Source organism: Photobacterium satsumensis (genome assembly GCF_050336935.1).
GTDB classification, from domain to species: Bacteria; Pseudomonadota; Gammaproteobacteria; order Enterobacterales; family Vibrionaceae; genus Photobacterium; species Photobacterium satsumensis.
In genome coordinates this window covers 57,672-115,342 of record NZ_JAKJSK010000008.1, presented here as the reverse complement: position 1 = coordinate 115,342, position 57,671 = coordinate 57,672, and the positions used below count along the sequence as shown (strand labels likewise).

The following is a 57,671-nucleotide window of genomic DNA, read 5'->3' as shown; positions in this document are numbered from 1 at the left end:
CAAGGATGTACCTGAATATTCTTGAACTGGTATTTTGTTTTTTTCCAAAAAACTTACTATACGGACCAGTCCCTGCAATTCGCACCAAATCGGCATCGACCACTTCGGCATCGATTTTCAATACCGCCGACAGCATCTGCGTAAAGCGGAGGATGGTTGGTTGCAACTGCATTAATTCTGATGGTCTTGGTGTATTCAGCATATTGACTGGCTTATTCCTTTAATGACCGAATTAACATAAAGAAAAACCCTGTCATGCTGTTTGATATGTGTCAGGGTTTTTCAAATGAACATTTTGAAAAGAAATATTTTGCAAGCAATGTCACACGGGAATATCAATATGATAATCCCCCTTTTTTATCACTATCATTTTGGTCTCAGGGCGTGATACCTCGGTGATAGCGATCTTTTAACAACATGCCTTATCGTGGTTTTCAAAAAATGAATATGACGAGTTAAACCCTTTGTGAATGCGGCCTGTAGAAGAGGGAAGATAAATTATTTTCCGTAAAACGACTTTTGGCACAGTTATTGATTGTTAGTTAATTAAGTACGAAATCATATAACTTTGTTAACCCTTAATTTAAGCCTGAAGATTAATAGACACTTTACCTTTTGCCTGCAATCTCAATGCCTTAAATAAAAAACCAAAGAATGACTGCTGATTGAGCAATGCTAAAGGCTGTCATAAACCATTAAGTCGCTGGTCAGTGATGTAATGCGCTGCCAGGGAAGAATAACAATTGAAACCGGGAATAAATCATGAAGAGCATTAACGAACTTATCAAGGAAATTAACGAGCTAAAATCTGAACTACATGACAAAGACTTTTTGTTGACGTGGGAGCAAACCCCGGAAGAGCTTGAACGTGTATTGAAAACGGCCCAAGCCCTAAAAGCGATGCGTCAGGAAAATATTGCCACTAACGTGTTTAACAATGGCCTCGGAATTTCCCTATTCCGTGATAACTCAACCCGTACTCGCTTCTCATATGCTTCAGCCATCAACATGCTAGGTCTTGCCCAGCAGGATTTGGATGAAGGCAAATCGCAAATCGCTCACGGTGAAACCGTCCGTGAAACAGCCAACATGATCTCTTTCTGCGCTGACGCCATCGGTATTCGTGACGATATGTACCTAGGCGCGGGTAATGCCTACATGCGTGAAGTCGGTGCGGCACTGGATGACGGTGTGAAAGAAGGCGTGCTACCTCATCGTCCTGCACTGGTTAACCTACAGTGTGATATCGACCACCCAACCCAGTCTATGGCTGACTTGGCATGGTTGGAAGAACACTTCGGTGGCTTGGATAAGCTGAAAGGTAAGAAAATCGCCATGACATGGGCTTACTCGCCAAGCTACGGTAAACCACTGTCAGTACCTCAGGGTATTATCGGCCTGATGACCCGTTTTGGTATGGACGTTACGCTGGCTCACCCTGAAGGCTATGACCTGATCCCTGAAGTGGTGGAAGAAGCGCGTAAGAATGCGGAAGCATCTGGCGGTAGCTTTACTCAAGTTGCCAGCATGGAAGAAGCATTCGAAGATGCCGATATCGTGTATCCAAAATCTTGGGCGCCTTACCAAGTCATGGGCCGCCGTACCGAACTGCTACGTGCTAACGACCATGATGGTCTGAAAGCACTGGAACAAGAATGTCTGGCGCAGAATGCCAACCATAAAGATTGGCATTGCACAGAAGAAATGATGAAGCTGACCAAGGCAGGCGAAGCATTATACATGCACTGTCTACCAGCGGATATCACCGGTGTGTCTTGTGAGGAAGGCGAAGTGGAAGAGTCGGTATTTGAGAAATACCGCATTGCGACTTACAAGGAAGCCAGCTGGAAGCCATATGTGATTGCGGCCATGATCATGAACCGTAAATACCAGGAGCCAGGTCTTATCCTGCAAGAGCTGCTGAACGATGCGAAGAAGCGCGTTAAATAACGCTGTCGCATTACTCACTTTCACCTGCCTTGACGATACTTTCTAGGTGTTAGCAGGGCAGGGAAAACCTAGTCGATCTATCTGTATCTTTATGCTTGGGTCATGCTAGCCCACTAGCGGGGGGAATACCCTTGGGTTATTTAATAAACCCCCGCTTTTTTCTTTCTCTTATTTTTACGAGGTCTGGTCGTGTCTACGTTCACTCTAAAAATGGAGATCGCCGATAACCGCCACTATAACGGTCAGCTTTCTCCACTATTCACCGCCGCCGAGGCGGAAAAAGCCCGTGCTTTCCACCAAGCTGTGGAAGGATACCAACCGACACCATTGCACTCTCTCGATGGCCTGGCCAAAGCAATAGGTGTTGGAAAAGTCCTGGTTAAAGATGAAGCCTACCGCTTCGATTTGAATGCTTTCAAAATGCTGGGGGGCGCATATGCGATTGCCCGCCTGCTGTGTGATGAGTTCAAGCTCGATATCAATGCTTTTGATTTCGGCAAGCTGAAAAACGACATCACCGAAAAAATGACCTTCGCAACCGCAACCGATGGCAATCATGGCCGCGGTGTTGCGTGGGCTGCCAATAAGCTCGGTCAGAAAGCCGTGGTGTACATGCCAAAAGGCGCAGCTGATGAGCGTGTTAACAATATTCGTGCCTTGGGTGCCGAATGTATTGTCACCGATATGAACTATGACGATACCGTGCGCCTTGCCATTAAAACAGCCGATGAAAACGGTTGGAAAGTGGTGCAAGACACTGCATGGGAAGGGTATACCGAAATCCCTACCTGGATCATGCAAGGTTACACCACCATGGCGGCAGAAGCCGTTGATCAAATGAAAGCCATGGCTGTTGAACGTCCGACTCACGTTTTCCTTCAAGCAGGCGTCGGTGCGATGGCCGGTGGCGTGCTTGGCTACCTTTGTGACCAGTACGGACCTGATAAATTGCACTCAGTTGTTGTCGAGCCGGATCAAGCTGACTGTATCTACCGTTCTGGTATCAGTGAAAAAGGTGAAATGATCAATGTCGATGGCGATCTTGCCACCATCATGGTCGGCTTGGCCTGCGGTGAGCCAAACCCTATTGGCTGGCCTGTTCTTCGCGATTGCTCTACCCAGTTTGTTTCTTGCCAAGACAGTGTCGCGGCACTCGGTATGCGCGTTTTAGGCAACCCGCTAGGCAGCGATCCAAGGGTGGTTTCTGGTGAGTCAGGTGCTGTCGGTGCTGGTTTACTTGCTGCAGTGCACTTCCATCCAGAAAAAGACAAGCTGATGGAAAAACTGGGTCTCAACAAAGACTCGGTCGTGCTGCTGATTAACACCGAAGGGGATACCGACCCTGTCCATTATCGTGAAGTAGTGTGGGGCGGTAAGCATCAAACTGTTTGACCGTTTATTTTTTGCTAGTTAGCGCAATGCCTGAAAACAAACCTTTTTAATTTTGTGCCTTGTTGGTGTCATCAAAAGACAGGGTGCCGTGAAAATCGATCATACCGAGTGTGATGACCACCGCTCGGTTCAAGGAGAATTATAATGAATGTCCCATTTGCCCAAGTACTGGAAAAAGCCCAAGAATACAAAGCGGATATGACCCGCTTCCTTCGTGACATGATTGCTATCCCAAGTGAAAGTTGTGATGAAGAAAAAGTAGTACTGCGCATTAAAGAAGAAATGGAAAAAGTCGGTTTTGACAAAGTGGAAATCGACCCAATGGGCAACGTACTGGGCTGGATTGGTCACGGCCCTCACCTCATTGCGATGGATGCACATATCGATACCGTGGGTGTCGGCAACATGGAAAACTGGAACTTCGACCCATATGAAGGTATGGAAGATGACGAAGTGATCGGTGGCCGTGGTGCATCGGATCAGGAAGGCGGTATGGCGTCTATGGTTTACGCCGGTAAGATCATCAAAGATCTAGGCCTAGAAGACGAATACACCCTGTTAGTTACCGGTACAGTTCAAGAAGAAGACTGTGACGGCCTGTGCTGGCAGTACATCATCCAGGAAAGCAACATCCGCCCTGAGTTTGTGGTATCCACAGAGCCAACAGATTGTCAGATTTACCGTGGTCAGCGTGGCCGTATGGAAATTCGTGTTGATGTTTCAGGTGTGAGCTGTCACGGCTCTGCCCCAGAGCGTGGTGACAACGCTATTTTCAAGATGGGCCATATGCTAAGCGATATCGAGAAGTTGTCTGCCAACCTTGGTGATGACCCATTCCTAGGCAAAGGCACATTAACTGTTTCTGAAGTGTTCTTTACTTCACCAAGTCGCTGTGCGGTTGCTGATAGCTGTGCTGTTTCCATTGACCGCCGTTTGACTTGGGGTGAAACATGGGAAGGTGCAATCAAGGAAATCGAAGAGCTGGAATCTGTTAAAAAATTCGGTGGCAAGGTGTCTATGTATGACTACGACCGCCCAGCGTACACCGGCTTGGTTTACCCAACCGAGTGTTACTTCCCTGCTTGGGTTATCGATGAAGAGCATGTTGCCACTAAGACGCTAGAAGCCTCTTACGAGCTACTGTTCGACAAGAAACCAACTGTTGATAAGTGGACCTTCTCTACCAATGGTGTTTCTATCATGGGCCGCTACGGTATCCCAGTGATTGGTTTCGGTCCTGGTAAAGAGCCAGAAGCTCACGCGCCAAACGAGAAGACTTGGAAAGATCACCTAGTCACTTGTGCAGCAATGTACGCTGTTATTCCTCAGATGTACCTAAAAGAGCTGAAGAAGTAAAAACGTGACGAGTAGGGCATTACGCTCTCTATGCTCTACCTGTCCACCCTTTCCGTCCTGGGGGCGCCAACCGCTCTGCCTAACGTTGGCCACATATCCCCCCCAGGATGGATTTCTTGTTTATACCCAAGCTACCTCTGAACCCTGCATCTTGAAGTAGCGTGGCTATATAGGCAGGTGTTTTCTGTTTCTTTTGTCCATGAGTTCGAGTTGAAGACCTTAGTGGGCAAAATAAACAGTTAATAAGAACAAAGCCCTTGATTGGGTTTGCTGTAAGGCAGAGAGTAAATCGAAGGAATAGAATATGTTTTCAGCGGCTTCGAAAAAAACATCAGAGTCCCAAGCGGCCATTTTGACGCAGCCCCGTCCGGGGACAATGTTGATCCGCCAAGGGATAGTGGTCGATCACTTGCAGGCTCAAAAGGCCGACATCCTTATTGTAGACGGCAAGATCGCCGATATTGCCCCTGAAATCCACATCATCCCCAAGCAGTGTGAAATTATCGAAGCTGCTGGTTTATATGTGATGCCGGGCGGCATAGATGTTCATACCCACTTCAACATCGATGTGGGTATCGCCCGCAGCTGCGATGACTTTTTTTCCGGAACCCGATCGGCAGCCTGTGGCGGCACCACTATGGTGGTTGACCACATGGGGTTTGGCCCTAAAGGATGTAGCCTCCATCATCAGCTTGATGTCTACCAGCAATATGCCAAGGAAACAGCAGCGATTGATTACAGCTTCCATGGGGTGATCCAGCATGTCAATGATGACATCCTCGGTGAAATGGCGTCGATGGTAGAAAAAGAGGGCATTTCCAGCTTCAAGTTGTATCTTACCTACGGCTATAAGCTTGATGATGAAGAAGTGCTGAAGGCGTTGATGCAGCTGAAACAAGTTGGTGCGCTGGCAACTGTCCATCCCGAGAACGATGCAGCGATTGCCTTGCGACGTTCGCAATTGCTTGAGCAAGGCAAGACTGAACCTAAATACCATGCTGTGAGCCGCCCGCTGGAATGTGAAGCGGAAGCCATTGCCCGGATGATCAACCTTGCCAAGCTTGCGGGTGATGCCCCGCTGTATATTGTCCATCTTTCTAATGGACTGGGTCTAGATTACACCCGCCTGGCGCGTGATAACCATCAACCAGTGTGGGTTGAAACCTGCCCGCAATATCTGATGCTCGATGAGAGTTGTTACGAGCGGGAAGATGCGCTGAAGTACATTCTAAGTCCGCCACTGCGTCCGTCGGTAGAGCGTGAGAAGCTCTGGCTGGGGCTAGTGGATGGCAGTATCGACACTGTTGCTACCGACCATTGTGCATTTACCTATCACGAGCAAAAACAGCGTGGTAAAGATAATTTCAGTGCCTGTCCAAATGGCATGCCCGGCGTTGAAACTCGTATGCCGCTGCTCTTTTCCGAAGGCGTGATGAAAGGCCGCCTCAGCCCGAGCCGCTTTGTTGAGTTAACCAGTTATCTACCTGCCAAGTTGTTTGGCCTCTATCCACAGAAAGGGGCGTTGCAGGCGGGATCGGATGCCGATTTGGTGCTGTTTGACCCAGAACAGCACGTCACGATTACCCACGATTTAATGCACGACAACGCAGATTATACCCCGTTTGAAGGTATCCAAACCCAAGGCTGGCCGGTAATGACCGTCAGTCGTGGCGACGTTGTTGCGTGTAATGGCGAATTTACGGGGAAAGCCGGGAATGGCCGCTTTATTCGCCGAAAACCGTTCGATGCCAGTGCGTTATAAGCCTCAATAGCTCAAGAGAAGATCTGGTTTAGATCATTGTCGAGCGGGTAGGGGGAGTAGCCCCGAAATAACAAGGATAATTCAAGGAGTAATTATGAACACCCCAACCAAGAAGAGTACTGCCGTTGTCGCCCTAGGGGGAAATGCGCTGTTGCGCCGTGGCGACGCACCAAGTTTTACCAACCAGCTAGCTAATATCAAGATTGCCGCCAAAGCGATTGCGGAAATTGCCAAGGAATACCAGGTGGCGATTGTTCATGGTAACGGGCCTCAGGTAGGCTTATTGGCCCTACAGAATCTGGCCTATGACAAGGTTCAACCTTACCCACTGGATGTACTGGGTGCCGAAAGTGAAGGCATGATCGGTTATATGCTGGCGCAAGAGCTGCAAAACTTGATGCCAGAAACAGAAGTCACCAGTCTGCTTACCCGCATCGAAGTTGATCCGAATGATCCGAGTATGCTGGATCCAACCAAGTTTGTTGGGCCGGTCTATAACGAAGAAGAAGCGGGTATTCTAGCGGAAGCGAATAACTGGACCATGAAACGTGATGGTGAGTTTGTTCGCCGTGTTGTGCCATCGCCAAAGCCACTCAATATTCTCGATAAGAAATCGATCGAAACGTTGTTAAATGCTGGTGAGATAGTCATTTGCTGCGGTGGCGGCGGGATCCCTGTGCGTAAAACAGACTACGGCTTCACTGGGGTAGAAGGGGTGATCGACAAAGATCTGTCTGCCACCTTACTAGCCAAGCAGCTTAAAGCCGACAAGCTATTGATTCTAACCGATGCCGACGCGGTTTACCTAGATTGGGGCACAGAAAACCAGCGTGCCTTGAGGGCAACAACCCCGACACAGTTGAGTGAATACCAATTCCCTGCTGGTTCAATGGGGCCGAAAGTAGAAGCCGCAGCCGACTTTGCCCAGTTCGGCGGTAGAGCTTATATCGGCGCCTTGGAAGAAGGGCTGGATGTACTGGCTGAAAAAGCAGGGACCTGTGTTAGTGCGTAGATGCTAGTGGTTTCACTTTCATTTACTTATATAACTGCAACCCAATGACTTGGGTTGCAGTTTTTATTTGTGTCGAATAACATAAGTGATATTCGTCCAGATGAGAACGATAATAAATTATTTATAATCGTTTATTATAAAAATATTGCTTGCTGATATCATTTAACGATAAAGAGTCTCTAACATAAAATAACTGATGATAACGAACATTACATCTAAAAATGAAATGAACAACAAATATAAAATATATATGTGATGCTTGAAGCAATATTTCAATGATGGTGTTGAATAAATACTGTTCTAATTGCAACATGAAATAAATAAAGACGTATCGGCGGATGAAGGCACTCGTTAGGTAGATAGCATCTACTCACCTTCGAAGGGCCGATATTGTAAGAAAAACGGCCTTAGCGCCGTTTTTTTTGGGCTGAATTCCGAGAGGTAGTAATGACCCCTTTATTTATGAAAAGTCAAGAAGGTATAGTCAATGACGTTTTTGATGAAAAAACGACAACGTCAGTCAGATTTTTAACTGCATTACAGCACATACTTACAATGGTGCCAGGCACTATTGCTGTACCGATAATTTTAGCCAGTGGATTAAATTTAGATGCGGAATCGACATCATTTTTAATCGCCGCCTCACTGTTAACCAGTGCAATAGCAACAGCTTTACAAGTCTATTCTATTATTCCGATGGTTGGTTCTAGACTTCCAATCGTATTAGGTTCGGCATTTGCTCCGCTTGGTGCAATGATTATGATTGGAAATGAACACGGTTTAGCGACTATGTTTGGCTCGGTCATTGGTGCAGGATTTTTGATGTTTGCAATATCAATGAGATTTGATCGGATCGTACAGCTATTTCCTCCGGTTGTCGTGGGGTCCTTCGTCACTTTAATTGGCATTTATCTAGCTCCTCTTGCACTGGCGAATGTTGGTGGTGGTTATGGAAATCCAAATTTTGGTTCTATCGATAACCTATTCTTAGGCTTCTTAGTCTTAATAATAACGTTATTTACCGGGCATTTTGGCAAAGGATTCATCAAGAATATTTCATTACTGGTTGGTATCGTAGCTGGTACAATTATTTCAGTTCCTTTTGGTATGCTTGACTTAACGGGAGTAAATAATGCGCCTTGGTTCGCTTTTATAACTCCATTTCACTTTGGCCTTCCCGAGTTTCATTTACCTTCAATCATTATTTTAACAATATTCTGTATTACTAACTTTATTCAATGTATAGGTGTCTATTCAATTGTTGGTGAACTTTACAATACGAATATTACGATAACGACAAAAGTCAATGGACTGCGAGCGGTAGCATTATCACAAATTATTTCAGGGGGCCTTAATTCTTCGCCTTCAACCATGTTTAATGAAAATGTTGGTCTTTTAAAGATAACAGGCGTGAAAAGCCGAAGGGTTATTCAGGCAATGAGTCTTTTACTCATTGTTTTAGCATTATGTCCAAAGTTTTCTATGCTCATTACCGCTATACCCAATGCTGTAATAGGGGGGGCAACATTAGCATTGTTTGGTGTGATTACCAGTGCCGGGATAGCAATACTTTCAACCGTGAAATTAAATGAAAATAATAACTTTACAATAATTGGGACGAGCATTTCTGTGGGAGTCGGTGCAACGTTCTCTAATGGTCTATTTGACTCCCTTCCTGCAAGCTTAGGAATGTTATTAAGCAATGGATTATTTATGGTGTGTTTTACAGCCATATTACTAAATACAGTTTTTAACTACAAAAAGGAAAGTAATAATGAATGAAATTACTGAAAAACTACTCAAAAGGTGTGTTGAGCTCTCAAAAGAGTCGGTTGCAAGCGGAAATAACCCTTTTGGAGCCTTGCTGGCAGACTCAAGTGGCAACATCTTAATAGAGTCAGGCAACATTGAAGTGACTGAAAAAGACATCACGGGCCATGCTGAAACGACGGTCGCAAAATATGCGGGTAAAAAGTTCTCAAAAGAGTTTCTATGGAACACAACGCTTTATACAACTGCTGAGCCTTGTGCGATGTGTACTGGTGCCATTTACTGGGCCAATATAGGTAATATTGTTTACGGTATTGATGAGCGTCAATTGCTTGAACTAACCGGCAGCAATGAAAAGAACCCCACTTTCGATTTGCCCTGTAGGGATGTTATTGCTAAAGGTCAAAAAGAGATATCAGTCGTCGGCCCAGTTGCTTCTGAAACCCTACAGAAAGAAATAATAGAGCCTCATATAGGCTTTTGGGATTAAAGCACAGGAGCGGTTACCAAAGGTAGCCGCTTCTGTTCATTCATTAATGTTGCTCAATGAGTTCAATGAATTTAGTCACTAACGGATTAGGCTTGCGTCCATTCCAAATCACACCGACTTCCCAGCTTGTATGATCCCCTGGTAGGGGGATAAACCGAATGTTTGGCTGACTAATTACCTGAGTGCTGGCAGTTACAATGGTATAACCCAAACGTGCAGAGACTAATGCTAGCAAAGTAAGAATATCGTCCGCCTCTTGTTCTACTTTAAGGTTACGTTGTTGGGCGAATAAGAACGTTTTAATTTGTTGGCTAAGGCCAGGGCCTCTGGAAGGGTTTAGTTGTAAGTATGGGTAATTAGATAAGGAATCCCAAAGCTTCTTTTCATGAATTAACTCATCTTTATGGATTGCGACCACCAAGTGATCGCAATATAGCTTTACGGCTTTAAGAGGTGGCTCAACGGGTAAACGATTGAAGCTAAGTTGCAACTCGTCGTTTAACAGGCTTTCTCTTTGCTTCTCGGAAGGAATATCGTTGAGGGTAATATTCACTTTGGGATAATGCTGCTTGAACTCAGCAATGTATGTTGGTGCTTGATGGTAAGTCGACACACCAAAGCCAATTTTTAAATAGCCACGAGCGCCTTCGACAACTAAACGTGATAGCCCTTCGAAGCTCATCATGCTTTTCACCAATTGCTGGGCTTCAGGAAGTAGCACCTCACCGATAGGTGTTAATTTTGCACCCTGCCGGCCACGCTGGAAAAGTTCAGTATTGAGGTATTCCTCTAGGCGTTGGATTTTTTTGGTCAGAGCTGATTGGGTGATAAATAAATGTTCAGAAGCTATCCGATAATTTCCATCTTGTGCAAGCTGGCAAAAAGCTTGCAATTGGTCATGATTCATTCCAATTACTCATTGAAGATTGAGTTTCTTTCATTATAAGGAATGGAAAGTATTTTCTAAACTGGCTTCATCACAAAGCAAAGGACAAGAACGAGTTAAGTATGAGAGATATCCGTGTTGCCTCTGTGCAATTTAACCATCATGCCAACAACAATAAATATAACCTTTCTGTTATCGAACACTACGTCGCTAAGGCCAGTAGCGAACAGGTGGAGATCATTGTCTTTCCTGAGATGTGTATTACTGGTTATTGGCACGTTTCTAAGCTGAGCAAGCAAGAGATTGAAGGCTTGGCAGAGCCCATTCCACAAGGCCCTTCTACACAATCACTGTTGGCATTGTCAAAAGCACATAATATGAGTATCGGTGCTGGGTTAATTGAGCAGGGTGAGGACGGAAAACTATATAACACGTTTGTTTTGGCTATGCCTGATGGTAAAGCGGTAAAGCACCGCAAATTACACACCTTCGTTAGCCCGTATATGAACAGTGGAAATGAGTATACGGTAGTGGATACTCCACACGGATGTAAGGTTGGGATCTTGATTTGTTGGGATAATAACCTAGTTGAGAATGTACGCATTACCGCACTTAAAGGGGCACACATCTTAATAGCACCCCATCAAACTGGTGGCTGTAACTCTAGAAGCCCAAATGCAATGGGACTTATAGACCCTGATTTATGGCATAACCGTGCCAGCAATCCTGAGGCGATTCGTGCTGAGATGCAGGGGAAAAAAGGACGGGAGTGGTTACTGCGTTGGCTACCGGCCCGAGCGCATGACAACGGCTTATTTCTTATATTCAGTAATGGTGTTGGGGTCGATATGGATGAAGTCAGAACGGGTAATGCAATGATTCTGAATCCATATGGAGAAATTCTTGTCGAAACAGATAGTGTCGAAAACGACATGATCGTCACAACTTTGCAAGCGAAAGAGTTAGAAATGTGTACAGGAAAGCGCTGGATCCGTGGACGTCGCCCTGATCTCTATCACCCTTTAACAAAGGCGCTTGGGCATGAATTGGATCCCCATCAGGCGAGGTTCTCAGAAAAGTAGCCGGTAATAGATTGCCAATTCAGCCAATATTCTCAAAACATCGAATAGTCATTAAGTATCTGTACTGACTATTCGATCATCTCCGGTGTTATCATACCCTTAATAATCAGAATTCAACCTCGGCGAAACAACTTTTGAGTAGCGCAATTTTCCATCGCGGTCGGCACATTTTATATTTCATTTGGCACCGACTCAGAACCAGTGGTTTGCAGATGCTGACCAGTTTCCTCTTTGTGCGATGTGCACTGCTTACCTTGTTTGTCCCTCTCGATATATGGGTCAGTTCCAAGTTGATGGCCTTTCATGGTGTAAGTGCGATTGCCAACCAGGAGTTACTGGCCTTCTTTCTCTCTCCTGCCGGCTTTTTTCTCAGCTTATGGTTTATTACCCAGCTGAGTTTTGCCTTCTTCGTCGAACACTCAACCATTAGCATCTTGCTCGCCCAACATGATCTGGGTAAACGGTCGATATTGGATACGTTCGGGCTGATCCTTCAGCGTAGCTTTCGGGTTGCTAAGGTTTTACTCGCACAATCAGTCGGGATCAGTTTGCTGTTGTCTACCTTGGTGTGGTGCGGGCGCTGGATCTACGGGTTAATGCTCAATGACTGGGATATCAATTATTACCTTAGCCATCAAATGAGCTCACTGTGGCTGGCAGTTGGCTTATTGGTTTTGATCACCTTGCCGATTGTGTTGTTGGTTCTTCGCTACTGGGCAAGCTGGTGGCTCGCACTACCGCTCAGCCTGTTTCAAAACTGCTCCCAGTGGCAGCTGTTCAAGCAAGCTCAGCGATTAAGCCAGGGGATTTATCCACATATCTTATTGGGCCATCTCGCCTGGTTGTTCGGTAGGGTAGCGATTATTGCGATCATCGCCAAGGGTATCCTGTTCCTGCTCGAACCGATCCTGCACTGGGCGACTTATGATCCAGAACGCTATCCATGGCTAATGGTTGCCACTGCTCTATTGATTGGCGTTGGATTTCTATTGAGCTTTATCGACAGGTTTATCTATGCAAGCTGTCAATACTACGTGTTACGGTTGCAGACCAAACGCCACAAACTAGTCAACGAAGAAGAGCGCTTTGCAGGGCTTATGCAAAACACCCAGCGCCGTATTTTGCTTAGCTGCGTCATGGTGGTGTTTATTGTATTTGCTGCATTCAATGGCTATTCAGATGTACGCCATTTCGTCGGACACTTGCAAACGGATGCTACAGGTTATGTAACTGCACATCGCGGCGGTGGTTTTGAGTATCCTGAAAATAGTGAGGCGGGTATACAGTACTCAATTTCATTGGGGATCCAAAGCACCGAAATCGATGTGCAGGTAACTAAAGATGGGCAAGTTGTGGTATTTCATGACCGCGATCTAGGCCGTATGCTGGGTGTCCCTTTGGTGGTTGAAGACGCGAATTATTCAGAAATTGTCGCAGCCTATCAGGAAAAAAAACGCGTACCGCCGCCATTGTTAACGCAGTTATTAGATAATTATGCCCAAGATATCGAATTCAACATTGAATTAAAGCGCTACAACCAACTCTTTGACCTTGCTGTGGCGATGGCAGAGCTGTTGCCGAATTATCAGCAAGCGATGATTGTGTCGAGCCTTGATACAGAGCTATTGGCACGGCTGATGAGCATGATGGAATCAACGCGGCCTGAACAGCTTCGTTACGCGCTTATCTATGCGGCAAGTGTTGGTGAATCTGAGCTCGAACGTGAAGTGGATATGCTGATGATCAGCGATCAATGGCTAAATGCGTGGCGAATAATAGAAATACAGCAACGAGAGCAAGAAGTATTGGTTTGGACGATTAATAATGCGGCTGCCATGCAACGGCTGTACTTGCTGGGTGTCGATGGCATTATAACTGATGAGCCTAAACTGGCTTTGGATACCAAATCCGTTATTAAAGAGATGGATTTTTCCGAGCGAGCACTCCTCACCTTGCGGCATTGGCTATTACTCTGAATATGAATTGTTGCTGTAATCAAAAAAAAGGGGCGCAAACATACCAATGCCCCAACTGTTTAATGTCGTAACAGAAACTGATGTCATTCAATGAGGCTGGAAGGTGATTGTCAGGTAATTACCAGGTAATACGATCTTGGTCTTAAAAAAAAGGGGGAGTAAAAACTCCCCTGACAGTCACTTATCTAAAATAGGTGAAAACACAATTAGCAATCATTGAATGGATTCAACAGAGTTAACAATCGCTTGGTACCGATATTGTTACGGAATGTGGAGGCAAGCAATAGAAGCGGTAAGGATTTGATATATCTTTTATGAGGTTTTATATCTTTAGGTATATCCAATCAGCCTTTAGCTTTATTGAGTTGCTGCCGGCTTGAGGTGGGAGAGCCAGCAGCCACCCACTTACTCTTCTAATGTAAATCCGATTTTGATGGTCACCTGCCAATGGGCGACTTTTCCGTCTTCGATATGGCCTCGGGTTTCGACCACTTCAAACCAGCGCATGTTTTTAACGGTTTCGTTAGCACGCGCGATGGCGTTGTTGATTGCATCCTCAATGCCATCTGGAGATGAGCCAACCAGTTCCATTTTCTTGTAGGTATGATGATTGTGACCCGTCATGTGAGACTCCTGAAATCAATAATTTTTTAAGTGTAGTCTGTTTTGGGCTTCCCTCATGCTGGAGCACCGTGTGCCCGCAGCCAAGGTTAGGTGCCCTGCGGTGGAAAAACTATATCTGGGCGGTGGAGCAAGAATTGACAGAGGTGTCTTTCAGGATTGATCGCTATTACTTAATGACCCTTTGTATTTTTGTCTCTGTTATATAGGGATTGGAATGTCAGTATTAGTCCACGAGTTGGTCCGTTTTGACGAGCTTTGCTAATAACTGTTGCAATTGTTGAGTTTCATCTTCACTTAGAGAGCTTTGGAATTGTTGGCTAATGCTATCTACAACCGGAGCACATTGTGTGGTTAACTCTTTTCCTTCTTTTGTGAGGGAGAGGAGTTTAATTTTCTTATTTGTTTCACTCTTGCTTGCGACAACGAGCCCTAGTTTAATGGCGTTATCGACCAAGCGCTTTGTAACAGAGCGATTTCGAAGTAAATAGTTAGTTAACTCTTGCTGCGTTATTTTATCATGCTCCGACAGCACGTTTAGTGCCCCATACATTTCAAGAGAAATACTGGAGGTTGCGCCCATTCCCGTTGCGATTTGGGAGCGAAACTGTTTATAAGCTAGCCCCATAAGGAACATCGGGTTAGTGTCTAGGCTCTCAATTCCGGTGATGGGTGATGCTGGCTGATTTTCCATAAATAATTCCTTGGCAGACAACTAATAATGCCAACACAAAAAGCATTGATTTCGCACGAAAGTAAGTATCTTGCAAGCCGAGATCGGATGCTGATACGTATAATTGTAATGGTAGCATGGTTCCCAACATGGCTTCACTATGCATGGCTCGAACACCGCCACGGCTGCCGCTGATCCAAACCGCTATCATTGCAACTAAACTGGTTAGTCCCACGATATACACCAAATTATAACTATGTTGTCCCGCGAGTAAGCTGATAAAGACCATTGCCAGAGCACAGCCGCCAACATGCGCCTGCAAACAATTTCGGATGACCATTTCATAGTTCACTCGTTGGCTTTGAGCCGCAGCGACAATAATGGGCATCATACAGAACGTTGCTGCAATCAGGTTGACCATCATTAAAAAAGCAAGGCCAATACCTAGCATGACGACATATATTACGCGTGTCTGATAAGTTACTGGCGTACTTACCATAGGAGCTGAGACATTTGCTTTTGGTGGCGTTAAAAATAGCATCACGAATTTAACGATGACTATAGTGGTTAGCATACTAACCCCCATATCACGCACCCAATCTGTCATCGCAATAGGGCTATGCTGTGCGAAAACAATAACCAAAAACCAATTTAGTAAAGGGATATATATTTTCCCTAACTTTGCTGGTGTGTCCGCCCATCTTCTTGCGAGATCAAAAAAACATAAACTGATGCACCAAACGACCGCGGGGTGCGATGAAAATATCTGGTCAATAAACAGTGCGACACAAGCGACAGCCAAAATAGGTAGGAATGCTTTGAGCATTCCCCTTACGGTATAATCACTAAGCTTTGTAGCAGCCATCACTGGATAAAGTGCCAGATATGCGGTAACGCCTAGCTGTAACCATAACTGTGCCAGCATACCCAGCGACACAATTGCGGTAATCCACGCAACTTCAGATCGGTTTATAGGTCCTCGAACATCGTTACTCATAACGCCCCCTGTCAGTGAATATTGGTAACTTCTTCACTACACGAGGTAGCGTAGGTGAGTGAGCGTTTTCATCCATACTTGACCAAGAACGTCCCAGTACTTCGTTTCCGATACCACCATCACGCTGACTTTAGAGCCAGAAAACAAAGAGTGATCAACCATAGGTAACAAAACCTGAGTGCGTACCTTTTGCTGCTCTCTTATCCAACGGTCATCGTTAATTACCTTAGCCAGACCACTGTTATTACTACTTGCATCAAAAATAGCGAGATCCCGTCCTTGAATATGACCTTCGAATACCTCCCCAGGCAATGCATCGAAAACTAAACGAACGTTAGTCCCTGCTGTTAGGTGAGAAACACCTTTTTCATTAAAGTCCGCATTGATCCAAGCACGATCGCGGTCGACCAAAAACAGTACAGGGCTACCAGCGCTGACGTAGGTTCCTGAATTGAGGTTTAGATTACTGATCACCCCATCGACGGGAGCGACAATGGTCGTATTTTCTAAATCGAGTTCAGCTAATTCGACGCGTGTACGGGCGACAGCTAAGGCGCCATTATCACTACTCTGAGCCAATTCAGCCTTTATTTGTTCAATATTGGCTCGTGCAGCTTCTACCGCTTGCTGGCGAACAATCATATCTGCAAGGCTGTCATCCAAGGCTTGTTGACTGACTAACTTTCGTGCCATGAGCTGTTGATTTCGTTTTTGCTTTCGCTCTGCGTTTACGGCTTCCTGCTCACGTTGACGAAGTGTTGCTTCTGCACCATGCAGATGTTGTTTATTGGCCTGATAATTTTGCTCCGCTTCAACTAACCCTGCCTTTGCTTGTGCCAACGCCAATTGAAAACGAGTTGGATCTAGACGAACTAGCAGCTCCCCTTTATTGACCTGTTGGCCATTTTTAACCGCCAATTCTACAACAGGGGCAGATACCTCAGCAGCGATCCGGCTTGTTGGTATGTGCAGCTGCGCTTGAGTCGTAAACGGAGCAAGGTTATCGCTTGCAACCAAGAAAAGTGCGAAGAGTGCACTTAGACCGAGCGTTAGATAGAGTATCCATTGATATGCTTTATTCATCATAATGTTTCACCTGAAACAATAAAAAGTGGCGCTAGTATATCTATTTTTGTTTCAGGTGCAACATTAATTGTGTGTGGTTTGCCAAAGCCGCAATACATTTCTTTTCTGGTACGTGCTTAGTGGTGCAGCGGTAACCACAAGATCAAAGTGATTGAATACTTGTGATCAAATATGACTGTTGATTGTTAAGTCTTAGAGCAATGCGGACGAATACCTCTTTGAGTAATCATTGCTCATCCGGACAGAAAAAAGGATCTCACTTTACAGTGAGATCCTTTTGGCGTTATCGGCCTAACTAGAGTTAGCCGCTTTGTTTAGTCGTTGATAAGGCAATTACTCCTCAATCAGCTTATGCGCTATCTGGCTCTGGCGTTCTTGCGGTTTGAACTGGTTAAACCTTGGTAAGAACTTATCCCAGTCGATGACATGGCTGTTGATTTCAGGGCCATCGATACAGGCGTGTTTACGAACCAGTTTGCCATTTTCCATCACCGGTACCATACAGGCACCGCACATGCCGGTGGCATCCACCATGATAGAGTTTAGGCTGGCAACACAAGGGACTTCGTAGCCCAGTGTCTGATCGCTCACCGCGCGCATCATCATAGGTGGGCCAATGGTGATGACTTCTGCAATCGTCTGATCGGAGTCAGCGTCATTCGCTTCTCTATGCTGTACCAAGCGCTCTTCCAGCGGGTTCGTCACAAAGCCTTCGAGGCCGAAAGTACCATCATTACTGGTGTAAACCACATCAAATAAATCAGGGTAGGCCGTACGGAGGTTTTCAACCTTGTCGCCGTCTTCAGCCCAGAAGCTATGGGTTTTGCTCCTGAAACCGGAGATAAGGGTGACCTTATTACCGATTTCCAGATGGGCACGCATGATAGGGTGTACGGCCGGTAAGCCAACCCCGCCAGCAGTGAAGATCACACTTTGGTTGTCAGGGTGTTTCACCACATGGCTTGCTTGTCCCAAAGGACCGGCAATGGCCTCGAAGCAATCACCTTCTTGCATCTGGTTGATCAGTTTGGAGCTGGTGCCCAAACCTTGGATGACCAGCTCGATGGTTCCGGCTTCGGCATCCCAGTCGGCAAGGGTTAATGGGATCAATTCACCTTTTTCGTCAGCCAACACTCTGACAAACTGCCCAGCCTTGGCTGATCGGGCAATCAGCGGTGAGGTGATAGTGAACTCGACAATTTCTTCAGTTAATTGACGACGTTTGACAATTTTAGGCGCAGTTTGTCCAATGTCTGTATATTGACTGGCTTGTGCCACCAAGCCTTCAACTTCCTTGGCATTGAAATCAAGGTGACCCATGATCTCTCTTGCCGCTGCTTGTCCATCACCGGCAGCCTTGATAGCGGTAGAACCACCACGGGTGGCATCACCGCCACTGTACACACCACTAAGTGAAGTCTCTTGTGAGCCTTTGTTCAGTAGTAATGTACCCCACTTGGAGGTGTTCAAGTCTGGGTTGGCGTCTTTGACTATTGGGTTTGAACTGTTACCCAGTGCCATAATGGCAAAATCAACCTTCATCAGCTCAAATTCACCGGTAGACTGCGGGCGTCTCCGGCCTGACGAATCAGGCTCGCCGAGCGCCATCACATCGAGTTTTGCACTGGCCAGGGTATGGTTCTTGTCGCCGTTGAATTCGCAAGGTGAGCGTAGCTCTTTGAACATAACCCCTTCTTCGAGTGCATGGTGCTGCTCTTCGACACGGGCTGGCATCTCTTGCTGGGTACGACGGTAGACAATGGTGACATTCGCGCCCAAGCGGCAGGCGGTTCGGGCGGCATCCATCGCGGTGTTACCACCACCGATGATCATCACTTCCTTGCCTTCCATATCCGGCATAGGGGTTTCATAGTCGGGTTCGTTAGCGTGCATCAGGTTGACGCGGGTCAGGAACTCATTGGCCGACATAATGTTCAGCAAATGCTCGCCGGGTACATTCATAAAGCGCGGCAAACCCGCCCCAGTACCGACGAAAATACGGGTGAAGCCTGCGCGCTTAAGATCTTCAAGAGTCGCGGTTTTACCGACGATGTAGTTGGCCACAAAGCGGCCGCCGAGTGCTTTAATTTTCTCGACCACATCATCAACCAACTGGTTAGGCAGACGGAACTCAGGGATCCCGTACCTCAGTACGCCGCCCAAGACATGGAATGCCTCGAACACCGTGACTGGATAACCCGCTTTGGCGAGCAGGTAGGCATTGATCAGCCCCGAAGGTCCAGAGCCGACAATGGCAACAGGTGGCTTGGCAGCAGCAACCCAAGGGTTGATGTCAGCCGCTTTTGGCGGCTCACCGTTGGAAAGCTCGCGCTCACGCTGGGGAAGGAACCATTCCAACTGGCCGATTTCGATAGGCCTGTCGTTATGGGTACACACCCCTTGGCATTGTAGCTCCTGCGGGCAGACCCGGCCGGTGACATTCGGCAACGGGTTGGCATCGCGAACCAGCTCAAATGCAGCTTTGAAGCGACCTTCACCCATCAGGTTGAGTACCTGAGGAATGTGGATCTTAACCGGACACCCGCCGTCATTTTCTTCCGCTGGATTGCCGTCGCGATCGCACTGGGGAACGCCGATTTCACATGGGCGATCTTCACACTGCTTGTCGCGGATCACTTCGAGCCAAACGAACAACTCGACTTCACGTAGGCTATAGCCTAGCCCCATGTAACCCAGGTAGCCTTGGCTGACTAAGTCAAAGTCCTTGCTGCGCTCTTCGGCAGGGCGCACGTAAGGCGGTATGTTGTTGCTACCGGGCCATCCGGCGGAAAGCCCTTTGAACATTGGGTAGCGCTCAGACAGGTGAGTATCCAGCCCCTGCACAAAGGCACGCTTTTGCTTGAGCGGAATACGCCATAAATAGCGCTGTAGGGCGACACTGAGTTCATTATTGGCGAGCAATAGTTGCCACAGCTTTCCAGTAAACTCCGCCGAGAGCTTACCTTGCTTTAGCGTCTCGCGGATGAGCTGCATACTCTCATCGATGACCATCTGCTGGAAGCGCTGTGGATTTTGCTCCATGCGCTTTAGCATCAGCTCCCTTTGAGCCTGCGACACGGTCTGTGTCGGTTCTGGTTTTACAGAAACGTCGCTCATAACTACACCTCCACCGATGCAGGCGCGTTGAAGTGGATGATCTCTGCATCACACTCATCGGCGATCCGAGAGGCGCGTTTTACCAATTCATCGCTAAGCTGAACGGTTTCCAGTGCGTTAGGGATCACCTGGCTGATGACCTTGGCTTCACCGTTTTCAACAATTGTGGTCTTCTCGAACAACTCGCTCAATTGCTGGTAGCAGGTTTTGCAGTCGGTACACTGGCCTTTTTCATCTTCATTAATGGCGACGAGGGGTAGGGCACCGTCGATATTGTCGGATGCTGGCGTATTACTTGAACCTGCCTCTATTTGGGTGACCGGAATGGCATTAGCGACATTGGGTGATGCTGCCATTGCCAACTCAGCCAAGCCATTGGCGATGGTTTCGATAGTTTGTTCGTTGCTATCCATCGCGTTTTGGTAACGCTGCTTCCATTCATTGATCTGCAGCTGGTATTGCTGATCAATATTGGTGACATGCTGGCCGCTGAGATATTGCAGCATATGCCAGTTGCGTAACCGCTCTTCGGTCAGGGCGACAATTGAGCTGGAGACTTGTAGCTTGATCAGGTGCTGCTGCTTATCCGTTGCCCAGATAAACGGTGTTTTTCCATTGCGCTCATCGGCACTCATTGTGACGTATTCAGCCACCTCAATGGCGTTTTGAGCTTCCGTAACTGGGTTAAAGTGCTTCTTGAAGCGTCCTTCATAGAGTGAGAAGTCCGCCGGGGTGAACGGCACTTGTTTCAACTGTGTCATACCGTCGCTGTCGATATAGCTGATGGTATGGGTAGCCCAATCTTGTTGCAGTTCAGGGTTCCCTTCGATACAGAAGCGCTCGGCCAAGGTCTCGCCTTTACGAGGATCATGGACAAAGACCGGACTCATGCGGCTCTCGACGGCCAAGCGTGAGTGGCGGGTGCTGGCATCGTCGGCAATACCGTGCTCACCCATACATGGGGTATAGACATCAAACAGCGCAGGGGCGTCTTGATAGTTCAGGTACTCCATCAAGTTCGACATGAAGTGGCCCTGCAGTGCGGTAGACGTTTGTACAACCATGACTTTCGGGTGGAAGGTGGCAATGATACCAAGCTCTTTGCGCGATTCCTGTTTACCACTGTGGGCACTGCCAAAGCGGCTGAGGTCGGAGTCCTGCGCGGTGAAGCTGGCGGTTGATGCCTGACCACCGGTGTTGGAGTAGCTACCGGTATTGAGTACGAACACCTTGACTGGGGTGCTGGTGGACAACAAACGAGATAGTGCGCCGAAACCGATGTCATAGGTCGCGCCATCACCACCGATACTGAATACGGTTGGCAATAGTCCGAGCTCTTGATCGGATAGCTGGCTCCATTCCAGATAGCGAAGCTGGCTATCATGCACGTTGGCATCGTACATATCTTCAAGCTCAAGCTTGGCAGTACGTAGCGCCTTGAACTGCTCTAACTGGTTGGCCGCTTCACCCTCGAACAAGCCTTTGGCAACAGCAGGGGTGTCTTGGAACAAGCTGTTCACCCATGGGTCATTGTATGGGTTGGCTGGGAAGGTAGAGGCATAGACACTACTACAACCGGTTGCGTTGGCAATCAGCGCATCCGATGGACCATTGCCTGTTGGACCGTGTTCGAAGTGGAACAAGCGTTTCTCTAGTACTTTGATGGTACGGGCAATACGCTCGGCACGGGCTTTTTCTGCCTCGATAGTTGCCACTGCTTGATGCTTGTCTTCAAGCTTCTCAATCATGTCCTCAAGGCTAGCAATGTGCGTCTGGTAACGCTGCTGCTGCAAGGCGCGGTTGATTGAAGTCGCAAGGCGAAGGGCGGTGACCTCACCACAGCCACGACACGCACCGTGACCTGAACTCATGGCATAGTAGTTACTGCGATCAAGCAACAGACGCTTCGATTCGCTGGCGTCGGTAACGCCTTGCTGCAAGAAGCGGGCTGGGGTGTTTGGCATTTCCGCCAAGGTGGTGAACAGCTCGTGCATTTGCTGGTTCATTTCCGTAGTCTGGCGTACCTTCTGCAGTGCATTCGGGCCACAGACATCGACACACTCCATACAACCGCTACACTTGCTCGGATCAATAGCGACGGAGAACAAACCACCGCTACCGGGAATGGCTTTCTCCATTGCATCGAAGAAAGGCTTGGTGCGGCTGACTGGTAGCGACTCCAGTGCCACACAGATCCCGGCCATTTGCTGGGTAACGGCTGGGTCGTCAAAGGTCATGGTATCGACCACGTTGGCAACAACTTGGTGCAACGGTTGAGATTCATTTTTCGGTGCGGTGCGGTAGTACTGGCGTACGGCATCCAAAATCGGCGGCATTTTCGCTTTCAGCCCATCACGCTGCGTTGGTGGGATATTAAGCTTGTCGATAGCCACGTATAGGATGTCGTGCAGTTCATGTACTGCATTCGGGATCGCACCGTCAGGGCAGGCGATAGTACATTCCATACAGCCGGTACACTTATCGGCATCGAACTTAGGTGCATTGAGCCTGAACAGGCCTTTATCTTTGGTGATCGCACTGGCTGGTGGCATAAACATGCCCGAACCCGGAATAACCGGCGCTTCGCCGATGGTCCCGTCCGCGTAGTGCTTACCTGCGATATTACTGAAGTAGGATGGGTCGAACAGACCACAGCTGGCTTGTTTTTGCTTGGGTGCTTCTGTGGTTAATGCCGCCGCTGCTTCAATATCGGCATCGCTGAAATCGGTGTAACAAACCTGCTTGGTCGCGTGGATCCCTTCGCGGATCACCGCCATGTTACTGGCTACGACTCTTTCACCCTTGGAGCCAAACTTCTTGGCAATTTGCTGAGTGATACGTTCAAGCATCGAGGCTTCGTCAGCGCCTTGGGTTACTTGCGTCGCATGGCCACAAAGTGCGCCAATAAAGGCGATACCCATCATCCTGATTTCAAGATCAGCGGATGGTGCCTGCTCTCTGGCTACCTTGAAGGCATCGACGATATAGAAGTTGATATTGTTTTCACGAATGAACTGGCGAGCACTGGCAGGGATCTCTTGCCACACTTGCTCTGGTTCGTGATGGGTCTGCAGGATGAAGGTACCGTTGCGGGTCAAGCCAGCAAGCGGGTTGGTGTGCATAAACACCTTGTGATCCGGCGAGAGCACGATTTCAACTTGCTGCAACTCGGCATTGGTGATCTTTATTGGCTCTGGCGAGAGCGAAATAAAGAAGTTGGTTGGCGCCCCACTTTTTTCCGAGCCGTATTTTGGCATCGACTTAGAGTGCAGCCCCAGTGCACCGGACAGGATATCGGTCAACAACTTACCGGTCGCAATGGTGCCGTAGCCACCGACGGAGTGGAAACGGACTCGAAGGGCAGATTCCGGCAGTAAATTAGGGTTGTCACCGGTTTCCAGCGCCATCAGTTCAGTATCTGGGTAGGCTGCGCGTAAGCGGTCTTGGATCTCTTTGAGTTCGCCTGATGCCTTAGCATCAAAGAACTGGCTACCCAAGTAGAAGAATGGCTGGTTGTTTTCGGCACGCATATTGTCAAAGGCGGCAATAAGGTGCTTAGGCTGAAGATCATGCCCGCCAAGCCCGAAGATACCTGTGTTAATCAACGGAATATGCTGTAGCGGTTTGATCCCTTTATGCCGTGGCTTTTGTACGTTTTCCTGTGCTTTGAATAGGGCGCGGGAGATACGAGCAGTCAAGCGGGTTTCATCACAGCGCTCAAGAACGGTTACCGCGAGTTTTCCGGCGAGTTTTTCGACAATTTGTGCTTCTGGGAATGGGTGAAGCTGCTTGATGGAAATAACGCCGACCTTCTGGCCTTGTTCACGCAAATGGGCTGCGACGGCTTCGGCATCATCGGTTACTGAGCCTAGGCCGACAATGACGTAGTTGGCATCGTCGCACATAAAGTCCATTACTGGCTCATAGAAGCGACCGGTAAGCTCACCATATTCCTGCATGGCTTGCTCGATGAACTGCGGCACGTCATTTTGGAAGTGGCTGCGGTGATCGACAATCCCTGCTTGGTAATCAGGCTGGTTTTGAACCCCACCGGTTAGCCCTGGGTTATGGGTATCAACCAGTGCAGGAACTCGCTGGCGGGTGTCTTTCTCATAGGCGTTGAGCCAAGTTCGTTGCCATTTCTTATGCAGGCCATCAGGTAAGAATGGCTTGGTCAACTCGATGAATTGGCCTTTGCTGTCAGTTTCAATCGCTTCGCTGTTGCTGGCGATGTAGCCTTTTAAGTCATTGAGCTTTTCAGGCCAGAACTGGTCTTGGTACTTATCAATGAATTGACCTAGCTGCCAGACCCGTCCTTTCGCGCCGTAAAGCATACGCTGGGCTTCGGTTGGGGCCACAATACGGTCGGTCGGATCCCCAAGGTATTGCTTGAGCAATTCAGGCTCGGGAAGCTTCACTTCGCTCTGAATATGGCTGGTGGCAAAGCCATCCATGGTATTGGCGACAGGGATCAGCGACTGTGCACTGACTCGGTATGAGATCGCCGCGAGATCCGCCGCTTCCTGAGCGTTGCTGCCAAATAGGGTGGTGTAGCCTGCAGACAGCAGGGCGTAAACATCATCATGGCCGGCCATCACATTCAATGAATGGCGAGAAACCGAGCGCGCAGCAACGTGCAATACGAAGCCAGCGGCTTTTTTGCCCACGGTGACATAGTGAGACTCCAAGGCATACAGAATACCTTGGCTGGAAGAGGCGTTTGAGATGTATTTGCCGCCGGTCAGAGCCGCGCCTAATGCACCACTTTGTGCTGAATGCTCGCCTTCGGGTTCGAAGAAGAAGGGGTGCTGTCCCCATACGTTGCAACCACCTTGCGCCCTGAATGCTTCGTATAATTCTGATATTTCAGTCGAAGGGGTGATGGGGTATCCAATGACACCGCCACAAACGTAATCCATAACATGCGCGACGGCGCCATTTCCATGTATTACGGTTGATTGGCCTGGGTAAGTTGGTGTGCCCTGGGACGTATTGCTCCTTTGTGTCAGTGTAGACATACGACATAGCTCCTTGGTATGTGATTATTATTCGGTCGACTTCCTAGAGGGTCGATTCTTTACTCCTCACCAAAATACTTCACGGCTTATGCGCCGTTTTGCACCTTATCAACCAGAGCATTTTGGTGAAAAATCACATAAAACAAGTGATAGCTCTTGATTTGACCAACTGATGCTTATGGTCTAAATGCTACACTAGTTGCACTTGCAGCTTTGCTCATACGGTCACAAATTAAACACAAAAACCTCACTAACAATGTGTGTTTATCCTAAGTGAGAATCGATAACAAAATAGGTTAACTGTTGGCCTCAAAAGCTTGATAATCTAGCCGCTTTCTTTTCTTTTTTTGTGGCGGTTTTTTTGTTGTCGAAACATAAATTTACCTTGGCTGGATGTGTCGCTATCCTGCTATGGAGCACCATTGTTGCCTTTATCCGAAATGTTGCTGAGCAGTTGGGACCTGTCGGTGGTGCAGCGATGATTTATACCTTGAGTTCGGTATTGCTGGTGGTAGTGGTCGGCGCGCCTAAACTCAGCCGGTTTTCTCCCCGGTATCTGTTAATTGGTGGCGGGTTGTTCGTCAGCTATGAAATGTGCTTGGCACTGGCTTTGGGAATGGCGAACGACAGGGTACAGACTGTCGAGATGAGTGTGATCAATTATCTCTGGCCAGCCTTAACCGTGATGCTAGCGGTAGTAGTAAGCCGACAACCGGTCAGCAAATGGTTGTACCCGGCGATGGCGATGGCGTTTATCGGGGTGGCTTGGACGGTTAGTGGCGATCAGGGCTTGTCACTGACTCGGCTGGCTTCAAATGTGGCGACCAACCCGGTGAGTTATACCTTGGCATTCAGTGGTGCCTTCATTTGGGCGATTTACTGCAATATCACCAAGCGTCTGGCAAATGGTCAGAATGCGATTGCCTGGTTCTTCATTGCTACTGCGGTCGCGCTGTGGGTGAAATATTTACTGACCGAACAGCCGCCAATGGTATGGAGTAGCGAAGCGCTGTTGAACTTGGTATTAGCAGCGGTCGCCATGGCGGGTGGCTATGGGCTGTGGAACATTGCCATTATCGGTGGCAACATGGTGCTGCTTGCCACCCTGTCTTACTTCACGCCAATATTGTCTGCCTTTTTCTCGGCCCTGATCTTCGGAATCAGCTTGGGGGCGACATTCTGGCAGGGCGTGGTGATGGTGACACTTGCCTCGCTAAGCTGCTGGTACTTGACCCGTAAAAGATAAGTAACCTACCAAATCCCCCTCCCCCCAATAGCAAACAGATGGGTTTGTAAGTTGTAGCTTACAAACCCATCCGGTTTTGTAACCTTCAGAGCGCTTATATTCAATAACATGTCATTTATTGAATTCGTGATGTGAAACAGAGAATTCCCTAACTACATAATTAAAGACAAGGACAGGTTATGATTGAAAAGATCAAACATGGTGTCTCAAAGCTGTCATCCATCGGTAAAGCTTTGATGTTGCCAATATCTATTTTACCCGCAGCCGGTTTGTTACTCGCTTTTGGTGCAAAACTTGACTTACCTCTGATGATGCGAGCTGGCGGTGTTATTTTTGATAACTTAGCATTGCTATTTGCTGTCGGCGCTGCAGTCGGGCTGAGTAAAGATTCCGGGATTGCTGCGTTGGCGGCAGTGGTTGCAATGGCGGTAATGAATGCAACCATGGGGGTCGCATTAGGAATAACCCCTGAAATGGCGATGGCGGGGGGTAGGTATGCCATGGTGATGGGAATACCTACACTGCAGACCGGCGTGTTCGGTGGCCTGATTGCCGGTATCTTGGCGGCCAATATGTACACCAGATTCTGTAATATTACCTTACCTGACTTTTTGGGCTTTTTCGCGGGCAAGCGTTTCGTTCCGATCGTAACCGCGTTCAGTGCTTTTCTTATAGGCCTGGTAATGCCTTATATATGGTCTTATATTCAGTCAGGCATTGATGCACTGTCGGTAATGGCTAACGGCGGTAACATGTATGTTTCTACATTCATTTACGGTTTCATGGAGCGCGCGCTGATCCCCGTCGGCCTGCACCATATTTTCTATAGTCCTTACTGGTTCTCGTTTGGTGAATACACAACGGCAGCCGGTACCGTGGTTAATGGCGACTACACAATTTGGTTTAAGATGCTGGAAGACGGGGTGACAAGTTTCTCGACTGATCAGTACCAAGATGCGGGTAAGTTCCTTTCTGGGAACTTTGCAATCTATATGTTTGCTTTCCCTGCTGCGTGTTTGGCGATGTACCATGAAGCGCATGATAAAAATCGAAAAATTGCGGCGGGTATCTTAGGTTCAGCGGCCCTGACTTCTTTTGTCACCGGGATTACTGAGCCAGTTGAATTTGCGTTTATTTTTGTTGCGCCTCTGCTGTATCTATTTTCTGCTGTCATGGCTGGTATTTCTTATACCGTGACTTATGCGCTAGATATTCACATAGGTAAAACCTTCTCAGCGGGTATTATCGATTTTGTTTCTTTCGGTATCTTGCCAGCGATGGATGGATTTAAGACCAATTGGCTGAACATCTTCTTGTGGGGGCCAATCATGTCACTGATTTATTACACCGTGTTTAGGGTAGCCATTCGCAAGTTTAATTTCAAAACGGTAGGACGTGAATCTGACCAAACGGTGGAGATCACTCTGAGTAACCAAGAATTGGCGAATGAAATTATCAATAAAATAGGGGGCAGAGCGAACATTAAATCTATCGGCGCCTGTATTACTCGCCTTCGCTTGGAATTAAAAGATCTTTCCTTGGTTGATGAAGAAGGGATCAGGGCCCTCGGAGCGATGGGAGTCATTAAAGTCGGAGGCAGTGGACTGCAAATTATTCTAGGTTCCAAAGCACAGTTTGTTGCGGAAATAATGAGTGAGGAGCCGCAAGAGCCTACCCCTAGCCTTGTGTGAGTATCTTTAATTAAGCATTACTCGATAATATGTTCTGTGCTTTACGCCGGCCACTAGGTCGGCGTTTTTTATTGCCATCATAAAATTATCAAATTGTGGGAATAGGTGGCTTGTATATCATGGTGATTCTTACATTGTGGGAATAGTGGTTGAACCATGATTATTGTTGCGCGTAAATAGAGGGGTCGGCGCGATGGTAGCTACTGAACGTGTCGCCTAACCATATACAACCGACAGGAAATGCTTTGAAAACAGATAAATATAAATTAAATGCCAATGAGAAGATGCTTCAGGTTCTGATGCATATTGCGTCAGAGAATGAACCTGTCACAGCACAGGCAATAAGTGAACAGACAGGCATGCCACAAAGTAGCGTTTACCGCTATTTGGTAATCCTCAAGAACTGGAACCTGATAGAGGAGAGCCCGAGACAAAGCTGTTACAGCATTGGTCCTGCGGCGCTGCAACTACTGCGTAATTTCCAGCAGTTCTCACCGCTTTCGAGCGGGGTACATCAGGTACTGAAACGGATCCAGCAACAGACCGGAGAGATGGCCGCATATTTGGTGCCTGTTGGTTTCAGGGCCTTGTGTACCGCTCGGGTCGATAGTCCCCATGCGTTGCGCTGTGCCTATGAGGAAGGCCAGAGCCAGCCGTTGATCCGTGGTGCTTCTGCCAAGGTGATTTTGGCTCATCTACCGGAACAAAGGGTAATGGCAACATTGCATCATTTCGGTATTACAGAGCCTGATGAGATTACCCATTGGTTGCATGATTTAGCGCAGATAAAAAAAGACGGCTACGCCATCAGTACATCGGAGTATGACGTCGGCGTTTCCGGGGTGAGTGCCCCGGTATTTACCGGCAACAAAATTGTCGGGGCGGTGAGTGTGATGGCACCGCAAGAGCGAGTTCAGAAGAGTAAGAACGCGATAATTTTCTCAGTCCTGCAGGCGGCGAGGGTATTGCCTCCGGACTTATAACCGTACATAAGGAGCAATCATGCTGGATGTAAAACGTTGGTTTCCATTTTCCTTCCTAGGTCACCCCGTTACTACGCACCCTAGAGCCATGATTGAGCCTTATGCCGAGCAACGAAAGGTTGGGGCTGTGATACTTGGGCTGGCCAGTGACTTGAGCCTGAGTGATTACGATATCTATACCGGAGCCAAAGAGGGGCCGGACAGTATCAGGCAGATGCTGCTAAAAATCCCATATTCAGGGGCATTGCCGATCTATGATGCGGGTGTGATTGAAGCTCAGAGCTATTTTGGTATCAAGGAAGATGAGTTTGATACCATGCGCGCTGCCCAATACGCCAAGCTGTGCGCCATGCTCAAGCTTGGACATTTGCCTGTGATGCTTGGCGGAGGGCATGAAGTCGCTATCGGTAGCTATCAGGCGCTCTCTGATACCGTGAATCAAACGGGTAATGACAGCTCTGGCGAAGAGAGCCCAATCTTACCGTTTTTGAAAGGTAACCGGATCGGTATCATCAATATCGATGCGAACTTCCAGCTCCGTCGTTCACTGGCCGTGAAGGCCGGATCTGCATTTCATTCTGTTGCGGCCTTTTGCCATACCCATAACCGTGCTTTTCATTATTTGGGGCTGGGGATGTGTGATCATATCAATACAAAGGCGACGATGGCCTATGCCAATGAACTGGGTGCGCTATGGCTGCTTGATAGCGAAATGAAACTGAAGAACCGCAAGCGGATCCAGTCGGTCGTTGCCAAGTACCTTGATCAAGTCGACCATATCCACCTGAGCATCGACCTATCGGTATTTTCCTCTGCAATCGCAGGTGGGGTGAGCCTATCTCGAGTCTTCGGTGTCAATTTGGCTGTGGTTGAAATGGTGCTTAGCCAAGCCATGGCCAGCAATAAAGTCAGGGTGGTCGATATCGCTGGCCTCAATCCAGAGTACGATTATCAGAGTCAGACAGCTCGGTTGGCAGTGTCACTGCTTCATCATCTCCTCAAGTCTCGCTAGAGTTTGACAAGAACATTTCATTGTAGGCCTCCATATTGGAGGTCTTTTTGTTTATGGTGGAAAAAGAGTGGTACCTTAACTTTCATATGTTATAACATAACACTTTAATGGTTCTTAACGACAACTCGCGACACAAGGTTTTTAATGTTTTACCGCAATAGGGCAAGCAACCGGACATATGCAGTTATCAAACGTGTGATCACCGGACTTTTTTTCTTATTCCCATTTTTTGCTATGGCGCATCCCCATTCTTGGATTGAAATGAAAACGTATGTTGATGGCAAAGATGGCTTGATTACTGGCTTTCGGATGGAATGGTCGTTTGATCCCATGACATCGGCGTACATGCTGGATGGTGAAGACACTTCTCCGGAAATGGAGGCACAAACCTTTACCAAGGTGACGGCATCAGTGCTTGATAATATGATGTACGAGCATTACTTCACGTATTTTTATGACGGTGAAGAGCCAATTAAATACCAGCTGGCACGCTACGGAAAACTGACCCGCGATAGGGCAAGGTTGGTACTTACTTTCGAGCTGCCCCTATCCAAGCCTAAGCCTGTCACCGAAGACTCGCTCAAGCTACTCATTTTTGAGCCAAGTTACTATGTGGATATGTCCTGGCTGTCAAAACGGGATGTGATTTTATCCGGTGATCTTGCTGACTATTGCGAGCTTGAGATGATTGCGCCCAACCCAACCCCTGAGCAAATGAGCTATGCCATGTCACTGCCGGCAGATGCAGACCCTGACAATGCGCTTGGCCAGCTTTTCACCCAATCTGTACGGTTCCACTGCCAAGTGATTGATCATAAAAGTACAAGACTAAATGATGAGGGCTCCAACGAATGACACAGCATAAGCAATGTGAGTCGACAGCCAACGCGAAGCGCCAAACGACGCAGCAAGCCACGAATTCGCCAGCAAGGGAGCCCTTAGTCAAAAAAGAATGGTTGATGCTATCGCTGTTGATGGTCGTTCTGCTGATGGGGTGCTATCAACTATGGTTGGCTTGGCCAAGTATGGTGTTAAAGAGTATCGAGTGGCAGCGGGCAGTGAATAACCAGCTGGCAGATCTGCTCTATGATGCCAAAGAAAATCCATTGGTATCTGGTGGCTATTTGGCTGGCTTTAGCTTTCTATATGGCGTACTTCATGCCCTCGGTCCTGGCCACGGTAAAGTGATAGTAACGACTTACTTAGCTACTCAGCCGACCAAGGTAAAGACCAGTTTGATGCTGACATTCGTTTCGGCGATCTGTCAGGCATTGGTGGCTGTTGCTTTGGTCAGTGTGCTGCTGTGGGGTTTCAATGCATCAATGCGAGAGGTCAGTTCACAGGCTGTGAAGTTTATGACCATTAGCAGTGCCCTTGTTAGTGTGTTGGGAGCGATGATCTGCTGGCGCGCGTTCAAGGGGTTTCGACGCAGTGTTGTCAAATCCCAACATGTGAGTTTTGGTCACCATCATGATCATGATCATGACCATGACCACCATCATTCGACTGAGTGTGGCTGTGGACATCGCCATATCGCCCAGCCGGAAGACGTGGATAATGCCAAGAGCTTGCGCGAGTACATTGGTGTGATCATGAGTATTGGCCTGCGACCATGTACCGGGGCAATCATGGTGTTGCTGTTTTCCAACATGGTCGGCTTGTACTGGATGGGGGTGGTCAGTGCGCTTGTGATGTCGCTGGGAACAGCCTTGACGACCTCAGCGTTGGCTCTGCTGACGTTGTCCGGCAAGCGCATTGTCCATCGCTACTTGCAACAAGGGAGTAGGCAGCCAGGAAAATCAGATTCACCGACTGGTTTGATATGGGCGGGATACAGCTTACAGTTGTTGGGTGGCATTATTCTGGTATTGATGGGGCTATTGCTTGCCAGTAGTCAGAGCTCGGGATTATCGCCAGTCTTACTGGGTTGATGGGGCTTAGGAGTGGCCCCACTTTCGTGAGGCCTGTCGCCTAGCCAGGTGACGTTTTTATTATTCTATTTAAGATTCATTTGTTGTCGGCCCAGCCTTTGGTTGGGCCGATGTCGTTTTAGGTTTTGGCATCATTCGGTTAAGCGTGTTGTCCTTGATGACGTAATGGTGAAATAGCGCCGCCGCTGCATGTACCGCGATTAAGGTCAACAAGCTGAAGCCTAGCAATGCATGGCGCTCGCGTATCGTTGCGGTCAGTGCGCGGTTTGTATCGATAATAGCCGGTAATTCTTGCCCCAAAATGACCAATTGGCCGCCTGTTGAGTTCAACAAAGCCAGACCAGCGATAGGGATCAGCAACATCAGCACATACAGGGCGACATGAACCAACCGGCTCAGCCAAGCTTGAGTTGGACTCGGTTCTGGGTCAATGGCGGGTTTGCGCTTGAATCCTCTTACCAATAGGCGAAAAAGTGTGAGTACAAAAAGTGTAGCGCCGAAGTAAAAGTGAATCTGGCTAAACAGATCGCGAGTAGCCGAACCTCGCTCAAAGCTAATGGCTATTTCTACTGATAAGAAAATAGCGATAACCACGCAGAACGTTATCCAGTGGAAGAATATACTGACAGGGTTGAAGTGATTTTTATCCATAGTGTTTTTATCCATATTGATGTTTGATGTTGAGCACGGCTCATACTATGGATTTGCGAAATTGCGACAAGATGCACTGGTGATAATTAATGTTAATTATTGAGGAACCGGTCATTATGATATTTCTTGAGACTATTTAGGTTCCAGGCTCAAAGATGAAAAAACACATTAGGGCTGGCGAGTTAATAATATAGTAGGCGTTTATTGAAGTTAGCGGTCAATGTGGAGGTTATTTGAATAAAACACGATGGGGTAAACGAGCTCTGATACAAGGTGCTGCTTGTTTGATGGTCACCGGTGCTGTCGCCACTGAGCCTGCTTTTGATTGCACAAAAGCAGAAGGGGCGGTAGAAACACTGATATGCCAAGATAATCATCTGGCTGCACTGGATCAGAAAATGCAGCAAGTGTTTGATAAGGCCATGGCCCAACTTCCTGCCGGTGATGTAAAAGAGCAAAAGGCAATGCAGCGCGGTTGGATAAAAGGGCGTAACGACTGTTGGAAAGCGAATGATATACGTGACTGCACAGACTTTGCGTATAAAAGCCGGATTGTCGAACTGCAAATTATCAGCGGCCAGCTTGAGGTCCCAAAAAGTGTTTCAGTCGACTGCGGCGATAGCAGCCAACCATTTACCGCTGTTTTTTATAATCAGACGGATCCGGCAAGTTTGGTGTTAACGCGGAACAATGACCAAGTGATTGCATTGGCTGAGCCGATGGCAAGTGGTATTAAATATTACGGACAAAATGTGGAATATGGTGAACACCAAGGTGAAATTTCCATAAAGTGGTTCGATAACACGTTCGAGTGCCAACTGAAGCAGTAAACCTGCAAGGCAATAAAGAGAAACGTTGAGGGGACAGAGTTATGCGCTTAGCTCGGCAAGTTTTTATAAAGGTAGCGATCGCTAGCCTTTTGTTTGGGTTTATTCAGTTTGTCCAAGCGGCATCGATGATAGCAACACTGCCTGATGGGCGGGAAGTTATTCTGCTTGATGATAACACTTGGCAGTTTGTGGGTGATGACAAAGCGAGTGAAACGCAACCGGCAAGTACAGGTGAAGCAGTAACAACGACGCCTACAGCGACGGGGACTACCGCGACGGGGACTACCGCGGGTAAAGCGGTCACAACCAGTGCGACTGCGGCGGGGGGAGCTGCGGTCGTGGGAGCATCAGCGGTGGCTTCTACTTCTTCGCTGGCTAGCGGTGAACTTGTTGCGCCTAATACTGGTCGGGTTGTCGGTGAATACCAACGTAGTGGAGTCGTTATGGTCGCCCAACCTGCCAGTTATCAAGAGGGCAGATTAACGATTCCGGTTTCGTTGAGAAATGAAGGTACAGATTCGGTGATCTTGGTTGAAGTCGCGACCATACTGCGCAATGACAAAGGCGAGGTGCTCAAGCGTGACAACCATGTTGTTTGGACCTCCATTAAGCGAATGCCAGAAACCTACTTCCGGCCGGGCACTGAACGGGAAGGTAAGATACTGACATTTTCGGTCCCCAAGCTCGAACATTACTTTTTAGAAACTGATATCACAACGGTCGAGCGGTGGTGAGGTTTTTAGTGGCTTATTGATTGAACGTTTTATTGGTTTGTACATATTTTGGTATTTCACCAAAGCCATTTCGATATGGGTATTCTCAACCTCAAGCAATGTATCTAAATAGCTAGGATAGTCACTGCTTTGGCTCTTTATATAGGCTGCCAATAACTTTACGTCGTCCGGTCTTGGCCGGTAACTCAAGTTTGGAAATGTTTGATAAATGGTGGTGATTGCCGCTTTTAGCGCATCGGCAAAGGGAGCCGCTGAAGTTTTCATGTCCATGTTTTTATCTATCTACTTTTCGGTCAAGGAGCCAAGCTGAGTCTATGTTGTCGCCATTTGAGCTGGGGGGATTGTAGTCGGGGTTTATGACAGGGAGTTTTCAGAAGATAAAACATTCAACCGGTTTCACTTGTCTGTTTACCAAGCAGCCAGCTTAATTCTTTAGCAGGAACCGCTCTCAATAAACTTGATGGATATCTAGCTTATTGAGAGCATGTGGTTAGTAAGCGATTTCGACGCTTATTTGATTATTACTTGGATGCCGCAAGCTGTTCGGCACGGCGAGCTTTTGCTGCGACTAAGCGGGCAGCGCGTTTATCAGGTTTAATCAAAATACTTTTTGCAGTGACTTGGGCGTTTTCAGTACTTTTCTTACTTTTTGGCAGTAATTGGTTCAGTACGATAGTAGCCAAAGTACCCGTTGTGATCCCCGAGTGGAATACGGTTTTCAGCGAGTCAGGAAAGTGTTGTAGCAAGTTCGGCTCAAGGGTCACCGCCATACCTGACGCCAAGCCAACACACACCACCAGTGCATTTCGGCGCGAATCAGCGGCTTTGAGCAACATCCGTATCCCGGCATAGGCGATCATCCCGAACATCACAAAACCCACTCCGCCAAGAACCGGTTTAGGGACCGTCACGGCCAATGCCGCTACCTTGGGAAACAACCCTCCTGCGACCAACAGCAAACCAGTGAGTGCGACCACATACCGACTGGCGACACCGCTGATACCCACAATCCCGACATTCTGGCTAAAGCTTGCGACCGGCATGGCTGAGAACATGGCTCCGACAGTACTACCCAGTCCGTCACCCAACAAGCCCCGCTTGAGATCTTTGCCTGATACCTCGACATGGCAGTTACTGCCCAGTGCCATAAAGTCGCCTGTTGCTTCTGCGACGACCACCAGGTAGACCAGGGTCATACTGATAATCGCGGGTATCGAAAAGGTCATACCGTATTTGAACGGCTCGGGAGCGGCGAACCAATTAGCTTCGTAGAGCTGGGTAAGGTCAACCATGCCAAGCGGCACTGCCATGATATAACCAGCCGCTAAGCCGATAACGATAGCCGAGGCTGCGATGGCTCCTTTGCAAAAGACTGATACGCCGATCACAACGGCTAGAGATGCGGCGGCCAGGAATATTTTAGGTAATGAGGCAAAGCTGGGATCGCCGGCCGGGGCATCACCGATCCAATTCATCGCGACGGGCAAAATTGTCAGGCCGATAAGGGTGACCACCACACCGCTGACGAGGTTGGGGAAGAGCTTGCGGATTTGATCCATGTAAAAGCTGGCAATGATGACAAAAAACGAGCCGACAAAGGCGGACCCGAGAATCGTCGACATCCCGCCGGTTTGGCCAATGGCTATCAGTGCCCCTAGAAAGGCAAAACTGGCACCCATGACCACTGGTAGTCTTATTCCAACCGGGCCAAAGCCGAGGCACTGGACGATGGTGGCAAGGCCGGAAACAAACAGGGAAGCACTGATCAGGGTAACGATATCAGGCTCAGGCAGCCCAATGGCCCCGCCGACAATCAGCGGGACGGCGACAATTCCCCCGATAGAGGCCAGCATGTGCTGGAGGGCTAGGAAAAAGGTCACCCCCTTGGGGGGCTTATCGTTGATTTGATAGAGTAACTGCATTGTTCAATCCTTATGTACAACAACATGTATATTGGATAAAAAAGCTCCCCTGCGAAGCAGGGGAGAAAGACTTACGGGGTGATGTCTTCAATGACAGCATTGATGGCATTCAGGATGGGTTGATAGCCGGTACAGCGGCACAGGTTACCCTCTAGGGCATCTAACACCTGCTGTTGGCTGGGGCGGTGGTATTTCTTCAGCAAAGACCAAGTACTCATCAGGACGCCCGGTGTGCAAAAGCCACATTGCACCCCGCCGCGATTGATAAAGGACTGCTGTAGTTGTTGGGCGAGTGGATCCTCTTTTAGCCCTTCGATGGTAACCACTTGGCTGCTTTGGCATTGGGCCGCCAAAATCATGCATGAGCAAACAGCCTCGCCGTCCATTACCACGGTGCAGGCACCACACTCGCCAACGGCGCATCCTTCTTTCGTGCCGGTTAGCCCGAGATCCTGCCGCAGCAAGTCGAGTAGGCGGGTATTACCTGTGACTGACAATTGGTACTGACGGCCGTTGACCGAGAGTGACAATGGGATCAGGTTTTCAGCAAGCAGACTCATTGCACTTCTCCTTGTAGTGGCTGATGGGGTTGCTGATAGCGAATATCGTTCATGAGATCGCGGAACATATTGAGGTAGACCGGTTGCTTGTAAGCGGCTGACCAGCGACCACCGATAGCTTGGTTGATCATCTCTTCAAGCACTTTACAGGCGTGCTCTATGTTCTCGGTGTTGAGTGTTTGGCCTAGCAAAATGCTCTCAACCGGCGTTAAGCGCTGTGGTTTGCTAAACAGAGCACCATCAACCAAGCGGCAGGTGGTGATCACGCCTTGGTTGTCACGATCCATTAAACAGCTCAGGCTAAGTCGGGTGATATTGAGCGCATTACGCCTGCCAAGCTGGCGGTATTGTTGTACCCGTCCTGATGGGTTGTGTTTCGCCGGGCTTGGTATTGGCAAGATGACTTTAGTCAGTAATTCACCGGCTTTTAGCTCTGTGCGATAGCCGCCGGTAATAAACTCGCCGATTGGCAGCGTCCGGGTACTGTCTTTGCTTTGCAACACAACCTTAGCTTCATAGATCACCAGCGGTGGGACAGAGTCGGCACAAGGGGCTGCGTTGACAATATTACCGCCAATCGTTGCGCGGTTGCGGATCTGGTGCGAGCCAATGGTGTGGCAGGCTTGGGTGAGCAAAGGATAGTGTTGCTTGATTTCCGGATGCTCGGTAACGCGATTAAAGCAAACGCCAGCGCCGATATGCCATTCGTCTTTAACGCGTTCAATTTCACGCAGCTCAGGCAGTGGAGCAATATTAACCAAGGTCCTAGGTTCGTTTTGCAATCGGCCTTGGACTATCACGTCGGTACCGCCAGCCAAGGGCGTGGTACTGCCGTCAGCGAGTAGGGCGAGTGCCGAGGCTAGTGACTCAGGGTTCTTAACCGTGAAGCTATTGAGACGGTGGGTTTGTTTTTTCTCGGCCGAAGCATGAAGCAGCTCACTTTGGCGGGCGGGCTTCTTCAGGTTATAGCCAAGGACGACCTGTTCGAGGGTGAGTGGTAGTTGACGGTGGCGCTCGCCGGTTGCAAAGGCGACGGCATTGGTAATTGCCGCAGCGGCCAGTTCGGCTGCAGGTTCACCGATACTCTTGGCACCGAAGGGCCCACCATTGTCTTCATTTTCCACTGCTTGGATCGATAATGAAGGAATGTCTTTGATGGTAGGGAGCAGGTAACTATCAAGGTTTTCCGATTTCACCTGACCGTGCTCGATGTTGTAGTCCTCAAGCATGCCTAGGCCAACGCCTTGGGCAATACCACCGGCCACCTGGCCTTCATAGCCTATTTGGTTGATCACCTGACCCACATCGTGAACAGCAGTAATATCAAGTAGGTCGATTTTACCCGTACTGGTATCTACTTTTAGGTCTACGATTTGACAGCCATAAACCCAAGTGAAGTAAGGAGAACCTGTTCCTTTCTCTTCATCCCAATGGATCGCCGGTTGGTCAAACCAACCATAGGCTGCAAGGTTAACCCCTGCCCATTTGGTTGCATTGGCCGCCTCGGCAAAGCTGACCGATTTATCCCGTGCATGGCGGTTGCAGATAGCGCCATCAGCCCAAAGAGTGTCATCAATACTGGTGACACATAGCTGATCTTTGATAACCCCGAAAATGCGCTGTTTGATTTGTTCAGCACCGTCTTTAACGGCATTACCGCCCGTTACGGTTGCACGTGATGCCACGGTTGGCCCGCCGTCGGCAATGAGCGAAGTTGGGGGCTCAACAAAGGTGACTTTGTCTACTGACAAGCCAAGGACTTCAGCAGCAATGGTCGCCATGGTGGTTTGTAAGCCTTGGCCGTTTTCGCAAACACCGGTCGAAACATTGACGCTACCGTCACTGTTCACAGTGACCAACGCACTTGAGGTGTCGACCCCTTCGGCGCCCATCGAGCAACCCCGGTAGCTGAGCGCCATGCCGATACCGTATTTGATGTGTCCTTTCTTGGCATTGAGGGCAGCATAGTGATCGCGCTTGGCTTGGAACTCACTGCGCTGAACGGCCTTGTCGAGTACTTCTATCGCCGACACATTGTGGTTATCAAATACTTGGTTGGTAATGCTACGCCCACCCTGACGTAGGGCATTACGCTCTCTGACCTGTACCGGGTCAAGTTGGCAAGCTAGGGCTATTTCATCCATCAGAGATTCGTTGGCAAAGATAATCTGTGGTGAGCCAAACCCCCGCATAGCACCTGACATGCTGTTGTTGGTATATACGCCCTTGATGTCGACTCGGACATTCTCGATGTCATATGGCCCAGCGGCTTGGACCACCGAGCGCCAGGTTACAAAGGGGGTACAGGCCGCATAAGCACCGGCATCGGCCAGAATATCGACCTTCAGACCTTGGATTTTACCGTCTTTACTGACCCCGACTTTGTAATGCATGTGATAAGGGTGGCGCTTGGTGCTTTCGATGATTGATTGCTCGCGGGTGTACGAGAATTTCACCGGGCGTCCGGTTAGTGACGCGATCAGGGCGGCACGGCAGGCCAGATGATCAATACCATCATCCTTACCACCAAAAGAGCCGCCCATGACTGCCCGCTTGATATTGACCTTGGCTTGGTCGATATCCATAAAGCTGGCAACAAAACCTCTAACCCGGTGGGGGTTCTGGATCGAACCGGTGATCACCAGATCACGGGAAGTCGGGTCGATGTAGGCCGTTAGCGATTCAGGCTCGATATAGCCATGCTCCTGGAAACCGACTTGATAAGTGTGCTCGAGGACAATGTCGGCACCGTCAATGGCGTGTTCGGCATCGCCTTTTTCGGTGTGGTGGCGGTTGACCACATTTGAGCCGCTTTCGGGGTGGATCAGGCGTGCACCATCGGCAAGAGCATCGTGCACGGTGCCTATGGGGGTAAATGGTTGGTAATCGACTTTGATCTTATCGGCTGCCAAACAGGCCGCTTCGTAACTTTCTGCGGCGACAATCGCAACAACATCACCACTGTAGCGAACCTGTTCGTTACAGATAGGGTGGTAATCACGAATAATAACCCCTGTTGAAGGGTCTCCGGGGATATCTTTGAAAGTGGCTATCCGTACTACGCCTTCAATGGCGTCAGCTTCAGATGTGTCTATGCCTAGAATTTTGCCCGCTGGAATATCGGTATAGCGACACACACCATACAGCATGCCGGGCATTGAAATATCATCTCCATATATGGCCGTACCGGTAACTTTGGCTTGGCCGTCTACGCGGGGTAGGCTTTGGCCTACATGATTGAAACGCGTCATTAAACAACTCCCTCTTACATTGGCGACGACGATCTACCAATGACAAACAATGTGCAAAAAATTGCTGCATCGAGGATGGCAAACTAGGAAATTACGCGAAATTGATACTGAGTTAGCGTTATTTCGTAGCGACTTCGACCCAACTATAGAGGCATTAATCAGGCCATAACCCAGCGTGTGTTTGACATAGCGAGCAAAAATGTGAAGTCAAGGGAGAAAGTTTGTCGTGTTGGTGAGCACCTTGTTGCTTACTGAGAGGAGCATCAAAAAAAAGAAAGGCTCATCACGTTGATAAATAAGACTTATTTTCATTTATTTGCTGAGAGTATCAATTTGATAGTCTCACTATGGGAATGAGAGTCTGCTTGTTGCTGAGAGCGAATTTTATAATGCTGGGTTTTCAGCGCCTTGGGTTAGTTTTCGTGGGCTGGGTAACGTCTTTGTCCGATTGGTAGCGGTAATATTAAGTCGGTTTTTTGTGTTCAATATGGCTAGGGCGATGAAGCCCTAATAAAGCCCTTCTCCCCTGAAATGGTTGCGAAGGCTAAGGAAAATTATGGATGGAAACAACGTGGATTAAAAATCCTCTGGCTATTTTTACAGCCAATCAGCAAGATGTTCGCGCTGCCCACAATGCCCAAGGCGGTGTCGTTATTCAAGGCAACCGTATTCTCGAAACTGTTGCCCTCGGCAACACCCCTTCAGTCCCGATAGATATCACTGTTGATGCCAGTCAGCATGTCGTGACGCCGGGGCTGATCAATGCTCACCATCACTTCTACCAAACCCTGACCCGTGCCTATCCCGGCGCACTCAATAAAGAGCTGTTCCATTGGCTTAAAAGCCTTTATCCCGTCTGGGCTGGGCTTGATGAAGAGATGATGCAGGTTGCGACCGAGTTGGCACTGGTCGAAATGATGATGTCTGGCTGTACCACAGCATCCGACCACCATTATTTGCTCCCCCACGGGCTTGAGCACGCGATTGATATTCAGGTTGATGCAGCTAAGCAACTTGGGATCCGAGCGATATTAACCCGTGGCTCGATGAGTCTAGGGGAAGAGCAAGGCGGTCTGCCGCCGCAGCATACGATTCAGCATGAAGATGCGATCATTGACGATAGCCTGCGCCTGATCCAGCAATATCATCAGGCGGAAGATGGCGCCATGGTGCAAATTGCGCTGGCACCTTGCTCGCCTTTCTCGGTCACTACCGAGCTGATGAAAGAGACGGCGCGGATAGCGAAACAGCATGACGTTATGTTGCATACACACCTCTGCGAAACCAAAGACGAAGAGCAATTCTGCCTTGAGCAATTTGGCTTCCGTCCGGTGGATTATTTAGAAGAGGTCGGCTGGCTACATGAGCGAACGTGGCTGGCTCATGGTATTCACTTCAATGATGAGGAAGTGCGTCGGTTAGGACAGGCGCAAGTCGGGATATGCCATTGCCCAACCTCGAATATGATGCTGGCATCCGGGATCTGCCGTAACAAAGAACTTGAAGCGGCCGGGGCCAAAGTGGGGCTTGGTGTCGATGGTTCGGCCTCCAATGATGGCTCGAACATGATTGCCGAGGTGCGAATGGCGATGTATTTGCAGCGCTTGCGCTATGGCTCTGCTGACGTGACCCATTTTGATGCCCTGCGCTGGGCAACATCGGGCTCGGCAGCGGCGATGGGGCGCAATGACATCGGCAAGCTGGAAGCAGGCATGCAGGCGGACATCGCGATGTTCAAGCTCGATGATATACGTTTCTCTGGTAGCCATGATCCACTGGCTGCGTTACTACTCTGTGGTGCCCAGCAGGCTGATAAGGTTATGGTAGCTGGCCAGTGGCGGGTGTTAGACGGCAGGGTGCAAGGTGTGGATCTTGCTGACTTGATGGCTAGGCACCAAGCGGCTGCTAAACGGTTAGCCATGAAAGCGAACTAGTTGCTCTTTGGCGCTGAATAGAGAAGGTTAGATCAGGAAAAGATGGAAAAAGAAAGGCGGTATCTTCGGGGTGAAGATACCGCCTTTTTATGTTGTTAATGCAGAGTAAAAGCTACAGCGATGAGGTGTCAAACCCTGCGCCTTTCCAGGCAAAGATGCCGCCTGGGTAACGGTAGACATTGGTATAACCGAGTTTCACGGCCCATGCCGCGGCATTATGGCTGCGGCCACACTTAACAAAACCACAGTAGAACACCAAGGTTTTGCCCTTATCTTCGCCTAATAGCTGGGTAAATTCCTCGATAGTCCGTTGGTCAGTCAATGCGGGATCCCAGTCGGGCATATCCGGGATCGGGAACTCGAACTGTTTGGCACTAGGAATATGCTCTTTCTTGTAGCTGTCTTTGAAAGGCATGGCATCGACGATCATGACGTCGGTATCTTGCTCAATAAGTCCTTTTAGCCCGTTGGTATCAATAAGCTGATAGCCACCGGCAAGCGTATCGTTATGGAGCTTGATAGCAACCTGCTCGGTTTCTACTTCTGCTTTGAACTTGCCACCAAACAGCGCAGCATTGGCGCTAAATGGAAGGACTAACAATGCACTGGCGAGAATGAACAGGTTGAGCCAAAAGCTGCGGCCCGGTCGCCGGAAAGAAAAAGTGTGCAGAGAAGTCTTGTCCTTAATCATGATCGTATCCTTATAAAAGACTACTTTCACCCAGTTATATGCCTAACCGAGTTATACCGCCGGTGTAACAGGGCGATGGGTAGTTAAGTTGTTGAAGTAATAAAGTGCTGCTGAAACGAGAAGTACTAGCAGCATGATGATAAATTGGGGCTCAAGGGTGCTGTAGACATCTGATTGCACTGTACCCGGTAGGTAGCAGCCGCAATCAAAGTGCAAACCTTGGTATAAAGCGAGCCCTGATAGGGCGATATGCAAGCCAAAGCCAGCAACGACAGGGAGTATTGTGGTAATGCCCAAATAGGCAGTAAGCGCACTGATGCCAAGAGCAAGGGGAATGGCAAAAGCGATGGGTTCGACGTACATTGCAGGCACGATACCGGTGTCGCTTAGTAATAACCCGGTATGTTCAGGTAAGAAAAAGCCTTTTACCGTTAGTGCTGCAGCGCACATCAACACAAAGGAGGTGACAAAGTGATGGAAATAGCCTGTCGTTTTCATAATTAGATCTCTTCCTGTCGTATAACCCAGCACCGGTATCGGGTTGAAAGCCAAGGTAGGGCTGGGTAAAAATGTCAGGCCTGAGTCCATCAAGCCTGACTGCAAGTGGCCCTAAGTAATCCGTACTAAAAACATACCTTGCAGTTACTTGAGGGTAGCGCTTAACTCATTCTGCTTTGCTCCAGATGTAACATGGCTTCCAATACACTGCCGGCAATGGCCCGTGCCTTATCGGATACGGTGGTGTAATCCGCTTCTGGGCCTCGAGGGTCGATATCCCCAATCTTAAAGCCCTCGCGAACGGTCAGACCGTTGTTCAATAGCCCGCGTACCATACCGCCCAGAGGAGCGACAACCGGGCTGTCGCCGATATGGGCAATGACATCACCTTCTTCAACGAGATCACCGAGTTTGACATGGTTATGCATGACTCCAGCGCATGGGGCGCGCAGTACTCGTTGATGGGTGTAGCCGGCGATATTGCCGGGAACGCCGGTATTTGGCTGGGTCGAACCTTGATAAATTACCCGGCCCAAATGATGGCCGCGGTTAGTTTCAATCACCGCATCACAGTCTTTGCCAGCGGTAAAACCCGGGCCAAGGGCAATGGTGATAGGAGCCATGTCTTTTTGGGTTCCGACGTTATGTTTGGCGAGGATGGCATCGACCAAGAAGGTAGGCTTGAGAGTGTCAGCCGAGCTGCAGTCTTCATCAACCACGACCGGAATTTGGTTGCGGTCGATGATGGCGAATACCTCGTCTTTGTTATTGGCTTTACAGGCGGTGATCCCTTCAACTTGCACAGGTTCACCATACAGGCATTGGCCAAAAGACACGCTGCAGCGGATCATGGTTGGCTTGGCGATGTCAGTCATCACCACTTTGAATCCGGCGTTGAATAATCGGACAGCGACACCCGTTGCAATGTCACCGGCCCCGCGGAGCAGTACCAGCTTGTTGCGGTTAAGTCGGGTATCGTCTTTCAGTTGGCCGCCAGCGGATTCATGTTTCACCTTGAGAACTTCAGCCATGATGCTGATGGCGATTTCTTCTGGGGTTTCGGCGCCGATGTTGAACCCAATAGGGGAGTGGATATTGGCGATCCGGGTTTCATCCACACCGCTTTGGCGCAAGTGGGTAAATAGCGTCTGAACCTTACGGCGGCTGGCCATTAGGCCGGTATAACGGGTCTCGCAGTCCACCACCTTGGAGATAGCATCTTGATCTTGGTGATTAGTGGCAATAATGACATAGCTGCTCTTATTGATATCCAGCTTCTCGATAGCTTCTTCCATGGTATCGCCCAGTACGCGCTTGGTACCAACGGGGAAATGCTCTTCGGCAAGACTGTCGGCATAGGCGTCGGCGACAGAAATATCAAAGCCCAGTACGTGGGCGGCTTGGGCGACGGCACGGTTGACGTGCCCGGCACCGATAAGCAGCAAGCTGGGACGCAGGCCGTAGACATCGACAAACACGGTCATTGCGCCACCGCAATCCATTCCCATGGCATCTGGGCCATTGCGGGTCATGCGCCCTTTGACGACACGGGGCTTTCTTTCACGTAGTGCTTCCAAGGCTTGCTCGATCACATAGCGTTCAATCATACCGCCGCCAACGGTACCGATGATCGAGCCGTCGCCCTTGACGATCATTTGGCCTGAATGGCGCGGCGCGGAGCCACGAGTTTCAATAATGTTGGCAAGAGCGAATGGAATGTTTTCTTGTTCTAATTGGGCTGCCTTGGCAAAGATGTTCATGTTCAATGACCTCTGTACTGACGAAGTCAGGTAGCTGCTACGTTTCAGTGGCATAGGCTACTTGTTCCTTCAAAATTACTTTTTTGATTGGTGTTTCCGCTTGCATTTCTGCTAGCCAAACAGTGTCGAGTTGCGGGCTGTTGTCCAACACCTCTTCTGCAATCTGGCTTATTACTTGGGCATTATTCGCCTTATCCATTTTGTTTATCAGCCAGATCTGTTTTGCCGTTTTTGGGGTTGATTTAAACAGTCCCAAAGGATGAGAAATTAGAGGTTGCAAAACTTGGGCGTCAATCACATCACCTGATTGGCATTGGGTAAGGGCTGAGAAAGCCTGCCAACGATGTATATGCTCAGGAACCGCCTTACGGTTAATTGCCTCTGCACCGGTGACACCAATCACCATATCCGAGTTACTTGGAATGCAAGGCTCATGCCCGTGAGGGGCTTTTATTGGTAATGAACGCGAACCATCGCCTTCAATAATAAAAACTGTGAAGGGGAAGTCATTTTTAAGCTTATTAATCTCTTTTTCAGATAGCCCTGATACCTTTAACCGATCAGTTTTTAATAAGTCGGTAAATAAAGACTTGTAGCAAAAAGTGATAGCTGGATCAGAAAAACAAAAATCGTCTTGTGCTAAAGAACTATTACGGGTTTTTATTGTTTTTCCATTTTCTTTTTCATTGCAGTACATGGCATCAAAAGGGAGAATATAATCCGTTTGATGAGCATCGGGTAAATACATTTTAGTGGTGGTTGTTAGGCAAACGGAATGTCCCCATTGTTTGAAAATCTTGGCCAACCAGAACGCGGCTGATGTCTTTCCTCCTCCACCGACGAGGGTAATAAATAATGGGCTTGTTTGGGCGGCCAAATGGCATTGATATAACTCCGATAAGATAAATTGGTCTGGAGTTTGCTCTATTAATCGTGTCTGTGTGCTACATGCCATACGACCGCCATGAATTTCAGTAAAGGAGTAGGTTAAGTGATTGATAAATCAATACGTCCCGAACGTTTAGACTGCGTTATGCCAGCAGCGGGCTTATCATCTAGGATGGGGGACTGGAAGCTCATGCTACCTTACCAGCAGTACACAATCCTTGATGCAAGTATCGAAAATGCGCTCTCGTTTTGTCGTCGCGTTATTTTGGTTGTGGGATACCGTGGTGCGGAACTTATTGAAAAGTATAGATATGATCCACGAGTGAAAATTGTGGTTAACGAAGATTATCAAGCCGGTATGTTCAGTTCTATTCAGCAGGGAGTAAAGCATGTAAACAGTGAGTATTTCTTTATTACTCATGGTGATATGCCCTGTGTCCCGCCGCATATATTCCAAGAAGTGTGGTTTAACAGAGGGGGATGCACGGTATTTCCCGGTACCTCAGTACGCCCCGGCCACCCGGTATTGATTCCGAGTCGGTTAAAAAACATGGTTATCAATGCCGATATCAATTCATCGATGAAGAGGATTATATTTCGTTACCCTGTTAAATATTTAGGGATTCATTGCGACGAAATATATTTAGATGTCGATACGCCACAAGCATATGATGAATTGTGTGCAGTGTCACACTAGTGCTATCAACTTGATAGCTGAGAGAGGGGGTATTATCAATCTGATATGGTATGTGAATTTATATCACATTGTGTTTTTATTTTATTGAGATGTTTATTTTCTCATGGCACTTAATATCTATCACTTTAGTTGATATCAAACTGATAGCTTTTTATTAATATGATAGAAAAATTATTCTAATCAATAATCATCCTCATTTGTGAGGAATTAATCCTTGATGTTTTATTTATTTAATTAAATTAATTTGTTGGTTACCCGTCACAAAATGCAGCTAACTTTCGACTTTGCTCACGAAATTCATTAATAAAATCGCCTGTTTGGGTGGGGTAGAAAAGTTTGGCGCAGTAGTTGCTCCATAGCCAATAACGTATTTACACATTTTTAGCCCTACACATTGCGTAAATGCCAACACATTGCGCAAATAAATGTGCCAAGAAGAACAAGAATAGCATCAAGGAGATCCATCATGGGAGATATCATGCGCCCCGTCCCGTTCGGTGAGCTACTTAACCGAATGTTTAGCGAATACAAGCAAAGCAAGTCTATCTTTGGTATTCCAGAAAAGCAGTTCTATCGTAAAGCGATCGACTCGTCTTTGTCGGTATGGGGAGAGTACTGTGAAACCCCTGTCGGTCCAGCGGCTGGACCACATACCCAACTTGCCCAGAATATCATTACATCATGGCTGGCTGGTGGCCGCTTCATGGAACTGAAAACAGTCCAGAAGCTCGACCAATTGGAAATTGCCAAGCCATGTATTGATGCCGAAGATGAGTGTTTCAACACCGAATGGTCAACAGAATTTACGTTGATCAAAGCCTATGATGAGTATCTAAAGGCGTGGATTGCCCTGCACTTGCTGGAAGAAGTGTTTGCACCGAGAACCGATGGTGAGACCAAGTCATTTATCTTCAATATGAGTGTTGGTTATGACCTGTCTGGGATCCAGACACCACCGATGCAAAAATATATCCACGATATGCTGGATTCCAGCGAGCACCCAAGTTTCGACGCCTATATCAGCGAGCTGAAAGCCTTCATCCAAGATCCTGAGTTTATTCGTGAGTATAAGCTGGAAGAAAGACTCGATCGTTTGAATGCGATGACCGATGACATTCCTGCTCAGCTAACCCGCGGTGTTACCCTTTCAACCATGCACGGTTGTCCTCCTCATGAAATTGAAGCGATTTGTCGCTATATGATTGAAGAAAAGGGCATCAATACGTTTGTTAAACTGAATCCGACGTTATTGGGCTTTGAGCGTGTACGTGGCATCCTTGATAACGCTGGCTTTGACTATGTCGCATTGAGCGAAGAGTCTTTCAGCCACGATCTACAGATAGAAGATGCTAAAGCCATGCTCCACCGCTTGGTCGATCTTGGCAAGGAGAAAGGGATCGGCTTTGGCGTCAAGCTAACAAACACCCTAGGTACCCTCAATAAGAAAGGCCGCCTGCCTGACAAAGAAATGTACATGTCTGGCCGTGCCTTGTTCCCGCTATCTATCAATGTAGCGCTAGAACTCTCCCGTGAGTTCAACGGTACACTGCCGATTTCTTACTCGGGCGGTGCGAGCAAATTCAATATCCGCGAGATCTTCGAAGCGGGGATCCGTCCTATTACGATGGCAACCGACCTGCTCAAGCCGGGTGGTTATCTTCGCCTGTCTGACTGTGCCAAAGAGCTGGAAGGCAGTGACGAGTGGGGCATGGGCAAGGTGGACTTGGTCAAGCTTGAAGCGCTAGCGGTGAAATCACTCGATGCTGATTACGTCCAGAAAGAGTGGCGTGGTCCTGAAGAAATCAGTGTCAAGAAAGCGGTACCGCTGACTGACTGTTATGTTGCACCTTGTGTTACCGCGTGTCCTATCAGCCAGGATATTCCTGAATATATCCGTTTAATGGGCGAGCATAAGTACACCGAAGCGCTAGAAGTTATTTACGCCCGTAATGCCCTGCCTTCTATCACCGGCCATATCTGTGATCACCAGTGCCAGTACAACTGTACCCGTCGTGATTACGAAGGTGCGCTGAATATCCGTGAGATGAAGAAAATCGCACTGTCCAAAGGTTGGGATGAGTACAAGGCGAAATGGCACGAGCCAAGCCTAGACACTGCCAAGCACCCAGTTGCGGTGATTGGTGCCGGTCCTGCTGGTCTTTCTGCGGCTTACTTCATGGCGCGTGCTGGCCATCCTGTCACCGTATTTGAGAAAGAGAAAAACGCCGGTGGGGTGGTGAAAAACATTATCCCTCAGTTCCGTATTCCTGCCGAAGCGATAGAGCATGATATCCAGTTTGTGAAAGATCACGGCGTCAACATTGAATACGGCTGTAACCCAGATCTGACCGTGGATGTACTGAAGCAAAGTGGTTTCAAATATGTCTGTTTGGGGATAGGTGCTGATAAGGGCAACCCAATTTCACTGGCGGGTGGTAACACCAATATTTACAAGTCGTTGGAATTCCTACGCAGCTTCAATGATGGCGAATTGCAGCAGTTAGGCAAACATGTGGCCGTTGTTGGTGCCGGTAACACCGCAATGGACAGTGCCCGTGCCGCACTGAAAGTACCGGGTGTTGAGAAGGTGACGATTCTTTATCGTCGTACTATCGCTGAAATGCCTGCCTACAAAGAAGAATATGAAGAAGCCGTGGAAGATGGCGTACAGTTCATGTTCTTGACCAACCCTGAGCAGTTTGAGGCCAATGGTAAATTGACTGCACGTGTGATGGAACTTGGTGAGCCAGATGAGAAAGGACGTCGCCGTCCAGTGGCGACAGACATGACAGTTGAGCTTCAGGTGGATGCCTTGATCACCGCGGTAGGTGAGCAATCAAACTGTGCGGTACTTTCTCGCATGGGTATCCCGATGGGCGAAGACGGCTGGCCGGTTGTGGACAGAGAAAGCTGTGAGACAGCGGTTGAGAATGTGTTCTTGATGGGCGATGCCCATACTGGCCCATCATCAATTGTGTCGGCAATCTCCGGCGGCCGTAAAGCGGCAACGGCAATTTTGGCTCGTGAAGCCCAAGCTGATGAACAACTTGAAGCGAAATCTGATGTTCAGGTTGAAGCGGTATACGCCCGTAAAGGTGATATCCAGGTCAAGTTGATTGCGGCAAACCAGCTGGAAGAAGCGGACCGTGAGGAATTCATCGAGCAAGAAGCAAAACGTTGTTTGGAATGTTCGTACATTTGTAGCAAGTGTGTCGATGTTTGTCCGAACCGCGCCAATATTTCACTGCCAATTCCAGGCTTCCGTGACCAGTTCCAGACATTACACCTTGATGCGTACTGTAATGAATGTGGTAACTGTGCCCAGTTCTGCCCATGGGATAGCAAACCGTACAAGGACAAGTTCACGCTATTCAACCTGCGTGAAGACTTTACCAACAGCACCAATGCCGGATTCTTCGTCGATGGTGAGGAAGTGTTGGTTCGCAGTCACAGCGAGATTTATTCCTTCCGTATTAATGAGCAGGGCAATGTGGACATGCCAGAATCGCTAGCTGATGAAGCCACGATTATCAATTATGTCATGGCCAACCACAGCTACCTGCTTGGCAAAGTAGATGTTTAGTGAGGAGCCAGGGAATGTTAGTACTCAGAAACGCAACAGCGGTGCAGTTTGAGCCTGCACTGATCAAAGAAGGCGTCGATATTGTTATTGATGGCGACAAAATCAAGGAAGTTGGGGCCAATTTGGCTGCCAACTACCCTGGTGCCGTAATCAAGGATATGAACGGTAAAATGGTTATGCCGGGCATTGTCTGCTCCCACAATCACTTCTACTCGGGATTGGCGCGCGGGATCATGGCGGATATCAAGCCAAGCCCTGACTTCATCTCGATACTGAAGAACCTGTGGTGGCGGATGGACCGGGCATTGGATGAAGAAGCCTTGTACTACAGCGGTTTGATTTGTTCATTGGAAGCGATCAAGTGCGGTTGTTCGTCCGTCATTGATCACCATGCTTCGCCAAACTATATTGCGGGCTCTCTGAACACCTTGCGTAAAGGGTTCATGAAGGCGGGCTTGCGTGGCATGACCTGTTTCGAAACCACCGATCGTAATCATGGCATGAAAGAAATGATGGCAGGCGTTGAAGAAAATATCGCGTTTGCCCAGTTGATTGACCGTGCCAAGGAAAGCGGGGAAGAGCCTTACCTAGTCGAAGCCCATATTGGTGCCCATGCGCCGTTTACCGTAACCAATGAAGGCCTGTCAATGATGGCTGAGGCGGTACAGGCAACCGGACGCGGTATCCATGTTCATGTGGCAGAAGACCGCTACGACGTGACCCATAGCCATCATCATTACGGGCAAGACATTGTTGAGCGCTTGGACAGCTTTGGTTTGATCAATGAGAAGACGCTGTTGGCACATGGCTTGTTCTTATCCGAGAAGGATATTGCCATCCTTAACGCGAAAAACGGCTTCTTGGTCCACAACGCCCGTTCGAATATGAACAACAACGTGGGTTACAACGACAAACTAATGCGTTTCCAGAATGTCGCATTGGGTACCGATGGTATCGGGGCTGATATGTTTGAAGAGCTGAAGTTTGCCTTCTTCAAGCACCGTGATGCGGGTGGTCCGTTATGGCCTGACAGTTTCCTACGTCATTTATGGAACGGTAACGAAATTTTGGCCCGTAACTTCGGCGCAAAATTCGGTCGCCTAGACGCTGGTAACAAAGCAGACTTGACCATACTTGATTACACCAGTCCGACGCCTTTGGTTGCGGACAATCTAGCGGGTCATATTGCCTTTGGTTTCAATGCTGGCAATGTGAACAGCGTGGTGGTTGAAGGTCGCTTCGTCTATGAAAACCGGGAGTTCCCGTTCGATGTGGCGCCTATTTATGCAGAGGCCCGTAAGGTTGCTATGCGTCTATGGCAAACCATGGATAAGTTGGACTAATGTGAGATCCCGTTATGGATACGGTCAATACGCACTTTAAGTGGGAGGAAGCCACAGGAGCTGCGAAATATATTGCCGATCGCCATTACGAGGGACTATTAGAAGGGCGGTTTTACCGCTCTTCTTGCCCTCGCGGGCGGATCAAATCGGTAACTCTTCCAACACTGCCTGATGGCTATCATATTTTTGGCGCAGATGATGTCCCTGGACAAAATGTGCTGCCGATTGTCGAAATCGACTGGCCAGCTTTTGCTGATAAAGAAGTACGGTTTGTTGGTCAGGTGATCTACCTGGTTGTCGGGCCTGATCCCGATGTTGTTGATTCACTGCTCGATGAAATTGAAATCGATTATGAGCCTCTGGCTCCAGCCTATACCATTGAGCAATCCAAGGCGCTGAAAGACGGTGCCATCCACGCGACTGACAATGTATTGGATACCCATGCGCTGACAAAAGGGGATATCCAAGCCGGTTTTGCCAATGCGGTCACCATTATCGAAGAGACCTGCTCGACCGGCTATCAGGAGCATATCTATCTCGAAACCCAAGGGGCCGTTTGCTATCCGCAAGATGGCAAAGTGGTGCTGGAAGGCTCGATGCAGTGCCCGTGGTATGTCCACCATACGATGGCGGTCGTACTGGGCCATGACAATGTCAGGGCGATTCAGTGTCCAACCGGTGGTGGTTTCGGCGGCAAGGAAGACTTCCCTGATGTGCTAGCAGCGCCATTAGCCGTCGCAGTACAGAAGCTGCAACAGCCAATCAGGCTTATCTTTGAACGCGGGGAGGATATTGCTACCACCTCGAAGCGTCACCCTGTCACTTTTCATTATAAAACCGGTATTGATGCCGATGGCAACATTGTTGCCATGGATATCAAGTTTGACGTTAATGCCGGGGCATACCTGAGCTTGTCGGGCATTGTGTTGCAGCGCTCCATCACGACTGCCACCAATGTGTATGACATTCCCCATGTTCGGGTAGAAGGCCATGCTTGGGCCACCAATACCGTGCCGACGGGGGCATTCCGTGGCTTTGGCTCGCCGCAGAACTGTTTCTGCATGGAAACCCATGTTCATCATGTTGCCAAGACGCTGGGTGTCGATCCGGTTGCTTTCAAGCAGCGGCACATGCTGACCTCGCAATCCTACTCTCTGACGGGGGCCGAGATATTTGGTGAGTTGGTACTGGATGAGATGCTGCAAAAAGTGCTCGATATGTCAGATTATCAGCGCAAATTCACCGAATTTAACCAACTTGAACAAACGCAGCCTGAACGCTGTAAAGGCAAGAAAAAAGGTATCGGCTTGGCGATATTCCAGCACGGCTGTGGCTTTGCCGGTGATTTGGAGGACACGTTGGTCAGGGCCAAGGTCAAACTGCTTAAAGATCCTGACGGTACGGTGCAGATCCTTGCCTCCAATACCGATATCGGCCAAGGTTTGAGCCTGACTTTCCGTAAGATCGTGGCAGATACCCTCAATAAACCGCTGGAATGTGTCCAGATTGCAGTGCCCGATACCGGAGTCGTACCAGATTCTGGCCCGACAGTGGCTTCCCGTTCTATATTGATTGTCGGTTACATCCTCGAAAAAGCAGCGAAAAAGCTTAAAAAGTCGTGGGTAGAAGGGGAATCACAACAGATAGAGGAGGTTTACTGCAAGCCTGATTATCACCAGTGGGATCAGGATACCTATCAAGGTAATGCTTACCAAGCAACCAGCTACGGTGTCAATGTGGTAGAGGTTGAAGTTGATATGGCAACTGGCGAAGCGGACATTACTGGTGCCTGGGCGGTGTATGACATTGGCAAGGCCATCGACGGCACGATATTCAGAGGCCAGATTGAAGGCGGCTTGGTGCAGGCGCTGGGCTATGGCAGCTGTGAAAAATTAGAGCTCACCCAAGATGGCGTCTTTGCCCAGCGTTCGATGGCGGATTATGTGATCCCAACGGCGCTTGATGTTCCAGCTATCGGCAGCAGTCTTGTCGATAACCCGTACCCATATGGACCCAATGGTGCCAAAGGCGGCGGTGAACTGACCCACAACGGCGGTGCGGCAGCATTTGTCGCGGCGGTTGAAAATGCCATCGGTGTTCCTTTGTCATCGATCCCGGCGACACCTGAGAAGGTTTGTGAGGCGCTTGCTGGTGGCAATACGAATCAGCTCAAGATAAGTAATGCTGGCAAAGGAGAGCCTGTCAATGAAGATTGAATTTTATCTCAATAGCCACCTTGTCGTTGTCGACGTCGAACCGATGCAGTCACTGCTCCATACCTTGCGTGGCACAATGAGTCATACCGCGACCAAAGAAGGTTGCGGGGAAGGGGAGTGCGGCGCATGCTCTGTACTGTTTAATGGACGATTGGTCAATGCTTGCATGATGCCTATCGGCCAAGTTCAGGGCGGTGATGTGATGACCCTTGAAGGCTTGCGCCAGACTGAAAAGGGGCAGTGTGTGATCAATGCTCTGCTGGAAGCCAAAGGGGTGCAGTGCGGATTCTGTACACCGGGAATGGTATTGGCGCTTTATGCCTTGCTTGAAGCGGATCCTAACCCTACTGAGCATGCTATTCGCACGGCTATTTCGGGTAACCTGTGCCGCTGTACAGGCTACGGCATGATTGTTGAAGCAGCCAAGATCGCAGCGCAGAAAGGAGAAGGCTTATGGTAAATATCTATCGGCCAGAGTCTTTGGCACAAGCACTCGATACCTTGTCGATGGGCGAGCTAATGCTGTTCTCCGGTGGTACGGACTTGATGGTGCAGCATGGCGTGAGGGCGGGGATGTCGCCAAGGTTTGAACAAGATGTCCTGTTTGTCGATGCCATCGAGGAGCTGCAATATATTACTGCTTCTGAACATGAGCAGGCCCTGTATATCGGGGCTGGGGTCGTACTGGCTGATATCGAGCAGCACCCTCTGGTGCCATCGGTATTACGCCAAAGCGTTGCTAAAATCGCCGCGCCAGCGTTGCGAAATCGTGCCACTTTGGCTGGCAATATTTGTAATGCTTCACCTGCGGCTGACTCTCTGCCTGCCTTGTATTTGCTTGATGTCCGCGTTGTGTTGTCATCAATCAGAGGGCAGAGGGAAATGCGGCTGGAAGACTTCATCTTGGCACCTCGGGTAACAGCCTTGAAGCCGGATGAAATGCTCTCTCATATCGTGATACCACAGCAGGATTTACCCGAAGTGTTCTACCACAAGGTCGGTACACGGGCAGCCAATGCGTTGAGCAAGTTATCGGTCGCAGGTTTGGCGCGTATAAAGCGCTTTCCGAAGAAAGCCCCAATACTCGAAGACTGGCGGGTGGCTTTTGGCGCAGTAGGGCCAACAGTGGTGCGCAGCCGCGAGCTGGAGTCCTTGGTTATCGGCCAGTCACTGGAAACGCTCGCCAAACCGGGTTTTATTGCTCAAGTCACCGACTGTTATCGCGAGATTATCCGTCCTATAGACGATCAGCGCTCAACGTCAGCTTATCGTCAGCAAGCTTCACTTAATTTACTCACCCGCTGGCTTGAAGGGCTATCAAGCAGCTAACCGTTTTACTCCCATACTTGTATTTACTTTTGTTACCTTTTGGTTGGGGCCGCTAGGCCCCTTTTTTTGATCAAGCACCGAACATGCTTTTGCCTCAAAGTGTGTTTAGTTGTGTGTTCATTGCGATATTAGTTTCCCTCATCATTTCCTGCTTGTTCGTTAGAACGATCAGTGGACTTCACTGTAAACCGATTTACTTGTGCTCATTTAGGGGCTTAGCTATGATGTAGCGCAGTAAATATCCCCGATAATGACTAGAGTTTTGTATGAAAAAGGTACGCATAGTCGATGTTGCGACACATGCGGGAGTGTCTAAGAGCACTGTGTCACAATATCTAAATGGCCGTTATAGCCATATGTCAGAAGAGACCAAACAGAAAATTAAGGCCTCTATCGCTGAGTTGAACTACGTGCCTAACCCTATTGCACGTAGCTTGAAAGCTGAGAAAACCCACACCATCGGCGTGGTGGTACGTGATATAACAGGTTATAACACCAGCCGGGTATTAAGGGGGATCGATGACTATTGCAAGAAGCATAATTACAATGTTTTGATCTATAACAGTGATTTCGATGCTACTGCTGAAAAGGGGGCACTACAGTCACTGAAACAGCTTTGTGTTGATGGCATTATCATCACATCTTCAGGCCACAACTCTGAACTGATAAATGAACTAATGCGTGCAGGGATGCCTGTGGTCCAGTTCCAACTGGAGTACCCTAACTGTCAAAGCCATATCGTTACCTCGGATTACCAAAACGCTGCATTTCAGGCAACGGAGCACTTGATTAAACTCGGTCATAAACGTATTTGCTTTATGGCGCAGGAATTTACCAACTGCTATTCGCGTCGTGAGCGATATCAAGGCTATCTAGACGCGCTGGATAAGCATGACATTGAAGCTGATGATACATTACTACAATATTGGCAACGGGAGAGCGGCTTTGCTAAAGACCCAGTAGAGCTACTGCAAACAGACAATCCACCGACAGCGATATTCAGCCAGCACCTGGCGATTACTACCGATTTGTTGAAAGCGTATAACACCGCTGGTATTGCCATACCGCAACAGGTATCGATAATTGGCTTTGATGAGATCCCAATGGTCGAGCTCTTCAAAGTGCCAGTTTCAGTGATCAAGCAGGATGCCTATAAAATTGGACATGAGACGGCCAAGCTTGCTATTAAGGCAATTAAAGGTGAACTAGATAGCCCTGAACAAAAGGTCGTGGCATGTGAATTTATTGAGCGACAGTCAACTCGCGCGATATAAGCTGCGGCTAACGTAGTAACGCTGAAGACGGAAAACTCAAATCAAGAAAGGTCACCTATTTCTAGGTGACCTTAACTGAAGTACATCGAATACTATGATTAGCTCTGCGTTACTGTCGTACTATCAGGCTGCTGTAGCGATTTTCGCTTTAGCATCCAGCCAATAGCAAAAACAGCCAAGGCACAGAGTAAGAAGATCATCCGTCCCCAGAGCGGGTTAGGGATTAACATCATTGCTAGCAGGCCAACCCCCATCGTCATAACCATCGAGCCTAATTTATGTCGCTGCTCAGCGTCCACTTGGTCGTAGTCCGCTTCAGAAACGATTGGTGTCTCGATATCAGCAAAGAAGTTGTCGGTTTCTTGTTTCATCGCATCTTTCTCTTCGCGGTAGAACAGAGATGAACCGATGAAAAAACTGGAAGTGATCAATAAGTGGGCTGCGATTGTTGCAGCAATTCGGATTTCACTTGCTTCACGACGGGTTAGCTCCTCAATGCCGAACCAACCAGCAATCATATCAGCGCTGATTACGTTACTCATCATCCAGGAGACAGCCATACCTACTAGTACGGTAGCCCACGGCGCCCAGCTAGGCGTACGCTTGATCAGCATACCGAAGAAGAGTGGTATCAACAGCGGTACCTGCAACATGGTAGAAACCGACATCATCAGCTCAAATAAACTCATATCCTTCAATGAGCTAAAGAACAGTGCAACAAAGATAACGAGAATACCACTCGCCATACTCATCACCTTACCGACCTGCAATAGGTGGGTATCGCTCATCTGCTTACCTTTACCAAAATAAGGTTGGTAGAGGCTGCGGACAAAAATACCAGAGTTACGGTTTAGCGCCGAGTCCATCGTCGACATAGTGGCAGCAAACAGACCGGCTAACAGCAGACCTACAGTACCGACGGGCATGGTGTTCTTTGCCATCACTAGGTAGACTGCATCGGCAGCCTTTGCACCCAGTTGTGGATACTCAGCTGTTGCATCCGGGTAGAGGATTGCCGCTGCCCAAGGTGGAATAAACCAGATAATACTCCCCAAGCCCATCAGTACCGTTGCCAGCAGTGCTGCTTTACGGGCGTGAGATGAGTCTTTGGCGTTAAGGAAACGATAGGAGTCTTGCATATTGTTTATGCTCTGTAGCTGCTTGACCACAAAGAAAAAGAAAGCACAAACCAACAGCAATGGGTAATTCATCTCTGGCCCCATCACAAAACTCGTTGGGAACTCGGTCACTATGGTCGAAGGACCACCTACCGCGATCAGAGCTACAATAGCACACGCGACAGAGACAATCGCAACTACCAGAGTCTGGATGAAGTCTGAGGCAACGACACCCCAAGCCCCAGATATCACCGAGACCAATAGCACTGCCAGCCCTGTCAACACGATAGTGGTATATAGGTCTGAGTTAAATACCGCACTCGCAAACACACCGAGGGCAT

General features: G+C 48.5%; 43 protein-coding genes (2 of these 43 cut by a window edge). 25 read left to right on the top strand and 18 right to left on the bottom strand.

Annotated features, from left to right (window positions below; all coding sequences use genetic code 11):
• Positions 1-202, bottom strand: partial view of a sigma 54-interacting transcriptional regulator gene (locus L4D79_RS16720; RefSeq protein ID WP_428652709.1) — the beginning only. 1,556 nt of this gene lie to the left of the window's left edge; 202 of the gene's 1,758 nt are visible here — the first part of the coding sequence; its start codon is at positions 200-202; its stop codon lies off the left edge, out of view.
• A gap of 560 nt (positions 203-762) precedes the next feature.
• Here L4D79_RS16720 and ygeW point away from each other — a divergent pair.
• The 7 genes from ygeW (at position 763) to L4D79_RS16685 (ending at position 9,732) form a co-directional block, all read left to right on the top strand.
• Positions 763-1,950, top strand: a complete 1,188-nt coding sequence (gene ygeW, locus L4D79_RS16715; protein WP_428652708.1) for a knotted carbamoyltransferase YgeW — start codon at positions 763-765, stop codon at positions 1,948-1,950.
• Positions 1,951-2,139: 189 nt separating this feature from the next.
• Positions 2,140-3,342 (top strand): diaminopropionate ammonia-lyase, encoded by a 1,203-nt coding sequence (gene dpaL, locus L4D79_RS16710; protein WP_428652707.1) that lies wholly within the window; start codon positions 2,140-2,142, stop codon positions 3,340-3,342.
• A 144-nt stretch (positions 3,343-3,486) separates the two neighbouring features.
• A complete protein-coding gene (locus tag L4D79_RS16705) occupies positions 3,487-4,698 on the top strand; it encodes a YgeY family selenium metabolism-linked hydrolase (protein WP_428652706.1) in 1,212 nt (403 codons plus the stop codon).
• Positions 4,699-5,002: 304 nt separating this feature from the next.
• Positions 5,003-6,460 (top strand): dihydropyrimidinase, encoded by a 1,458-nt coding sequence (gene hydA / locus L4D79_RS16700; protein ID WP_428652705.1) that lies wholly within the window; start codon positions 5,003-5,005, stop codon positions 6,458-6,460.
• A gap of 94 nt (positions 6,461-6,554) precedes the next feature.
• Entirely contained in the window at positions 6,555-7,472 is a 918-nt protein-coding gene (arcC, locus tag L4D79_RS16695) for a carbamate kinase (RefSeq protein WP_428652704.1), read from the top strand.
• A gap of 462 nt (positions 7,473-7,934) precedes the next feature.
• Positions 7,935-9,254: a uracil-xanthine permease family protein gene (locus tag L4D79_RS16690; RefSeq protein ID WP_428652703.1), complete on the top strand. Its 1,320-nt coding sequence runs from the start codon at positions 7,935-7,937 to the stop codon at positions 9,252-9,254.
• Complete coding sequence (locus L4D79_RS16685) at positions 9,247-9,732, top strand: nucleoside deaminase (protein WP_428652702.1); 486 nt, start codon at positions 9,247-9,249, stop codon at positions 9,730-9,732. Before L4D79_RS16690 ends, L4D79_RS16685 begins: the two co-directional genes overlap by 8 nt.
• Before the next feature lie 43 nt (positions 9,733-9,775).
• On the opposite strand, the gene L4D79_RS16680 is transcribed toward L4D79_RS16685, so the two are convergent.
• Positions 9,776-10,639 (bottom strand): LysR family transcriptional regulator, encoded by an 864-nt coding sequence (locus tag L4D79_RS16680; RefSeq protein ID WP_428652701.1) that lies wholly within the window; start codon positions 10,637-10,639, stop codon positions 9,776-9,778.
• A gap of 101 nt (positions 10,640-10,740) precedes the next feature.
• On the opposite strand from L4D79_RS16680, the gene L4D79_RS16675 reads away from it, so the two are divergent.
• A complete protein-coding gene (locus L4D79_RS16675) occupies positions 10,741-11,700 on the top strand; it encodes a nitrilase family protein (RefSeq protein WP_428652700.1) in 960 nt (319 codons plus the stop codon).
• A 212-nt stretch (positions 11,701-11,912) separates the two neighbouring features.
• Positions 11,913-13,676, top strand: a complete 1,764-nt coding sequence (locus L4D79_RS16670; RefSeq protein ID WP_428652699.1) for a glycerophosphodiester phosphodiesterase — start codon at positions 11,913-11,915, stop codon at positions 13,674-13,676.
• A 405-nt stretch (positions 13,677-14,081) separates the two neighbouring features.
• On the opposite strand, the gene L4D79_RS16665 is transcribed toward L4D79_RS16670, so the two are convergent.
• The 6 genes from L4D79_RS16665 to L4D79_RS16640 all read right to left on the bottom strand — a co-directional run bounded on the left by L4D79_RS16665 (position 14,082) and on the right by L4D79_RS16640 (position 25,188).
• Positions 14,082-14,300, bottom strand: coding sequence for a dodecin (locus L4D79_RS16665; RefSeq protein WP_428652698.1), 219 nt, complete (start codon positions 14,298-14,300; stop codon positions 14,082-14,084).
• 223 nt (positions 14,301-14,523) lie between these two features.
• A complete protein-coding gene (locus L4D79_RS16660) occupies positions 14,524-14,991 on the bottom strand; it encodes a MarR family winged helix-turn-helix transcriptional regulator (RefSeq protein ID WP_428652697.1) in 468 nt (155 codons plus the stop codon).
• The gene (locus L4D79_RS16655) at positions 14,954-15,967 is read right to left on the bottom strand and encodes a DUF2955 domain-containing protein (protein ID WP_428652696.1); all 1,014 of its coding nucleotides are present in this window, start codon (positions 15,965-15,967) and stop codon (positions 14,954-14,956) included. Before L4D79_RS16655 ends, L4D79_RS16660 begins: the two co-directional genes overlap by 38 nt.
• A 36-nt stretch (positions 15,968-16,003) precedes the next feature.
• A complete protein-coding gene (locus tag L4D79_RS16650) occupies positions 16,004-17,053 on the bottom strand; it encodes an HlyD family secretion protein (protein WP_428652695.1) in 1,050 nt (349 codons plus the stop codon).
• A gap of 333 nt (positions 17,054-17,386) precedes the next feature.
• The gene (locus L4D79_RS16645; RefSeq protein WP_428652694.1) at positions 17,387-20,170 is read right to left on the bottom strand and encodes a sulfide/dihydroorotate dehydrogenase-like FAD/NAD-binding protein; all 2,784 of its coding nucleotides are present in this window, start codon (positions 20,168-20,170) and stop codon (positions 17,387-17,389) included.
• 2 nt (positions 20,171-20,172) lie between these two features.
• Entirely contained in the window at positions 20,173-25,188 is a 5,016-nt protein-coding gene (locus tag L4D79_RS16640; RefSeq protein WP_428652693.1) for a 2-oxoacid:acceptor oxidoreductase family protein, read from the bottom strand.
• A gap of 364 nt (positions 25,189-25,552) precedes the next feature.
• Here L4D79_RS16640 and yddG point away from each other — a divergent pair, with 364 nt between their 5' ends.
• From yddG to L4D79_RS16610, 6 genes are all read left to right on the top strand, one after another.
• Positions 25,553-26,434 (top strand): aromatic amino acid DMT transporter YddG, encoded by an 882-nt coding sequence (yddG, locus tag L4D79_RS16635; protein ID WP_428652692.1) that lies wholly within the window; start codon positions 25,553-25,555, stop codon positions 26,432-26,434.
• 179 nt (positions 26,435-26,613) lie between these two features.
• Positions 26,614-28,125, top strand: a complete 1,512-nt coding sequence (locus tag L4D79_RS16630; RefSeq protein ID WP_428652691.1) for a PTS transporter subunit EIIC — start codon at positions 26,614-26,616, stop codon at positions 28,123-28,125.
• Between the two features lie 284 nt (positions 28,126-28,409).
• On the top strand, positions 28,410-29,108 hold the full coding sequence (locus L4D79_RS16625) for an IclR family transcriptional regulator (protein ID WP_428653064.1): 699 nt from the start codon (positions 28,410-28,412) through the stop codon (positions 29,106-29,108).
• A gap of 19 nt (positions 29,109-29,127) precedes the next feature.
• On the top strand, positions 29,128-30,120 hold the full coding sequence (locus L4D79_RS16620; protein WP_428652690.1) for an arginase family protein: 993 nt from the start codon (positions 29,128-29,130) through the stop codon (positions 30,118-30,120).
• Between the two features lie 144 nt (positions 30,121-30,264).
• Entirely contained in the window at positions 30,265-30,975 is a 711-nt protein-coding gene (locus L4D79_RS16615) for a DUF1007 family protein (protein WP_428652689.1), read from the top strand.
• Between the two features lie 104 nt (positions 30,976-31,079).
• On the top strand, positions 31,080-32,051 hold the full coding sequence (locus L4D79_RS16610; RefSeq protein ID WP_428653063.1) for a nickel/cobalt transporter: 972 nt from the start codon (positions 31,080-31,082) through the stop codon (positions 32,049-32,051).
• 69 nt (positions 32,052-32,120) lie between these two features.
• Here L4D79_RS16610 and L4D79_RS16605 read toward each other — a convergent pair whose 3' ends face one another.
• Positions 32,121-32,702: a cytochrome b gene (locus L4D79_RS16605; protein WP_428652688.1), complete on the bottom strand. Its 582-nt coding sequence runs from the start codon at positions 32,700-32,702 to the stop codon at positions 32,121-32,123.
• Between the two features lie 233 nt (positions 32,703-32,935).
• Here L4D79_RS16605 and L4D79_RS16600 point away from each other — a divergent pair, with 233 nt between their 5' ends.
• Together L4D79_RS16600 and L4D79_RS16595 are read left to right on the top strand one after the other, a co-directional pair.
• Positions 32,936-33,532, top strand: a complete 597-nt coding sequence (locus L4D79_RS16600) for an MliC family protein (protein WP_428652687.1) — start codon at positions 32,936-32,938, stop codon at positions 33,530-33,532.
• A 41-nt stretch (positions 33,533-33,573) separates the two neighbouring features.
• Positions 33,574-34,266, top strand: coding sequence for a DUF3157 family protein (locus tag L4D79_RS16595; RefSeq protein ID WP_428652686.1), 693 nt, complete (start codon positions 33,574-33,576; stop codon positions 34,264-34,266).
• Here the strand turns inward: L4D79_RS16595 and L4D79_RS16590 are convergent.
• From L4D79_RS16590 to L4D79_RS16575, 4 genes are all read right to left on the bottom strand, one after another.
• A complete protein-coding gene (locus L4D79_RS16590; protein ID WP_428652685.1) occupies positions 34,231-34,536 on the bottom strand; it encodes a hypothetical protein in 306 nt (101 codons plus the stop codon). The genes L4D79_RS16595 and L4D79_RS16590 overlap by 36 nt on opposite strands.
• A 251-nt stretch (positions 34,537-34,787) precedes the next feature.
• The gene (locus tag L4D79_RS16585; RefSeq protein ID WP_428652684.1) at positions 34,788-36,188 is read right to left on the bottom strand and encodes a nucleobase:cation symporter-2 family protein; all 1,401 of its coding nucleotides are present in this window, start codon (positions 36,186-36,188) and stop codon (positions 34,788-34,790) included.
• A 71-nt stretch (positions 36,189-36,259) separates the two neighbouring features.
• Entirely contained in the window at positions 36,260-36,748 is a 489-nt protein-coding gene (locus tag L4D79_RS16580; protein ID WP_428652683.1) for a (2Fe-2S)-binding protein, read from the bottom strand.
• A complete protein-coding gene (locus tag L4D79_RS16575) occupies positions 36,745-39,999 on the bottom strand; it encodes a molybdopterin cofactor-binding domain-containing protein (RefSeq protein ID WP_428652682.1) in 3,255 nt (1,084 codons plus the stop codon). The genes L4D79_RS16580 and L4D79_RS16575 overlap by 4 nt, the downstream gene beginning before the upstream one ends.
• A 560-nt stretch (positions 40,000-40,559) precedes the next feature.
• On the opposite strand from L4D79_RS16575, the gene L4D79_RS16570 reads away from it, so the two are divergent.
• On the top strand, positions 40,560-41,933 hold the full coding sequence (locus L4D79_RS16570) for an 8-oxoguanine deaminase (RefSeq protein WP_428652681.1): 1,374 nt from the start codon (positions 40,560-40,562) through the stop codon (positions 41,931-41,933).
• 112 nt (positions 41,934-42,045) lie between these two features.
• On the opposite strand, the gene L4D79_RS16565 is transcribed toward L4D79_RS16570, so the two are convergent.
• The 4 genes from L4D79_RS16565 to yqeC all read right to left on the bottom strand — a co-directional run bounded on the left by L4D79_RS16565 (position 42,046) and on the right by yqeC (position 45,837).
• Entirely contained in the window at positions 42,046-42,624 is a 579-nt protein-coding gene (locus tag L4D79_RS16565; RefSeq protein WP_428652680.1) for a rhodanese-like domain-containing protein, read from the bottom strand.
• A gap of 51 nt (positions 42,625-42,675) precedes the next feature.
• Entirely contained in the window at positions 42,676-43,122 is a 447-nt protein-coding gene (locus L4D79_RS16560; RefSeq protein ID WP_428652679.1) for a MauE/DoxX family redox-associated membrane protein, read from the bottom strand.
• 161 nt (positions 43,123-43,283) lie between these two features.
• A complete protein-coding gene (yqeB, locus tag L4D79_RS16555; RefSeq protein ID WP_428652678.1) occupies positions 43,284-44,936 on the bottom strand; it encodes a selenium-dependent molybdenum cofactor biosynthesis protein YqeB in 1,653 nt (550 codons plus the stop codon).
• Positions 44,920-45,837 (bottom strand): selenium cofactor biosynthesis protein YqeC, encoded by a 918-nt coding sequence (gene yqeC, locus L4D79_RS16550; protein WP_428652677.1) that lies wholly within the window; start codon positions 45,835-45,837, stop codon positions 44,920-44,922. The genes yqeB and yqeC overlap by 17 nt, the downstream gene beginning before the upstream one ends.
• Positions 45,838-45,873: 36 nt before the next feature.
• Here yqeC and mocA point away from each other — a divergent pair, with 36 nt between their 5' ends.
• From mocA to L4D79_RS16515, 7 genes are all read left to right on the top strand, one after another.
• Complete coding sequence (mocA, locus tag L4D79_RS16545; RefSeq protein ID WP_428652676.1) at positions 45,874-46,467, top strand: molybdenum cofactor cytidylyltransferase; 594 nt, start codon at positions 45,874-45,876, stop codon at positions 46,465-46,467.
• A gap of 466 nt (positions 46,468-46,933) precedes the next feature.
• Positions 46,934-50,050, top strand: coding sequence for a putative selenate reductase subunit YgfK (gene ygfK, locus L4D79_RS16540; protein WP_428652675.1), 3,117 nt, complete (start codon positions 46,934-46,936; stop codon positions 50,048-50,050).
• Between the two features lie 14 nt (positions 50,051-50,064).
• Entirely contained in the window at positions 50,065-51,393 is a 1,329-nt protein-coding gene (gene ssnA, locus L4D79_RS16535; RefSeq protein WP_428652674.1) for a putative aminohydrolase SsnA, read from the top strand.
• Positions 51,394-51,407: 14 nt separating this feature from the next.
• Positions 51,408-53,609, top strand: a complete 2,202-nt coding sequence (locus L4D79_RS16530; protein WP_428652673.1) for a xanthine dehydrogenase family protein molybdopterin-binding subunit — start codon at positions 51,408-51,410, stop codon at positions 53,607-53,609.
• A complete protein-coding gene (locus L4D79_RS16525) occupies positions 53,599-54,069 on the top strand; it encodes a (2Fe-2S)-binding protein (protein ID WP_428652672.1) in 471 nt (156 codons plus the stop codon). Before L4D79_RS16530 ends, L4D79_RS16525 begins: the two co-directional genes overlap by 11 nt.
• Complete coding sequence (locus tag L4D79_RS16520; protein WP_428652671.1) at positions 54,063-54,938, top strand: FAD binding domain-containing protein; 876 nt, start codon at positions 54,063-54,065, stop codon at positions 54,936-54,938. Before L4D79_RS16525 ends, L4D79_RS16520 begins: the two co-directional genes overlap by 7 nt.
• A 266-nt stretch (positions 54,939-55,204) precedes the next feature.
• A complete protein-coding gene (locus L4D79_RS16515) occupies positions 55,205-56,212 on the top strand; it encodes a LacI family DNA-binding transcriptional regulator (RefSeq protein WP_428652670.1) in 1,008 nt (335 codons plus the stop codon).
• Between the two features lie 98 nt (positions 56,213-56,310).
• Here L4D79_RS16515 and L4D79_RS16510 read toward each other — a convergent pair whose 3' ends face one another.
• On the bottom strand, positions 56,311-57,671 hold the 3' portion of the coding sequence (locus tag L4D79_RS16510; RefSeq protein WP_428652669.1) for a sodium:solute symporter family protein. The gene runs 406 nt beyond the window's last position; the window shows 1,361 of its 1,767 coding nt (coding positions 407-1,767); the start codon falls outside the window, past its right edge; its stop codon occupies positions 56,311-56,313.

Coding starts and splice junctions, on each gene's coding strand:
- ygeW (WP_428652708.1), top strand. CDS start 763: ATGAAGAGCATTAACGAACTTATCAAGGAAATTAACGAGCTAAAATCT.
- L4D79_RS16705 (WP_428652706.1), top strand. CDS start 3,487: ATGAATGTCCCATTTGCCCAAGTACTGGAAAAAGCCCAAGAATACAAA.
- hydA (WP_428652705.1), top strand. CDS start 5,003: ATGTTTTCAGCGGCTTCGAAAAAAACATCAGAGTCCCAAGCGGCCATT.
- arcC (WP_428652704.1), top strand. CDS start 6,555: ATGAACACCCCAACCAAGAAGAGTACTGCCGTTGTCGCCCTAGGGGGA.
- L4D79_RS16690 (WP_428652703.1), top strand. CDS start 7,935: ATGAAAAGTCAAGAAGGTATAGTCAATGACGTTTTTGATGAAAAAACG.
- L4D79_RS16685 (WP_428652702.1), top strand. CDS start 9,247: ATGAATGAAATTACTGAAAAACTACTCAAAAGGTGTGTTGAGCTCTCA.
- L4D79_RS16680 (WP_428652701.1), bottom strand. CDS start 10,639: ATGAATCATGACCAATTGCAAGCTTTTTGCCAGCTTGCACAAGATGGA.
- L4D79_RS16675 (WP_428652700.1), top strand. CDS start 10,741: ATGAGAGATATCCGTGTTGCCTCTGTGCAATTTAACCATCATGCCAAC.
- L4D79_RS16670 (WP_428652699.1), top strand. CDS start 11,913: ATGCTGACCAGTTTCCTCTTTGTGCGATGTGCACTGCTTACCTTGTTT.
- L4D79_RS16665 (WP_428652698.1), bottom strand. CDS start 14,300: ATGACGGGTCACAATCATCATACCTACAAGAAAATGGAACTGGTTGGC.
- L4D79_RS16660 (WP_428652697.1), bottom strand. CDS start 14,991: ATGGAAAATCAGCCAGCATCACCCATCACCGGAATTGAGAGCCTAGAC.
- L4D79_RS16655 (WP_428652696.1), bottom strand. CDS start 15,967: ATGAGTAACGATGTTCGAGGACCTATAAACCGATCTGAAGTTGCGTGG.
- L4D79_RS16650 (WP_428652695.1), bottom strand. CDS start 17,053: ATGATGAATAAAGCATATCAATGGATACTCTATCTAACGCTCGGTCTA.
- L4D79_RS16645 (WP_428652694.1), bottom strand. CDS start 20,170: ATGAGCGACGTTTCTGTAAAACCAGAACCGACACAGACCGTGTCGCAG.
- L4D79_RS16640 (WP_428652693.1), bottom strand. CDS start 25,188: ATGTCTACACTGACACAAAGGAGCAATACGTCCCAGGGCACACCAACT.
- L4D79_RS16630 (WP_428652691.1), top strand. CDS start 26,614: ATGATTGAAAAGATCAAACATGGTGTCTCAAAGCTGTCATCCATCGGT.
- L4D79_RS16625 (WP_428653064.1), top strand. CDS start 28,410: ATGCTTCAGGTTCTGATGCATATTGCGTCAGAGAATGAACCTGTCACA.
- L4D79_RS16620 (WP_428652690.1), top strand. CDS start 29,128: ATGCTGGATGTAAAACGTTGGTTTCCATTTTCCTTCCTAGGTCACCCC.
- L4D79_RS16615 (WP_428652689.1), top strand. CDS start 30,265: ATGTTTTACCGCAATAGGGCAAGCAACCGGACATATGCAGTTATCAAA.
- L4D79_RS16610 (WP_428653063.1), top strand. CDS start 31,080: ATGCTATCGCTGTTGATGGTCGTTCTGCTGATGGGGTGCTATCAACTA.
- L4D79_RS16605 (WP_428652688.1), bottom strand. CDS start 32,702: ATGGATAAAAATCACTTCAACCCTGTCAGTATATTCTTCCACTGGATA.
- L4D79_RS16595 (WP_428652686.1), top strand. CDS start 33,574: ATGCGCTTAGCTCGGCAAGTTTTTATAAAGGTAGCGATCGCTAGCCTT.
- L4D79_RS16590 (WP_428652685.1), bottom strand. CDS start 34,536: ATGGACATGAAAACTTCAGCGGCTCCCTTTGCCGATGCGCTAAAAGCG.
- L4D79_RS16585 (WP_428652684.1), bottom strand. CDS start 36,188: ATGCAGTTACTCTATCAAATCAACGATAAGCCCCCCAAGGGGGTGACC.
- L4D79_RS16580 (WP_428652683.1), bottom strand. CDS start 36,748: ATGAGTCTGCTTGCTGAAAACCTGATCCCATTGTCACTCTCGGTCAAC.
- L4D79_RS16575 (WP_428652682.1), bottom strand. CDS start 39,999: ATGACGCGTTTCAATCATGTAGGCCAAAGCCTACCCCGCGTAGACGGC.
- L4D79_RS16570 (WP_428652681.1), top strand. CDS start 40,560: ATGGAAACAACGTGGATTAAAAATCCTCTGGCTATTTTTACAGCCAAT.
- L4D79_RS16565 (WP_428652680.1), bottom strand. CDS start 42,624: ATGATTAAGGACAAGACTTCTCTGCACACTTTTTCTTTCCGGCGACCG.
- L4D79_RS16560 (WP_428652679.1), bottom strand. CDS start 43,122: ATGAAAACGACAGGCTATTTCCATCACTTTGTCACCTCCTTTGTGTTG.
- yqeB (WP_428652678.1), bottom strand. CDS start 44,936: ATGCCACTGAAACGTAGCAGCTACCTGACTTCGTCAGTACAGAGGTCA.
- yqeC (WP_428652677.1), bottom strand. CDS start 45,837: ATGGCATGTAGCACACAGACACGATTAATAGAGCAAACTCCAGACCAA.
- ygfK (WP_428652675.1), top strand. CDS start 46,934: ATGGGAGATATCATGCGCCCCGTCCCGTTCGGTGAGCTACTTAACCGA.
- ssnA (WP_428652674.1), top strand. CDS start 50,065: ATGTTAGTACTCAGAAACGCAACAGCGGTGCAGTTTGAGCCTGCACTG.
- L4D79_RS16530 (WP_428652673.1), top strand. CDS start 51,408: ATGGATACGGTCAATACGCACTTTAAGTGGGAGGAAGCCACAGGAGCT.
- L4D79_RS16525 (WP_428652672.1), top strand. CDS start 53,599: ATGAAGATTGAATTTTATCTCAATAGCCACCTTGTCGTTGTCGACGTC.
- L4D79_RS16520 (WP_428652671.1), top strand. CDS start 54,063: ATGGTAAATATCTATCGGCCAGAGTCTTTGGCACAAGCACTCGATACC.
- L4D79_RS16515 (WP_428652670.1), top strand. CDS start 55,205: ATGAAAAAGGTACGCATAGTCGATGTTGCGACACATGCGGGAGTGTCT.